48 protein-coding genes, 1 tRNA gene, 4 pseudogenes and 1 riboswitch (1 of these 54 running past the window's edge) are annotated in these 56,796 nt (G+C 70.3%); of the genes and pseudogenes, 28 read left to right on the top strand and 25 right to left on the bottom strand.

All coding sequences use genetic code 11. The features are described from left to right. Positions 1-734: the end of an NADH-quinone oxidoreductase subunit NuoN gene (nuoN, locus tag ABZV34_RS22095; protein ID WP_356279113.1), read on the top strand. It extends 916 nt beyond the left edge of the window; the window shows 734 of its 1,650 coding nt (coding positions 917-1,650); its start codon lies off the left edge, out of view; it ends in the stop codon at positions 732-734. 57 nt (positions 735-791) lie between these two features. Here nuoN and ABZV34_RS22090 read toward each other — a convergent pair whose 3' ends face one another. Next, positions 792-1,400 (bottom strand): hypothetical protein, encoded by a 609-nt coding sequence (locus ABZV34_RS22090; protein WP_356279110.1) that lies wholly within the window; start codon positions 1,398-1,400, stop codon positions 792-794. Positions 1,401-1,689: 289 nt separating this feature from the next. Between ABZV34_RS22090 and recQ the strand changes: the two genes are divergently transcribed. Further along, complete coding sequence (recQ, locus tag ABZV34_RS22085; RefSeq protein ID WP_356279185.1) at positions 1,690-3,696, top strand: DNA helicase RecQ; 2,007 nt, start codon at positions 1,690-1,692, stop codon at positions 3,694-3,696. 136 nt (positions 3,697-3,832) lie between these two features. Here the strand turns inward: recQ and fahA are convergent, their stop codons facing one another. Beyond that, complete coding sequence (gene fahA / locus ABZV34_RS22080; RefSeq protein ID WP_356279107.1) at positions 3,833-5,038, bottom strand: fumarylacetoacetase; 1,206 nt, start codon at positions 5,036-5,038, stop codon at positions 3,833-3,835. Between the two features lie 246 nt (positions 5,039-5,284). Between fahA and ABZV34_RS22075 the strand changes: the two genes are divergently transcribed. From ABZV34_RS22075 to ABZV34_RS22065, 3 genes are all read left to right on the top strand, one after another. Then, on the top strand, positions 5,285-6,535 hold the full coding sequence (locus ABZV34_RS22075; protein ID WP_356279104.1) for an ATP-grasp domain-containing protein: 1,251 nt from the start codon (positions 5,285-5,287) through the stop codon (positions 6,533-6,535). Positions 6,536-6,562: 27 nt separating this feature from the next. Continuing rightward, a complete protein-coding gene (locus ABZV34_RS22070) occupies positions 6,563-7,765 on the top strand; it encodes an FAD-dependent oxidoreductase (RefSeq protein ID WP_356279101.1) in 1,203 nt (400 codons plus the stop codon). 288 nt (positions 7,766-8,053) lie between these two features. After that, positions 8,054-8,872 (top strand): HAD family hydrolase, encoded by an 819-nt coding sequence (locus ABZV34_RS22065; protein ID WP_356279098.1) that lies wholly within the window; start codon positions 8,054-8,056, stop codon positions 8,870-8,872. A 98-nt stretch (positions 8,873-8,970) separates the two neighbouring features. Here ABZV34_RS22065 and ABZV34_RS22060 read toward each other — a convergent pair whose 3' ends face one another. Continuing rightward, complete coding sequence (locus ABZV34_RS22060; protein WP_356279095.1) at positions 8,971-9,741, bottom strand: transglycosylase SLT domain-containing protein; 771 nt, start codon at positions 9,739-9,741, stop codon at positions 8,971-8,973. Between the two features lie 4 nt (positions 9,742-9,745). Next, positions 9,746-9,904: riboswitch (cyclic di-AMP (ydaO/yuaA leader) on the bottom strand. A 1,120-nt stretch (positions 9,905-11,024) separates the two neighbouring features. After that, positions 11,025-11,237, bottom strand: coding sequence for a CocE/NonD family hydrolase C-terminal non-catalytic domain-containing protein (locus ABZV34_RS22055; protein WP_356279092.1), 213 nt, complete (start codon positions 11,235-11,237; stop codon positions 11,025-11,027). 1,096 nt (positions 11,238-12,333) lie between these two features. Between ABZV34_RS22055 and ABZV34_RS22050 the strand changes: the two genes are divergently transcribed. From ABZV34_RS22050 to ABZV34_RS22035, 4 genes are all read left to right on the top strand, one after another. Next, a complete protein-coding gene (locus ABZV34_RS22050; RefSeq protein WP_356279089.1) occupies positions 12,334-13,344 on the top strand; it encodes a polyprenyl synthetase family protein in 1,011 nt (336 codons plus the stop codon). Between the two features lie 567 nt (positions 13,345-13,911). Beyond that, positions 13,912-15,213, top strand: a complete 1,302-nt coding sequence (locus ABZV34_RS22045) for a DUF2092 domain-containing protein (protein ID WP_356279086.1) — start codon at positions 13,912-13,914, stop codon at positions 15,211-15,213. A gap of 35 nt (positions 15,214-15,248) precedes the next feature. Beyond that, entirely contained in the window at positions 15,249-16,220 is a 972-nt protein-coding gene (locus ABZV34_RS22040) for an ABC transporter ATP-binding protein (RefSeq protein WP_356279083.1), read from the top strand. Beyond that, positions 16,207-17,193, top strand: a complete 987-nt coding sequence (locus ABZV34_RS22035) for an ABC transporter permease (RefSeq protein WP_356279080.1) — start codon at positions 16,207-16,209, stop codon at positions 17,191-17,193. Before ABZV34_RS22040 ends, ABZV34_RS22035 begins: the two co-directional genes overlap by 14 nt. Before the next feature lie 36 nt (positions 17,194-17,229). On the opposite strand, the gene ABZV34_RS22030 is transcribed toward ABZV34_RS22035, so the two are convergent. Next, complete coding sequence (locus ABZV34_RS22030; protein ID WP_356279078.1) at positions 17,230-17,754, bottom strand: DUF6668 family protein; 525 nt, start codon at positions 17,752-17,754, stop codon at positions 17,230-17,232. Between the two features lie 323 nt (positions 17,755-18,077). Here ABZV34_RS22030 and ABZV34_RS22025 point away from each other — a divergent pair, with 323 nt between their 5' ends. Further along, positions 18,078-19,760 (top strand): tetratricopeptide repeat protein, encoded by a 1,683-nt coding sequence (locus tag ABZV34_RS22025; protein ID WP_356279075.1) that lies wholly within the window; start codon positions 18,078-18,080, stop codon positions 19,758-19,760. 6 nt (positions 19,761-19,766) lie between these two features. Here the strand turns inward: ABZV34_RS22025 and ABZV34_RS22020 are convergent, their stop codons facing one another. From ABZV34_RS22020 to ABZV34_RS22005, 4 genes are all read right to left on the bottom strand, one after another. Continuing rightward, positions 19,767-20,729, bottom strand: coding sequence for a M28 family metallopeptidase (locus tag ABZV34_RS22020; protein ID WP_356279182.1), 963 nt, complete (start codon positions 20,727-20,729; stop codon positions 19,767-19,769). Between the two features lie 133 nt (positions 20,730-20,862). Next, entirely contained in the window at positions 20,863-21,324 is a 462-nt protein-coding gene (locus tag ABZV34_RS22015) for a VOC family protein (RefSeq protein WP_356279072.1), read from the bottom strand. A gap of 257 nt (positions 21,325-21,581) precedes the next feature. Then, positions 21,582-22,520 carry an EamA family transporter RarD gene (gene rarD / locus ABZV34_RS22010; protein WP_356279179.1) on the bottom strand — a complete coding sequence of 313 codons (939 nt, stop codon included), beginning with the start codon at positions 22,518-22,520 and terminating at the stop codon, positions 21,582-21,584. 216 nt (positions 22,521-22,736) lie between these two features. After that, positions 22,737-23,591, bottom strand: coding sequence for an SDR family oxidoreductase (locus ABZV34_RS22005; RefSeq protein ID WP_356279069.1), 855 nt, complete (start codon positions 23,589-23,591; stop codon positions 22,737-22,739). Positions 23,592-23,757: 166 nt separating this feature from the next. On the opposite strand from ABZV34_RS22005, the gene ABZV34_RS22000 reads away from it, so the two are divergent. After that, positions 23,758-24,111: a helix-turn-helix domain-containing protein gene (locus tag ABZV34_RS22000; protein ID WP_356279177.1), complete on the top strand. Its 354-nt coding sequence runs from the start codon at positions 23,758-23,760 to the stop codon at positions 24,109-24,111. A gap of 14 nt (positions 24,112-24,125) precedes the next feature. Here the strand turns inward: ABZV34_RS22000 and ABZV34_RS21995 are convergent, their stop codons facing one another. The 5 genes from ABZV34_RS21995 to ABZV34_RS21975 form a co-directional block, all read right to left on the bottom strand. After that, positions 24,126-25,205 carry a 2-oxoacid:ferredoxin oxidoreductase subunit beta gene (locus ABZV34_RS21995; protein WP_356279066.1) on the bottom strand — a complete coding sequence of 360 codons (1,080 nt, stop codon included), beginning with the start codon at positions 25,203-25,205 and terminating at the stop codon, positions 24,126-24,128. Further along, complete coding sequence (locus ABZV34_RS21990) at positions 25,198-27,129, bottom strand: 2-oxoacid:acceptor oxidoreductase subunit alpha (protein WP_356279063.1); 1,932 nt, start codon at positions 27,127-27,129, stop codon at positions 25,198-25,200. The genes ABZV34_RS21995 and ABZV34_RS21990 overlap by 8 nt, the downstream gene beginning before the upstream one ends. Positions 27,130-27,423: 294 nt before the next feature. Further along, a complete protein-coding gene (locus ABZV34_RS21985) occupies positions 27,424-28,083 on the bottom strand; it encodes a response regulator transcription factor (RefSeq protein WP_356279174.1) in 660 nt (219 codons plus the stop codon). Between the two features lie 271 nt (positions 28,084-28,354). Further along, on the bottom strand, positions 28,355-29,710 hold the full coding sequence (locus ABZV34_RS21980; RefSeq protein ID WP_356279060.1) for a sensor domain-containing protein: 1,356 nt from the start codon (positions 29,708-29,710) through the stop codon (positions 28,355-28,357). A gap of 448 nt (positions 29,711-30,158) precedes the next feature. Next, on the bottom strand, positions 30,159-31,424 hold the full coding sequence (locus tag ABZV34_RS21975) for a sensor domain-containing protein (protein ID WP_356279057.1): 1,266 nt from the start codon (positions 31,422-31,424) through the stop codon (positions 30,159-30,161). 344 nt (positions 31,425-31,768) lie between these two features. On the opposite strand from ABZV34_RS21975, the gene ABZV34_RS21970 reads away from it, so the two are divergent. The 11 genes and pseudogenes from ABZV34_RS21970 to htpX all read left to right on the top strand — a co-directional run bounded on the left by ABZV34_RS21970 (position 31,769) and on the right by htpX (position 43,409). After that, positions 31,769-32,161 (top strand): NADH-quinone oxidoreductase subunit A, encoded by a 393-nt coding sequence (locus tag ABZV34_RS21970; RefSeq protein ID WP_356279055.1) that lies wholly within the window; start codon positions 31,769-31,771, stop codon positions 32,159-32,161. Further along, positions 32,152-32,907 carry an NADH-quinone oxidoreductase subunit B family protein gene (locus ABZV34_RS21965; protein WP_356279052.1) on the top strand — a complete coding sequence of 252 codons (756 nt, stop codon included), beginning with the start codon at positions 32,152-32,154 and terminating at the stop codon, positions 32,905-32,907. Before ABZV34_RS21970 ends, ABZV34_RS21965 begins: the two co-directional genes overlap by 10 nt. Further along, positions 32,904-34,358, top strand: a complete 1,455-nt coding sequence (locus ABZV34_RS21960; protein WP_356279048.1) for an NADH-quinone oxidoreductase subunit C — start codon at positions 32,904-32,906, stop codon at positions 34,356-34,358. Before ABZV34_RS21965 ends, ABZV34_RS21960 begins: the two co-directional genes overlap by 4 nt. Then, a complete protein-coding gene (locus ABZV34_RS21955) occupies positions 34,355-35,323 on the top strand; it encodes a complex I subunit 1 family protein (RefSeq protein WP_153289159.1) in 969 nt (322 codons plus the stop codon). The genes ABZV34_RS21960 and ABZV34_RS21955 overlap by 4 nt, the downstream gene beginning before the upstream one ends. A 2-nt stretch (positions 35,324-35,325) precedes the next feature. After that, a pseudogene (locus tag ABZV34_RS21950) lies at positions 35,326-35,907 on the top strand (NADH-quinone oxidoreductase subunit I); the annotation flags it as partial. A gap of 278 nt (positions 35,908-36,185) precedes the next feature. Further along, on the top strand, positions 36,186-36,794 hold the full coding sequence (locus ABZV34_RS21945) for an NADH-quinone oxidoreductase subunit J (RefSeq protein ID WP_356279045.1): 609 nt from the start codon (positions 36,186-36,188) through the stop codon (positions 36,792-36,794). Beyond that, complete coding sequence (gene nuoK, locus ABZV34_RS21940) at positions 36,794-37,237, top strand: NADH-quinone oxidoreductase subunit NuoK (protein WP_356279042.1); 444 nt, start codon at positions 36,794-36,796, stop codon at positions 37,235-37,237. Before ABZV34_RS21945 ends, nuoK begins: the two co-directional genes overlap by 1 nt. Then, the gene (locus tag ABZV34_RS21935) at positions 37,234-39,225 is read left to right on the top strand and encodes an NADH-quinone oxidoreductase subunit L (RefSeq protein WP_356279039.1); all 1,992 of its coding nucleotides are present in this window, start codon (positions 37,234-37,236) and stop codon (positions 39,223-39,225) included. The genes nuoK and ABZV34_RS21935 overlap by 4 nt, the downstream gene beginning before the upstream one ends. Before the next feature lie 6 nt (positions 39,226-39,231). Then, positions 39,232-40,809 (top strand): NADH-quinone oxidoreductase subunit M, encoded by a 1,578-nt coding sequence (locus ABZV34_RS21930; RefSeq protein ID WP_356279036.1) that lies wholly within the window; start codon positions 39,232-39,234, stop codon positions 40,807-40,809. Then, positions 40,806-42,305, top strand: a complete 1,500-nt coding sequence (locus tag ABZV34_RS21925; RefSeq protein WP_356279033.1) for an NADH-quinone oxidoreductase subunit N — start codon at positions 40,806-40,808, stop codon at positions 42,303-42,305. The genes ABZV34_RS21930 and ABZV34_RS21925 overlap by 4 nt, the downstream gene beginning before the upstream one ends. A 240-nt stretch (positions 42,306-42,545) precedes the next feature. Then, positions 42,546-43,409 carry a zinc metalloprotease HtpX gene (gene htpX / locus ABZV34_RS21920; RefSeq protein ID WP_168529590.1) on the top strand — a complete coding sequence of 288 codons (864 nt, stop codon included), beginning with the start codon at positions 42,546-42,548 and terminating at the stop codon, positions 43,407-43,409. A 223-nt stretch (positions 43,410-43,632) separates the two neighbouring features. On the opposite strand, the gene ABZV34_RS21915 is transcribed toward htpX, so the two are convergent. Then, positions 43,633-44,034, bottom strand: a complete 402-nt coding sequence (locus ABZV34_RS21915; RefSeq protein ID WP_356279171.1) for a YccF domain-containing protein — start codon at positions 44,032-44,034, stop codon at positions 43,633-43,635. A gap of 294 nt (positions 44,035-44,328) precedes the next feature. Between ABZV34_RS21915 and ABZV34_RS21910 the strand changes: the two genes are divergently transcribed. Then, positions 44,329-44,895, top strand: coding sequence for an SMI1/KNR4 family protein (locus tag ABZV34_RS21910; protein WP_356279029.1), 567 nt, complete (start codon positions 44,329-44,331; stop codon positions 44,893-44,895). A 190-nt stretch (positions 44,896-45,085) separates the two neighbouring features. Here the strand turns inward: ABZV34_RS21910 and ABZV34_RS21905 are convergent, their stop codons facing one another. Continuing rightward, positions 45,086-46,330, bottom strand: a complete 1,245-nt coding sequence (locus ABZV34_RS21905) for an APC family permease (protein WP_356279026.1) — start codon at positions 46,328-46,330, stop codon at positions 45,086-45,088. Positions 46,331-46,503: 173 nt separating this feature from the next. Between ABZV34_RS21905 and ABZV34_RS21900 the strand changes: the two genes are divergently transcribed. Further along, on the top strand, positions 46,504-46,770 hold the full coding sequence (locus ABZV34_RS21900) for a GlsB/YeaQ/YmgE family stress response membrane protein (RefSeq protein WP_356279023.1): 267 nt from the start codon (positions 46,504-46,506) through the stop codon (positions 46,768-46,770). Positions 46,771-46,877: 107 nt separating this feature from the next. Here the strand turns inward: ABZV34_RS21900 and ABZV34_RS21895 are convergent, their stop codons facing one another. Beyond that, positions 46,878-47,366, bottom strand: a complete 489-nt coding sequence (locus ABZV34_RS21895) for a YajQ family cyclic di-GMP-binding protein (RefSeq protein ID WP_356279020.1) — start codon at positions 47,364-47,366, stop codon at positions 46,878-46,880. Between the two features lie 200 nt (positions 47,367-47,566). On the opposite strand from ABZV34_RS21895, the gene ABZV34_RS21890 reads away from it, so the two are divergent. Beyond that, a tRNA-Tyr gene (locus ABZV34_RS21890) sits at positions 47,567-47,648 on the top strand. Between the two features lie 174 nt (positions 47,649-47,822). Here the strand turns inward: ABZV34_RS21890 and ABZV34_RS21885 are convergent. The 6 genes and pseudogenes from ABZV34_RS21885 to ABZV34_RS21860 form a co-directional block, all read right to left on the bottom strand. Next, a pseudogene (locus ABZV34_RS21885) lies at positions 47,823-49,205 on the bottom strand (site-specific integrase). Between the two features lie 57 nt (positions 49,206-49,262). After that, entirely contained in the window at positions 49,263-49,442 is a 180-nt protein-coding gene (locus ABZV34_RS21880; RefSeq protein ID WP_356279017.1) for an excisionase, read from the bottom strand. Between the two features lie 494 nt (positions 49,443-49,936). After that, positions 49,937-50,170 (bottom strand): annotated as a pseudogene (locus ABZV34_RS21875) (ATP-binding protein); the annotation flags it as partial. A 149-nt stretch (positions 50,171-50,319) separates the two neighbouring features. Beyond that, complete coding sequence (locus ABZV34_RS21870) at positions 50,320-50,781, bottom strand: hypothetical protein (RefSeq protein ID WP_356279015.1); 462 nt, start codon at positions 50,779-50,781, stop codon at positions 50,320-50,322. Positions 50,782-50,822: 41 nt separating this feature from the next. Continuing rightward, positions 50,823-51,473: a hypothetical protein gene (locus ABZV34_RS21865; RefSeq protein ID WP_356279013.1), complete on the bottom strand. Its 651-nt coding sequence runs from the start codon at positions 51,471-51,473 to the stop codon at positions 50,823-50,825. A gap of 189 nt (positions 51,474-51,662) precedes the next feature. Beyond that, complete coding sequence (locus ABZV34_RS21860; RefSeq protein ID WP_356279010.1) at positions 51,663-51,896, bottom strand: hypothetical protein; 234 nt, start codon at positions 51,894-51,896, stop codon at positions 51,663-51,665. A gap of 267 nt (positions 51,897-52,163) precedes the next feature. Between ABZV34_RS21860 and ABZV34_RS21855 the strand changes: the two genes are divergently transcribed. The 3 genes from ABZV34_RS21855 to ABZV34_RS21845 all read left to right on the top strand — a co-directional run bounded on the left by ABZV34_RS21855 (position 52,164) and on the right by ABZV34_RS21845 (position 54,270). Next, on the top strand, positions 52,164-53,093 hold the full coding sequence (locus ABZV34_RS21855; RefSeq protein ID WP_356279007.1) for an HNH endonuclease: 930 nt from the start codon (positions 52,164-52,166) through the stop codon (positions 53,091-53,093). A gap of 230 nt (positions 53,094-53,323) precedes the next feature. Beyond that, positions 53,324-53,713: a hypothetical protein gene (locus ABZV34_RS21850; protein WP_356279004.1), complete on the top strand. Its 390-nt coding sequence runs from the start codon at positions 53,324-53,326 to the stop codon at positions 53,711-53,713. Positions 53,714-54,057: 344 nt separating this feature from the next. Then, the gene (locus tag ABZV34_RS21845; RefSeq protein ID WP_329527122.1) at positions 54,058-54,270 is read left to right on the top strand and encodes a hypothetical protein; all 213 of its coding nucleotides are present in this window, start codon (positions 54,058-54,060) and stop codon (positions 54,268-54,270) included. Between the two features lie 127 nt (positions 54,271-54,397). On the opposite strand, the gene ABZV34_RS21840 is transcribed toward ABZV34_RS21845, so the two are convergent. Beyond that, entirely contained in the window at positions 54,398-55,054 is a 657-nt protein-coding gene (locus ABZV34_RS21840) for an SDR family oxidoreductase (protein ID WP_356279001.1), read from the bottom strand. Positions 55,055-55,275: 221 nt separating this feature from the next. Beyond that, positions 55,276-56,525 (bottom strand): annotated as a pseudogene (locus ABZV34_RS21835) (amidohydrolase family protein). Positions 56,526-56,796: the final 271 nt, after the last annotated feature.

The raw sequence follows: 56,796 nt of genomic DNA, 5'->3' as shown, positions 1-56,796 counted from the left end.
CGGTCACCGGCTTCATGGCGGCGGCGACGAAGGTGGCCGCCTTCGGTGCGCTGCTGCGCCTGCTGTACGTCGTCCTGCCGGGCCTGCGCTGGGACTGGCGGCCGGTCATGTGGGCCGTCGCGATCGTCACCATGCTGGGCGGTGCCATCGTGGCGATCACCCAGACCGACATCAAGCGCCTGCTGGCGTACTCGTCGATCGCGCACGCGGGCTTCATCCTCGCCGGTGTCATCGCGGCCTCGCCGGACGGTGTCTCGTCGGTCCTCTTCTACCTGGGTGCCTACTCGTTCGTGACGATCGGGGCCTTCGCGGTCGTGACCCTGGTCCGCGACGCGGGCGGCGAGGCGACACACCTGTCCAAGTGGGCGGGCCTAGGACGCCGCTCCCCGCTGGTGGCGGCCGTCTTCGCGGTCTTCCTGCTGGCCTTCGCGGGCATCCCGCTGACCTCGGGCTTCGCCGGAAAGTTCGCCGTGTTCAAGGCGGCGGCGGAAGGCGGCGCGGGCGCCCTGGTCGTGGTCGGTGTGATCTCGTCGGCGATCGCGGCGTTCTTCTACATCCGGGTGATCGTGCTGATGTTCTTCAGCGAGCCGAAGCCGGAAGGGCCCACCGTCGCGGTGCCCTCGCCGCTGACCATGACGGCGATCGCCTTCGGCGTCGCGGTCACGCTGGTGCTGGGCGTCGCGCCGCAGTACTTCCTCGATCTGGCGAACCAGGCGGGCGTCTTCGTCCGCTGACCGGGACCACTCACGGCTCGGGCCCCGCTCCTTCCGGGAGCGGGGCCCGAGCCGTTCTCAGTGGGCTGCGTGGGCCGTGTGGGCCGACGGCGCGGAGTGCGCCGAGACGGCCGGACACGTCACACGGGGGTTCCACCGGTTGAACAGGCCATCGGGGTTGTGCTTCCAGAGCCAGACGTGCAGGTCGTAGTGGACCGGCATACCGGGGTAGTGACCCGGCATCGGGCCTTCGAACTTCTGGCCGAACAGCGAAGGGCGGTCGCCGCTGGTCTTCATGTTCTGATCCTTGTCCACCACGATCCACTCCACCCCCGCCAGCCTGCGCCTTCCGTCCGGCCCGTCCTCGAAGAGCAGTGCTCCCGGCTTGGCCGGGTCGAGGGAGCCGTAGCGGGACTTGTTGAAGTAGTGGTAGCCCATGGCGCCGTGGCCCGCGGGGTCCGCCGAGCACGCGAAGGGAACGTAGCCGTCGGCGAGGGCGGTCGACTCGTCGAGATACTTCACGCTGGCCGCGTACGCCGTGTCCAGGTCCCGTACGACCGCGGGGTCCACGGGGCCCACGGGGGCCGCGGGGCCGCCCGCGGCCGGGGCGGGCACGGCGGCCAGGGCGAGCGAGGCGGCGACGGCTGTCACGAGGGCGAAAGCGGTCCTGAGCGGACGCTGGGACATGCGATGACTCCTAGAGCGCGAGAGCGGCGTACGGGACGGTGCCGGTCCGTCGGCTGCGGCCCCTCCGCCGGCCCGAGCAGCATGTCCCGTGTTCGTGAGGGGTCGCCATACGAGAGGGGCCAACGGGTGGAACGCGGGTAGGGTGCGCCGCCCGGTGGAGTGAGCGGGGGCGGGACAACGGTGCGCAGAGGAGCCGAGCGGTCGCAGCCTGTGGATAACTCCGAGACTGTCGGCGCGGACCCCTATCGTGGACGCAGTGGTCGAGGCGCGACGTACGGGGGACAGGACGATGGGCGGGACGGGTGTGATGACCGAAGCGGACGCGACGGAGAAGCTGGGGGAGGGCGAGGCGCTGGCCACGCTCCACCGGGTCTTCGGGTACGACGCCTTCCGCGGCGAGCAGGAAGCGATCATCGAGCACGTGGTGGCGGGCGGTGACGCCGTCGTCCTGATGCCGACGGGAGGCGGCAAGTCACTCTGCTACCAGATTCCGTCCCTGGTCAGACCTGGTACGGGCGTGGTCGTCTCGCCGCTCATCGCCCTGATGCAGGACCAGGTGGACGCACTGCGCGCGCTGGGTGTGCGCGCCGGCTTCATGAACTCCACGCAGGACTTCGACGAGCGCCGCGTCGTCGAGGCCGAGCTGCTGGCGGGCGAGCTGGACCTGCTCTACCTGGCACCGGAGCGGCTGCGGCTGGACAGCACGCTGGACCTGCTGTCGCGGGCGAAGATCTCCGTCTTCGCGATCGACGAGGCGCACTGCGTGGCCCAGTGGGGTCACGACTTCCGCCCCGACTACCTGGCACTCTCGCTGCTCGGCGAGCGCTGGCCGGATGTTCCGCGCATCGCCCTGACGGCCACGGCCACACACGCGACGCACAAGGAGATCACCCAGCGCCTGGCCATGCCGCACGCGCGCCACTTCGAGGCGAGCTTCGACCGGCCCAACATCCAGTACCGGATCGTCCCGAAGGCCGACCCCAAGAAGCAGCTGCTGTCGTTCCTGCGCGAGGAGCACGCGGGCGACGCGGGCATCGTGTACTGCCTCTCGCGCAACTCGGTCGAGAAGACCGCCGAGTTCCTCTCCCGCAACGGCGTCGAGGCGGTGCCGTACCACGCGGGCCTGGACGCGGGCACCCGCGCCGCGCACCAGTCGCGCTTCCTGCGCGAAGAGGGCCTGGTCGTCGTCGCCACGATCGCCTTCGGCATGGGCATCGACAAGCCGGACGTGCGGTTCGTCGCCCACTTGGACCTGCCCAAGTCGGTGGAGGGGTACTACCAGGAGACGGGCCGCGCGGGCCGTGACGGACAGCCGTCCACGGCATGGATGGCGTACGGCCTCCAGGACGTCGTCCAGCAGCGCAAGCTGATCCAGGGCTCCGAGGGCGACGAGGCGTTCCGTCGGCGGGCCGCCGCCCACCTGGACTCGATGCTGGCGCTGTGCGAGTCGGCCCAGTGCCGGCGTTCCCAGCTGCTGGCCTACTTCGGCCAGGACCCGCACATCCCGGCGTGCGGCAACTGCGACACGTGTCTGACGCCGCCCGAGACCTGGGACGGCACGGTCGCGTCACAGAAGCTGCTGTCGACGGTGGTGCGGTTGCAGCGGGAGCGGGGGCAGAAGTTCGGCGCGCTCCAGATCGTCGACATCCTGCTGGGTCGCCGGACCGCCAAGGTGATCCAGTTCGACCACGACCAGCTGTCCGTGTTCGGCATCGGCGAGGAGCTGTCGGAATCCGAATGGCGCGGTGTCGTACGGCAGTTGCTCGCACAGGGGCTGCTCGCGGTCGAGGGCGAGTACGGGACGCTGGTGCTGACCGAGGAGAGCGGGACGGTGCTGAGGCGCGAGCGCGACGTGCCGTTGCGCAAGGAGCAGCCGAAGCCGGCCGCCTCCCGTTCCTCGCCCTCGTCGCCGCGGGGCGAACGCAAGGCCAAGGCCGTCGTGGAGCTGACGCAGGAACTCGTCCCCGCCTTCGAGGCCCTGCGCGCGTGGCGTGCCGAGCAGGCCAAGGAACAGGGAGTCCCGGCGTACGTCATCTTCCACGACGCCACGCTCCGGGAGATCGCCACGGTGTGGCCCACCTCCGTGGCGGACCTCGGAGGTATCAGCGGCGTGGGCGAGAAGAAGCTCGCGACGTACGGAGAGGGCGTGGTCGGGGTGCTCGCCGCCCTGGGCGGCACCCCCGAAGGGGCCCAGGCACCCACGTCCGCAGGGGCGTCGGCACCCACGTCCGCCGGGGCGCCGGACCTGGACTGGCCGGAGATGGACGCGGAGCCGGAGCCGGAGGACTGGATGTAGCGCCGAGCCTCGGTGCCCCGAGGTTCAGGACAGGGATCCTTCGGGCGGCGCCAGCCCAGCCCCGTCCCGCCCAGCCCCGTCCCGCGTCGTGTCGGGCCGGGCCGGGCGTGGGGTGAGAGAGCGAGGGGCGGGGGACCTAGCGGATGCGCCCCGTCACCTCGCCGAGGGCGACGCGGGTGCCGTTCGGGCCGGGAGCCCAGGCCGTCATCGTCACCTCGTCGCCGTCCTCGAGGAAGGTCCACTTGCCGGTGGGGAGATCGAGGGGCTCGCGGCCGTTCCAGGTGAGTTCGAGGAGGGAGCCGCGTTCCCGCGGCGAGGGTCCGCTGACCGTTCCCGAGCCGTACAGGTCGCCGGTGCGCAGGGAGGCTCCGTTGACCGTCATGTGGGCCAGTTGCTGGGCGGCCGTCCAGTACATGGTGGAGAAGGGCGGCTCCGAGACGACGTGGCCGTTGATGGCGACGGAGATGCGGAGGTCGTAGCCGCCGGGGTCCTCCGCGGAGTCGTCCAAGTAGGGAAGAAGGGGGTGCGTGCGGACCGGAGACGCGACACGGGCGTCGTCCAGGGCGTCGAGAGGGGTGACCCACGCCGACACCGAGGTGGCGAAGGACTTGCCGAGGAAGGGACCGAGCGGGACGTACTCCCAGGCCTGGATGTCGCGCGCCGACCAGTCGTTGAGGAGGCAGAGGCCGAAGACGTGGTCGCGGAAGTCGGCGAGGGGCACCGGAGTGCCGAGGGGCGAGGGGGCGCCGACCACGAAGCCGACCTCGGCCTCGATGTCGAGCCGGACGGACGGGCCGAAGGCGGGCACCGTGTCCGTGGGGGCCTTGCGCTGGCCCGACGGACGCACCACCTCCGTACCCGACACCACCACCGTGCCCGCGCGCCCGTGGTAGCCGATCGGCAGGTGCTTCCAGTTGGGGGTGAGGGAGTCCGCGGCGTCGGGGCGGAAGATCTGTCCGACGTTACGGGCGTGGTTCTCGGAGGCGTAGAAGTCGACGTAGTCCGCGACCTCGAACGGGAGGTGCAGGGTCACCTCGGAGAGCGGGTACAGATGGGGTGCCACGGTCTCCCGGTGGGCCGGGACCGTCACCCAGCCTGTCAGCGCGCGGCGCACGTCGGACCAGGCCGTGCGGCCCGCCGCGAGCAGCGGGTTCAGGTTCGGCCGTGCGAGCAGCTCCGCGTACGGGGAACCGAGTGACCGGGCCGCCGCGCCCGCGTCGAGGACGTGGTCGCCGAGCCGGACACCGACGCTCCGTTCGGACGAGCCGGCCCGGGAGAAGACGCCGTAGGGAAGGTTGTGCGGGCCGAAGGGATCGCCCTCGGGGACATCGAAGGGGGGCATCGGGTGGTGCCTCGCTTTCGTGGTCGTACGCGCCGTGATCCATGTGTTCCACGCGTTCCGTGTGGTCGCGGCACACGTTACGGGGGAGTGACCATGCTGTGGCAGTGCCTAAAGAGTTCGCAATGTCCGAATAGGCCTTGTCGGACGCGGCAATTCCGGCTTAGCGTCCTTTGGGGACACGGACGGGGTGGGTCCGGTCCGTAGGGGGGACACGTGGGGGGACCCGTGGCCAGGAGCGTCAGTGGAGTGCCGGTCGACGCCGACCGGGACGTTCCTGGGCTGATAGTGAAATTCGGTGACTATCCGCTGCATCACGGAGGAGTGGGCGCCATACGGAGCCTGGGCCGCCTGGGCATACCGATGTACGCGATCACCGAGGACCGTTACACGCCTGCCGCGGCCTCACGCTATCTGCGCCGTGCCTTCGTCTGGCCGACGACGGGGACGGAGGAGCCGGAGCGCCTGGTCGAGGGGCTGCTGCGGATCGGCCGTCGCATAGGGCGGCCGACGGTGCTCGTCCCGACGGACGAGGAGGCCGCCGTCCTGATAGCGGAACACCAGGAAGAACTCGCGGAGCGCTTTCTGTTTCCTCGGGTGGACGCCAAACTGCCCCGCCGCCTCGCCAGCAAGCAGGGCCTGCACGAGCTGTGCGTGGAGCACGGCATTCCCAGTCCGGCGGCCGCCTTTCCCCAGTCGTACGAGGAGATCGAGCGCTTCGCCGCCTCGGCCCGCTTCCCGCTCGTGGCCAAGAACCGGGAGGCGTTCGTGCGCCGCAGCCGGCCCGCGGTCAACGGGACGACGAGGATCGCGACCCGGGAGGGGCTGCTGGCACTCGCCCGGGACTGGGGAGGCAACCCGGGCGTGATCCTCCAGGAGTACCTGCCAAGAGAGGAGGCGGAGGACTGGATCGTGCACGCGTACTTCGACGCGGACTCGACGCCGCTCGCGATGTTCACGGGCGTGAAGGTCCGCTCCTGGCCACCGCACGCGGGCATGACGGCGAACGCGTACGTCGTCGACAATCCGGAACTCGCGGACCTCGCCGCACGTTTCATCAAACAGATCGGCTTCAGCGGCGTCATCGACCTCGACCTGCGCTTCGACCGCCGCGACGGGCTGTACAAGCTTCTCGACTTCAACCCCCGCATGGGCGCGCAGTTCCGGCTCTTCGAGAACGAGTCGGGGATCGACGTCGTCCGGGCCATGCATCTCGACCTGACCGGGCGCACCGTTCCCGAGGGTGAACAGCGGGCCGGCCACCGGTACATCGTGGAGAACATCGACCTGCCGGCCCTGCTCGCCTACCGGCGCAGCGGCTACACCACCCCGCACGCGCCGGCGCGCGCGAGCGGTACGGAGTTGGCCTGGCTGGCGAGTGACGACCTGCGGCCGTTCTTCACGATGCTCGCGCGCTTCGTGCGGCCGGGCGCGAGACATCTGTACCAGCTGTGGCGGACCAACCGCCGCGGCAGCAGTACCAGCACGACCACGAAGTGACGGAAGAACGTCCTGGGGAGGGACTTCGTGATTCATCCGGTAGCAGTCATCGGTGCGGGCCCGTTCGGCCTGTCCACCGCCGCCCATCTGCGGGCGCGCGGCATCCCGGTGCGTGTCTTCGGCCGGCCCATGGTGAGCTGGCGCGACCACATGCCCGAGGGGATGCTCCTCAAATCGACCCCGGCCGCTTCCAGCATCGACGCCCCGCAGCCGGGCCACACACTCCGTGACTACTGCGACGCGGCCGGGATACCGCGGCTCGTCACGGACGAGGACATCATCCCGGTCGAGACGTTCATCGCCTACGGAGAGTGGTTCCAGCAACAGCTCGTGCCCGAGCTGGAGCAGGTGCGGGTCGTCTCCGTCGACCGACGGGGCGGCGACGGCTTCGAGCTGAAGCTGGACTCGGGGGAGTCGTTCACGGCACGGGCGGTCGTCGTGGCCACCGGCCTGTACGGCCTCGCCCATCTGCCGCCCGAGCTCGGTGAGGCGGCGGCGGACGGACCGGCGCCCACCGGCCCCGTCTCGCACAGCTCCCAGCACCACGACCTCACCCGGTTCTCCGGCAGGGAACTGATCGTCGTCGGCGCGGGGCAGTCCGCCCTGGAGACGGCGGCACTGGCGGCGGAGGCGGGCGCACAGGTGCGCGTGGTGTCCCGGGGCCGGGGCAGGGTCGCCTTCGGCGCGCCGCCCTGGGGACAGCCGAAGCTGCGCCCGGAGTCGCCCTTCGGACGCGCCTGGTCGCTGTGGGCGCTCAGCTACTACCCGCACCCCTACCGCTACCTGCCCGCAGAGGCCCGCCACTACCTCGTCCGCCGGGTGCTCGGCCCGCTCGGCGCGTGGTGGCTCCGGGACCGCTTCGAGGGCAAGGTCGAGGTCAGCCAGATCGCCCGGATCGAGCGTGCCTCGGTCTCCGGGAGTCGCCCGGTGCTCTCCGTGCGGACCCTGGGCGGTGCGCCCGAGGAGCTCGCGGCCGACCACGTCATCGCGGCGACGGGCTATCGCGTCGACATCGCCGCGATGGACTTCCTGGGACACGCGTTGCGGACGGAGCTGGTGGTGAGCCGCGGCACCCCGAAGCTCGGAGCCGGATACCGGTCCTCGGTCCCCGGGCTGTACTTCACGGGGTTGCCTGCGGCGGCCTCGTACGGGCCCGTGATGCGGTTCGTGTGCGGGACGGAGTTCGCTTCGCCGCGATTGGCCAGGCACTTGGCGGCGGCTCACAGCTGAGACGGCGTACGGCGGTGGGGCGTTCGGCGGGCGGGGCGGTGGCGGGGGGCCACGGCTCCGACGTCACCGGGAAGCGGCCGGCCGTGCGCGGTCCGTAACATGCCCGTCCGCGGCGGGTGTTGAGGCCGGTTTCGCGGCGCTCTCGGGCGCCCGGCACGGCGGATCGGAGGGTGTATGACGTCGTCGGGCGCGCGTGGCCCGTGCGGTGAACGGCGTTGCTGACGGGATACCGGACGTCGTCCGGTTCACGCCGGGCCGATGAGTCGTCGGATCCGTATTCTTCGGATCATGGCCGCTCCGACTGCATATTCACTCATCGCCACTGACCTGGACGGAACGCTGCTGCGCGGCGACGACACGCTCTCCGACCGGACCCGGGCCGCGTTGGCGAGGGCGGTGGAGGCGGGCGCCCGCCATCTGGTCGTGACGGGGCGCCCGGCGCCGAGGGTGCGCCCGCTCCTCGGCGAACTCGGCGGTGCGGGACTGGCGGTGTGCGGACAGGGGGCGCAGCTCTACGACGCGGGCGAGGACCGTCTGCTGTGGTCGGTGACCCTGGACAGGGAACTCGCGGAGACGGCGCTCGGCAAGATCGAGGCGGAGGTAGGGCTGCTCTACGCCGCGGTGGACCAGGACGGCGTGGACGGACTGACACTCATCGAGCCCGGTTACGTGATGCCGCACCCGACGCTTCCCGCGGTACGGGTCGGTCGCCGCGACGACCTCTGGACGGAGCCGATCAGCAAGGTCCTGCTGCGCCACCCGCTGCTGTCCGACGACGAGTTGGCCGCGGCGGCCAGGGGAGTGGTGGGTTCCCTGGCCACGGTCACCATGTCGGGGCCCGGCACGGTCGAACTCCAGCCATGCGGGGTGACCAAGGCGACGGGCCTTGCTCTCGCCGCCGCCCATCTCGGGCTGGCCTCCGAAGCCACCATCGCCTTCGGTGACATGCCCAACGACATCCCCATGTTCGACTGGGCCGCCCACGGGGTCGCCATGGCCAACGCCCACCCGGAGCTCAGGGCGGTGGCCGACGAGGTGACGCTGTCGAACGAGGACGACGGGATCGCGGTGGTGCTGGAGCGGCTGTTCCCGCTCTCCGCACCGTAGCCCCGGTTGCCCGAAGCCCCGAAGCCCCGAAGCCCCGAAGCCTCGGATTCCCGGGGTGCCGGAAGTCCGGCCCGGCACCCCGGTCTCGTGGCGTCCGGTCAGTAGGCGCCGTTGACGTTGTCGATCGAGCCGTACTTCGCTGCGGCGTAGTTGCAGGCGGCGGTGATGTTCGCGACCGGGTCGTAGGAGTCCATGGACGTGCCGGGCACGTGGTAGGCCTTGAACGTCGGGTCGATGACCTGGAGCAGGCCCTTGGAGGGGATACCGGCGGCGGCGTTGGAGTCCCAGTTGTTGATGGCCTTGGGGTTTCCGGAGGACTCCCGCATGACGTTGCGGTGGATGCCGTTGTACGTGCCCGGGATTCCGTTCTTGGCCATGATGTCCAGCGACTGCTTGATCCAGCCGTCGAGGTCGTTCGTGTACGTCTTCACGGCGGCGGTGGTCTCGGTGGCCGCCTTGGTCTTGGCCGTCGCGGTCTTGACCGCCGTGGTCGTGGACTTGGTCGTCTTGGCGACCGCCGCCGTGACCTTTGCCGACTTTGTGGTGTTCTGGACGGTTTTCGTGCCGACCGTCAGGGTGAGGCCCGTGCGGAGCGCCGACGGGTTGGAGCCGATGACCGCGCTGTTGGCCTCGTACAGCTTCTTCCAGCCGCCGCTCGAGGGGTACTTCTGCGCGATCTTGACCAGGGTGTCGCCCGTGACCACCTTGTAGGTGACGAGCTGGACGTCGGAGGCGCCCGTGGCGGCCTGTGCGCAGGTGGCGCCCAGGAGTGGGAGGGCGAGTACCGCGGCGCCCGTGCCCGCCGCGAGAATGCCGCGAACGAGGGTGCTGCGGGTCTTCGGGTGGCAGTGTCTACCTGCTGCGGCCATGACGAGTTCCTCTCCGGCGCCTGCGAGGTGAGCTGTCGGGTTCGGGCGGGAGCTGCCCGGCCGCACGGTGAGTGCGACTTCACCCCTAGCCGTTCCGGACTTCGGATCGGCGGCTTACCTGGGTCCCCCGCTCCTGCCGTGCGTGTGTGGTCGGGTGTGGTTCCGGTCGGCGGCAGGATTGGGCGGTCCGTCCGGAGTGACGTGAAGGTATGCGAGAGCACATGTCCGAAACAAGCCTTGATGTCGCGGTGTAGATCGTTTTCACCAGGACATAAGGGCGGATGAATTGCCCGATTAATCCGGAATACTTCGCTCAACTTGGCTTATGCAAACGGGTAGTCGCTGGATGGGTTCGCGAGGTAGATGACCTTCGCGCGTGACCCAACTCACTCGATCCGACAGGAATAAAGCGGCAATGGCGGCAAGTCGGGCATATAAGGCGCGGATAAAAGGCCGCTGAGCCCTCGGTCGGAGCCGTGCGCACCGTTCGTGCGGGCAGGCCCGTGCCGGGGTCGCCGTGGGGCAGCCGGTTCTCGACGGTCCTGAAGTGGTCTCCGTAGGGCCGGTGTTCGGGATGCGCGCGGCGCTTCAGGTCGGGACGGGGGCCGAACTCCAGCCCGCGCGCACCCTGTTGATTACGGTCCGGGATCCGCCCGCATGACGCCGAAGCGCGTGACCCACTCCTGGCCGCCCGTGAGGACGGGCGCGTGTCCCTCGCCGGGGTCCGTCAGGGATGCACCGGTCCACGCTCTGCTCCGCGGGGCCGCCGGGGCTTCGGCCCGCGATGCGCGGGATCCGCCGCTCCCCCGTACGAGGGGAGGCCGCCTCGGTGAAGGCCTTGCGGACCAGCTCGGGGGAGAGCGAAGTCCCTTGTCCCGTAGCCGACTTCGGGGCGGGACCCGGGTCGCGCCTCCCGGGCCGGTCGCGGGCGGCGCGGGCGGATCGACCAGGGGAGGCGGGCGCGGGCGCTCGAGGCTCGGCTTCCTGGGCGGAGCACGCCTCGAGCCTCCTCCGCGTGTTCGAGGCCGTCCGGGTGGGCGCGGGTGCCGCGGTGGCGGCGGACGACTTCGCGGCATCGCTCGCCCTTGGCCACGTCGTCCACTGACCGGCGTTCGGGCGGGGTTCGCCGAAAGCGGCGGCGGAGGCCATCCCGAGCGGTACGGAGGGTCCGGTTCCGCGAAGGCGTTCGTGGAACCGGACTCCCCTGCTCGTAAGGGGAGTTCGAGAGAACTGACCGACGGGTCCGGGGTGAAGCCGGCCTCCGGGCCGGGCTCGGGCCGGATTCAGGGCCAGGAAGAGGGAGGGGAGGGAGCGAGCCAGAGGCGGATGCGAGGGCCGGGCGGGACGGCCCGGCCGATGGCGGCCGGGCCGAAACCTACGTCCTCCGTAGTGACCGGTTTCGAGGGGAGCGACTGATCGCGGCGGTTGCGCACTGACAGGTTCACGGCACTACGAGTGACCGGGGTCGAGGTGCCGTCAGGGGCCGCGTCGCACACCGGGGCCGATCACCCGGACCCACCCTCGCGGCGGTCCGGAGACAGGTCCGCGCGGGTGTGTTGAGGGGCGGAGGCGACCCGTGTCCACGCCGGTGTGCTGAGGGGAGCGCACAAGCACCGGCGCACCCCGGAGCGCGTACGCGACGGGAGTGACCAAAGAGGGAGGATCCCGCGGTGTCGCCCACCCGGCGGCCGGGCGGGGAGGCGTAGACCGTCGCCGGTGGGTGCGCGTCCGTGACATAGGGGCGAGGAAGGGGCTCCGGCGTCACCGGGCCGCTGTCCGGGTCGGTCGGGGTGTGCGCGTCCGTGTCGGTCGGGGTGCGCGTGCTGTGTGGCTCGGGCCAGTGGTCCCCCAGTGCGGCGCCTCCGGGAGGAAGCCGATCGCCGGGCCCGGCGGGAGGCTCTGGACCAGGCGCGGTACCGGGTCGGGGTGCGGGTCCCGCCGGCCGCCCGCCCACCGCCGGGACGGCCGCACGGATCGCGGGGCCACCCTGGCGGACGCCGCCGTCGCCCCCGTGCGCGTCCTGGGCCGGGCGCGGCGGCGGCCACGTATGGATGAACGGGGCCACCGTCGCCAGGCGCTTCACCCGGATGTCGCGCCACATCACCCGGCCGACGTGCGCGAGTCCGGCGGGCGGGTGATGTGGGCGAGTCCCGTGGCCCGCGTACAGCCGGGTGCCGTCCGCCGGAGGGATCCGGACGTCCTCGTGAGTCGTCTCGTAGGGGAAGGCCGTACGGGCGTGCATGCTCTTGTCGGTGTTCCCGGTGTTCCCGGTGTTCCCGGTGTTCCCGGTGCTCGCGGGTGATTCGGTTTATCCACTGCCATACCGGCCTATCAGGAACATAACGTTCGTGACGGGCCGCCACCCGGACGTGGGACTGCGTGGGACTGCCTGCCTCCCGGGGGACATCGGACGCCGGGGGAGAGGGAAGTCGGGAGGAAGTCGACAGTGGGGACGGTGGGCGCTCGTGGTGATCGAAACGTGACCGGATACGCTGACTTGAGTGATGGCAGCGACACATCGACAAACCGTGTCATCGACCGAATGATCGACCGAGTTCGCCATGTGATCGTCAGCAGACAGGAGAACCTCTCGTGACCGTCGTCGGGCCGTTCGGGCTGAGCGTGCGGGACCAGGCTCTCGAAGCCGATGTCCAGGCCGGATTGGCGGCTGTCGAGGAGGGCTTGCTCGAAGTCACCAAGAGCGAGGTCCCCTTCATCACGGAAGCCGCGCAGCATCTCCTGCGGGCCGGCGGGAAGCGGTTCCGTCCGCTGCTCGTGATGCTCGCGGCGCAGTTCGGTGACCCCTACGCGCCGGGTGTCGTGCCCTCGGCCGTGGTCGTCGAGCTGACCCATCTCGCCACGCTGTACCACGACGACGTGATGGACGAGGCCGACGCGCGGCGCGGGGTGCCCAGCGCGAACACCCGCTGGGGCAACTCGGTCGCCGTCCTCACCGGCGATTTTCTCTTCGCGCGCGCGTCGCACACGCTGGCCGACCTCGGTCCCGAGGCCGTCCGCGTCCAGGCCGAGGCGTTCGAACGGCTGGTCACCGGACAGATCCTGGAGACGGCGGGTCCGCGCGACGGGCGGGACCCGGTCGAGCACTACCTCGACGTGCTGAGCGGCAAGACCGGTTCGCTGGTCGCCGTGGCGTGCCGGTTCGGCGCGATGATGTCCGGGGCCGACGAGACGGTCGTCGACGTGCTGACGCAGTACGGGGAGCGGCTGGGCGTGGCCTTCCAGCTCGCGGACGACGTGCTGGACATCGCGTCCGACTCGCACGAGTCGGGAAAGACGCCCGGGACGGATCTGCGCGAGGGCATTCCCACGCTGCCGGTGCTGCGGTTGCGGGAGCGGGCGGAGCGGCTCGGTCTCGCCGAGGACATCGCGCTGTGCGAGCTGCTGGACTCCGACCTCACGGACGACGACCGGCACGCCGAAGCACTGGCCCGGCTGCGGACGCACCCGGCGCTGGAGCAGGCGCGGCGGGACACCGTGCGGTACGCGGAGGAGGCTCGGGCCGCGGTGGCCCCGTTGCCGGAGTGCGACGCGAAGGCGGCGTTGGTGGAGCTCGTGGACGCGGTGGTGCACCGGGCGGGCTGACGCCTTCGTCAGCGCCGGTGCCGGGCGCCCGTAGCGGCGTACGCGGGGGTGTCGTTCCCGGGGGCGGACCGGTTCTCATCAATGTGATGTCCGTCACGCGGTGAGAGGGAGTCCGGACTCGGACAGGGGGCCGTGTCGATGCGAGGAACCCGGCGCGGGGGCGTCACGTCGGTGGCGGTACGGGGAGAAAGCGGAAGAATGTAGTCGAACGTCATGGTCGATGCGTTCCGTGCATTACGTAGCTTCCGTGCATTACGTATCTTCTGTGCATTCTGTACGTTTCGCACATTCTATGTGTTTCGTATGTTCGGTACGCGTCGCGGGAGGATCTGATCCTGACCGGCGTCGCGATGTCCTCGGCGAACCCCTACGGGTCGATGCCGGTACCGCCTCCCCGTGTCATACCGCAGGAGTACGTGGAGTTGCGTCCGGGGTCTGACGCATCTCTCCGCCCGATTTGGTCATATGGAGAGCACCACTCCTCACCGGTTCGGGTGAGAATGGCGGCTATAGGGGTGGGGAAGCGCAGGATGGCAGGCCGCCGCCGACGACGGAGGTAAGGCACACATGGCACCGAACGAATCCGACAGGACCGCCGGGGCGGAAGGGCTGCGCGACGAGGCCGACGAGACGCGCGCCGGCCGCCGCAAGGCAGCGCGGTACGTCGTCCCGGTCGCGGTGGTGGGGGTGGCGGCGGCGACCATCGGGCTCGTCCCGGCGCTCGCCGACTCCGGTGACCCCAGCCTGCCGAAGATCACCGCGCAGCAGCTCGTCGAGAAGATCGCCAAGTCCGACGTCCAGCAGCTCTCCGGCACGGTCAAGATCAGCACCGACCTCGGGCTGCCCAATCTGGGCGGTCTGGAGAACAGCCTGATGTCCGGCGCCGCCCAGGGCGCCGGTGGCTCGTCCGCCGACCCGCAGTCCAAACTCATGGAGCTGGCCTCCGGCACGCACACGCTGCGCGTCGCGGCCGACGGCCCGGACAAGGGCAAGGTCTCCCTGCTGGAGAGCGCCGCCGAGTACAGCGTCATCCGCAACGGCAACGACGTATGGGCGTACGACAGCAAGTCGAACGAGGTGTACCACTCGAAGGCGCCCGCGTCCGACGAGCGGCGCGGGGCGGCGCCCAAGGACGTCCCGAGCACGCCCAAGGAGCTCGCCGACGAGGCCCTGAAGTCCGTCGACGACACGACCTCCGTGACCGTGGACGGCACGGCGCAGGTCGCGGGCCGGGATGCCTACAAGCTGCTCATCAAGCCCAGGCAGTCCGGCTCCACGGTCGGCGCGATCAGCGTCGCGGTGGACGCGAAGACCGGGGTGCCGCTGAAGTTCACGCTGACGCCGGCCAGCGGCGGCGCGGCCGTCGTGGACGCGGGCTTCACCAAGGTCGACTTCTCCAGGCCGGCCGCCTCGACCTTCGACTTCACCCCGCCGAAGGGCGCGAAGGTCACCGAAGGCGACGACCTGGGCAAGGAACTCGGCAACCACGCGGACAAGGGCGCCGAGGGCGACAAGAGCGACAAGAGTGACAAGGGCGAGGGCAGGCACGGCAAGCTCCCGGAGGGCTCCTCGAAGCCCGGGGAGAACCCCGGCAAGGGGCTCGACGGCATGAAGACCGTCGGTGAGGGCTGGAGCTCGATCGTCGAGTTCGACACGGGCGGCCAGGGCGTGCCCTCGGGCTCCGCGTCGGGCGACAGCCCCGTCTCCGGGTTCCTGGACTCGCTCGGCGACCACGTCTCCGGCAAGTTCGGCTCGGGCACGGTCTTCTCGACCCGCCTGATCAACGCGCTGGTCACGGACGACGGCAAGGTGTACGCGGGCGCGGTCACCAAGTCCGCGCTGGTGAAGGCGGCCAACGCCGCCCACTAGCAGGCGCGTCCGCGAAGCTCGAATCGAGGGAGCCCATGGAGGAACTGTCCGCCGCGGAACCGGACATGGCGGAGACGGTGATCGCCACCCGTGCGCTCACCAAGCGCTACCGCGGCGGGCAGCTCGCCGTCGACGGCCTCGATCTGAGCGTCCCGGCGGGCAGCGTCTTCGGCTTCCTCGGGCCGAACGGTTCGGGCAAGACCACCACCATCCGCATGCTGATGGGCCTGATCGAGCCGACCTCGGGCACCGCGCGGGTACTGGGCCGGCCCATGCCCCGCGCCACCCGCGCCGTGCTCCCGCAGGTGGGCGCTCTCATCGAGGGCCCCGCGCTGTACGGCTTCCTCTCCGGCCGCGACAACCTCCTGCGGTACGACGCCGCCGACCCGACCGCCGACCCGCGCACCCGGCGCGCGCGGGTCGGGTCCGCCCTCGACCGGGTCGGACTCACCGCCGCCGCCGGCAAGAAGGCCAAGGCGTACTCACTCGGCATGAAGCAGCGGCTCGGGCTCGCGGCGGCGCTCCTCCAGCCCCGCCGCCTGTTGGTCCTGGACGAGCCGACCAACGGCCTCGACCCGCAGGGCATGCGGGAGATCCGCTCCCTGGTGCGGGAACTGGCCTCGGACGGCACCACCGTCTTCCTCTCCTCGCATCTGCTCGACGAGATCGAACAGGTGTGCACTCATGCGGCCGTGATGGCGCAGGGGAGACTGATCACGCAGGGCGTGGTGGCCGATCTCGCGGCGGGTGCACGGGGGCGCCTCGTGGTGACCACGCCCGACCCCGGGGACGCGGCGCGCGTCCTGAAGGAACAGGGGGTGGGGGACGTGGTGGTGACCGAGACGGGCGTGACGGCCGAGCCGCCGGACCGGGACCGCGAACTCGCCGAACTGAACGCCGCGCTGGTCACGGCGGGCGTCCGGGTGCGCGGCTTCGGGGTGGAACGGGCCTCGCTGGAGGACGCGTTCCTGGCGCTGACGGGAGAGGGATTCGATGTCGCGGGCTGAGGTGCCTGCCGGGCGGAAGAGGACGTCGGCCGCGCAGGGCGGGGCGTCGACGGCGCGGGACAGGGAGCTGGCGACGCAGGGCGGGGCGCGGTCTCCGGGCACGGGGAGCGGGACGCCGGCCGTGCGGACGCCTCGCGCGCTGTGGACGTTCGGGCTGCTGCGCAGCGAGCTCGTCACGACGTTCCGGCGCTGGCGGACGATCGCGCTGCTGGGCGTCCTCGCGGCCGTACCGGTCCTCATCGGTGTCGCCATCAGGATCGAGACGCGGGACGGCTCGTCGGCGGGCGGCGGAGGCGGCGGGGGACCGGCGTTCATCGCACAGGTCACCAACAACGGCCTGTTCCTGGTGTTCACGGCGCTCGCCGCGACGCTGCCCTTCTTCCTGCCGATGGCGATCGGTGTCATCGCGGGCGACGCCATCGCGGGCGAGGCGAACGCCGGGACCCTGCGCTATCTCCTCGTCGCCCCCGCGGGCCGGACCCGACTGCTGCTGACCAAGTACGCGACCACGATGACGTTCTGCCTGGTCGCGACGGTGGTGGTGGCGGTCTCGGCACTCGCGGTGGGCGCGCTCCTCTTCCCGCTGGGCGAGCTGACGACGATCTCCGGAACGCGGATCGGTCTGGCCGAGGGGCTCGGCCGGGCGTTCCTCATCGCGCTGGTCGTCGCCGCGTCACTGATCGGCGTGGCGGCCCTCGGGCTGTTCGTCTCGACGCTGACGAACAGCGGCATCGCGGCGATGGCGACGACGGTCGGGCTGCTCATCACCGTCCAGATCCTCGACCAGATCCCCCAGCTGCACGCCTTCCAGCCGTACTTCTTCTCCCACTACTGGCTGTCCTTCGCCGACCTCATGCGCGACCCGGTGTACTGGGACGACCTCGTCCGCAACCTCGGCCTCCAGGGCCTGTACGCGGTGGTGTTCGGCTCGGCGGCATGGGCGCGGTTCACGGCGAAGGACATCACGGCGTAGTGGCCGGAGTGCCTGGAGCGGCCGGAGCGGACATCCTCAGGGGCGCTCCGCGGACGCGGTCAGCCGGGCCAGCGCGGCGCTCTCGCGCGGCGGCACGGCACCGAGGTCGCCGATCCGCCAGGCCGGCACCCACGGCACCTGGTGGACGTCGATCACCGAGGTCAGCGCCTTGACCCGCTGGGCGAGCGGGCGAGGCAGCCGGCCGGGCGCGTCCGCCACCAGAACGACCGCTTCGAGGTCGAGCCCCGGCGGCGCCTCGCCCCGGCGGAAGATGTCCAGGGTGTACGAGACGGACTCCAGCCCCGCGGCGTGCGTACGTCCCACGAGGAAGACCGACCACGCCTCGTCGCGCTCGGACCGTGGCCAGTCGCGGCCCGCGTCCTGGCCGCCGAAGACCGTCGCGAGGGTCGAGGTTCCGGCCCCGCCGTGGGTGGCGACCCAGGCGAACCGCCGCGCTCCCGCGAGGCCCTGTCCGTGCTCCGTCCGCGGCGGCGCCGCTTCGCCCACCGGCCCGCGGATCCAGATCTCGGGGCCGTCCGGCCCCTGCTGCGCGATTCCCATCGCCAGTCCCCTCCGTCATCGGCGCACCGGTCGTGACGCGCCGGAGTTCACGGCGCCCGGACAGGTTAAGCAGCGGGGGACGGGTTCCTGGAACGAGCCTGTGACGCCATGGTGACGCGAGGACCGGAAGAGAACCGGGAGACTGGTGGGCAGGCTGGGCCGGCACCATGGCGACGGGCCCGCGGGAGAGGAGCCGAGGATGCGTACGAGGACGTTGCCGCCTTGGCCGTGCCCGGCGTGGGAGCGATCCCGTGGACCGGGCGGTCCCCTGCTCCGTTCTCCCTTGACCACCCTCCCCTGATCACCCCCGAGTGAGGGAACCAATGTCTCGACTCAGCCGCGAACAGAAGCGGGAAATCAAGCGGCAGCGCTCGGCGGCCGTCCTGGGAGGACACGCGGGCGAGCCGGCGCGGGCCCTCGAGGTCCATGTGCCGACGTCCGCCGTGGGCGCCACCGTGGGAGGCGTGCCCCTGGCCGTCACGCCCGGTGAGACCGTCCAGGGCGCCGTCCTGGACCACCTCCACCGGATCGCCCGCGCCACCGGGCGCCCCGTCCTCGCCCGGGTCCACGACGAACGCATCGGCTTCGTCGTCCCGCTCCAGGTGTACGGCGACGGGTCGAGCCGGTACGCGGGCGAGCCGGTACGGGTGGGAACGCCCCCCTCGACTCCGCCGCCGGTGCCGGACCGGTCGCCCGAAGCGACACTCGGCCCGGACTCCGACCGGACATCCGGCCCGGACTCCGAGCCGACGCCAGGCCCGGACTCCGGGGCGACGCCCGACCCGGCATCCGGGCCGACGTCCGAGCGGGCTGCGCATCCGCTTTCCGAGCAGGCTCCGGAGCCCGTCTCCCGGCCGATCCCGGACGCCGTCCTGGAGCCGGACTCGGGGGCGGTCCCGGAGCGAGTCCTTGAGCCGGAACCGGAGTTGGCCTCGGAGTCGGAGTCGGAGTCGGAGTCGGAGTCGGAGTCGGAGTCGGAGTCGGAGCCGGAGTCGGACTCGGATCGGGCCCCGGGCCGGGCTGCGGACCGAGGCCCGGGTTGGGCTGCGGACCGAGGCCCGGATCGAGTTCCTGAGCCGGTCTCGGAACCGGTCCCGGAGCCGGTGGTCGAGCCAGTGGTCGGGCCGGTAGCGGAGGCGGTCGCCCAGGTGTGGCCCGAGCCGGTCTCCGACCTGGCGCCCGGGACGGAGCCCGTATCGGGCCCCCTCCCGGCGCCCACGGTCTGGCCCGAGGCGCCGTCGACGCACGTTCTACGGGTGATCCAGGGGCCGGTGGCGGACGCCCGGCCCGGCGTCGCGGTAGCCCCGACAGGCGAGTTCGGCCCGGCACCGGAGATGCCTCCCGCCCCCGAGCCGCTGCCTCCCGTCTCCGCGCGGGCCACCCCGGCGGCCGGAGTGGTCTTCGCGCGCCATCCGTCGCTGGCCGCGGAGGCCATGGCCATGATGGAGCCCGAGCCGGACCCGAGGCCCACGCCGGCACGGGGTTTCGACGCCGTCGCCGAGTCGGTGCTGACACCGGTGGTGGAGACGGAGGGCGCCGCGTTCCTCGCGGAGCCCGTGACGCGGATCAACGAAGCGGTGAAGGAGGGCAGGATCGAAGAGGCCGCGATGCTGGCCGGGCGGACCGTGGCGGAAGCGGCACGGACGCTGGGACCCGAACATCCCGAGGTGCTCCGCCTGGGCGAACTCTCCGCGTACATCGCCTACTTGGCCGGTGACGCCCTCAGGTCGTTCCATCTGTCGCTCGACCTCGCCCGGGCCCGCCGTCACCAGCGGGACCCGGACGCCGCGTACGGGAACGTGCAGAGCGCGGCCACGGCCTGGCGCGCCGTCCGTGATCCCGCGCAGGGGATGAACCTCGGACGCGTTCTGATCGAGGTGTGGACCGGGCTCGTGGCCGACGGCGGCCCCGCCGCCGACGACCTCGAGCAGCTCGAATCGGCCCGCACCCGTATGGGCCGCCTCGCCGAACGCGCGGGCGCCCGCGCGGGCGGGAGTGCGACCTGAGGTCCGTCAGGAGGACAGACCCCACACCGCGTACGCCAGCGCGTCCGCGTTCCGGTTCAGCGCCGTGTCGTTGATGTTGGACGAGGTGTCGCAGGAGGCGTGGTAGCAGCGGTCGAAGGCCTGCCCCGAGGTACCGCCCCACTTCGCCGCCTGCGCCGCCGTCTTGATGTAGTCGGCGCCGCTGAAGAGGCCGCCGACCGGGATGCCCACGTTCTTGAAGGGCGAGTGGTCCGAACGGCCGTCGCCCTCGGTCTCCGGCTCCGTCGCGATACCGAGGCCGGTGAAGTAGTCCTTGAAGGTCTTCTCGATGGTGGGATCGTCGTCGTAGACGAAGTAGCCGGGGTTCGGCGAGCCGATCATGTCGAAGTTCAGATAGTCGCTGATCTTCGCCCGGTTCGCCGAGGACAGGTTGTTCACGTAGTACTTCGAGCCGACCATGCCCAGCTCCTCCGCCCCCCACCAGGCGAAGCGCAGATGCCTGGTGGGCTGGTACTGAGCTCTGGAGACGGCGAGCGCGGTCTCCAGGATCGCGGCGGATCCGGAGCCGTTGTCATTGATGCCGGGGCCCGCCGTCACGCTGTCGAGATGCGAGCCGGCCATGACGACGTGGCCCGTGTCGCCGCCGGGCCAGTCGGCGATCAGGTTGTAGCCGGTGCGGCCGGAGGACGTGAACTGCTGGAGGACCGTGGTGAATCCGGCCGCGTCCAGCTTCGCCTTCACATAGTCGATGGAGGCCTTGTAGCCGGTGCGGCCGTGCGCGCGGTTGCCGCCGTTGGCGGTGGCGATGGACTGGAGCTGGGCGAGGTGGCTCTTGACGTTGGCCACGGGGATGTCGGGAGCGGCGGCCGCGGCAAAGGGGGGCGCGGTGGTGCGGGCGGGCGCCGCGCCGGATATCGCACCGGTCGTGAGGAGCGTGACGGCCGTGACGACCGCGGCCGAGGTGACGCGCCCGGGAACGGAGAGCTTCATGTGGGGGGCTCCGAATTCCATGGGGATTCCAGGGGAATCCCACAGTGAATGGGGTGCCTGATGGTGAAGCTGTGGCTGACGTGACGTCAAGAGCGCGATCCGGCCGGGCCGACACGGTCGGGTGGTGTCCGCCTCACTGCACGCAGAACTCGTTCCCCTCGGGGTCGGCCATCACCACCCACTCGCCGCCCGGCTCCTTGACGTGCCGCAGGACGCTCGCGCCCAGCCCCTGGAGGCGGGCCACCTCCTCCGCGCGGCGTCCGGGGCCCGCGTGCACGTCGAGGTGCAGCCGGTTCTTCGCGGCCTTGAGTTCCGGTACCCGCTGGAAGAGCAGCCGCCGGCCCTGCCCGATCCCGGTCTCCTCCTCGTACGGGTCGTCCGGGTGCCGTACGGCGATCAGGTCCCGCCAGGCGCGGCGGCCATGGGACTCGAGGGTGGCCTCCGGCGGGGCGGCGCCGAGGGCCAGGAGACGTTCGATCAGGGCGCTGTTGTCCTCCAGGCGATAGCCGAGGGCCGCCGCCCAGAAGTCGGCCTGGGCGTGGGGGTCGGCTGCGTCGATGACGAGTTTCCAGTGCAGGGGTGGGGTGTGCGTCATGGAGCCACTCATAGTGGTTCCGCCCACGACGCGGCAACCGCCGCACCGGCTCCGCCCCCAGACCCCCGTATCGGCCTTAAGGGCCTTGTCCTCAAACGCCGGACGGGCTGATGGTGCCGGCCGGACCATGTATGTCAGCCCGTCCGGCGTTTGAGGACGAGCCCTTCGGGTGATGCGGGGGTCCAGGGGGCGGCAGCCCCTTGGCGGGGTCTGGGGCGGAGCCCCAGGAGGATGGGGGCGAGAACTCCCCGGCAGGGTTACGGCTTGGCGTCCGCGGGTGTCACGTCCGCCGGGGCGACACGGGGGCCGACGACACCGGGCCGCCCGCGCAGCGCGAGCGCCGCCCGTCGGGCCGTCCGCAACGCGTCGAACGTCAGCAGCGACAACGCGAGCCACACCAGCGCGAACCCGGCCCACCGCTCGGCCGGCATGGCCTCATGGAAGTACAGGATCCCGAGCAGGAACTGGAAGACGGGGGCCAGGTACTGGAGCAGCCCCAGCGTGGACAGCGGCACCCGGATGGCGGCCGCGCCGAAACAGACCAGCGGCACCGCGGTCACCACGCCCGTCGCGGCGAGCAGCGTCGCGTGTCCCGCCCCGTGCGCGGCGAAGGTCGCGTCCCCCCTCGCCCCGAGCCACAGCAAGTACCCGAGCGCGGGCAGGAACAGGACCGTGGTCTCGGCGGCGAGCGACTCGATGCCGCCGAGGTTGACCTTCTTCTTCACCAGCCCGTACGTGGCGAACGAGAAGGCGAGCGTGAGGGAGATCCACGGCGGACGTCCGTATCCGACGGTCAGGACGAGCACCGCGCCGAGGCCGACACCGACGGCCGCCCACTGCACCGGGCGCAGCCGCTCCTTGAGGAGCAGAACACCCATGGCGATGGTGACGAGCGGATTGGTGAAGTATCCGAGGGACGCCTCCACCACGTGCCCGCTGTTCACGGACCATATGTAGACGCCCCAGTTGACCGTGATCACGGCCGCCGCGACGGTGATCAGCCCGAGCTTGCGCGGCTGCCGCAGCAGCTCGCCGAGCCAGGCCCAGCGCCGCATCACGGCCAGCGCGACACCGACCACGGCGAGGGACCACACCATCCGGTGAGCGAGGATCTCAAGGGCCCCGGCGGGTTTGAGCAGCGGCCAGAAGAGGGGAACGAGGCCCCACATCCCGTACGCCGCGAAGCCGTTCAGCAGCCCGACGCGCTGCTCGCTCCGGGCCGCCTTGGAGCTTGTGGAGCCGGTCGCGTTCCTCGCCTGATGCTGCACGGCCACCGGCCCTTTCTCTCGCACAGCTGCTCCCGTGCAGCCTTCAAGAAGGTAGCGCCGCACACCCCCGCCTGTCATGTCCGTATCGCCATACGGTCATGACAGGCCGGGGTGGGAGGGTGGCGGGCCGGTGTCCGGTCGGGGTCAGCCCTTCAGGGCCGCCGCGATCGACTCGGCGATCGGCGTGGTGGGGCGCCCGGTGAGGCGGGACAGGTCGCGGCTGGTCGCGGCGAGCTCGCCCTTCTCGATGGACGCGTCGACACCGGCGATGATCGCGGCGAGCGGCTCGGGCAGGCCGGCCCCGGCCAGGATGCCGGTGAAGTCCTCGACGGAGACCGAGTTGTAGACGATCTCCTTGCCGGACTGCTTCGCGATCTCGGCGGCGTACTCGGCGAAGCCCCAGGCCGTGTCGCCGCTCAGCTCGTACGTCTTGTTCTCGTGGCCCTCGCCGGTCAGCACGGCCACGGCGGCGGCCGCGTAGTCGGCGCGGGCGGCGGGGGCGATCCGGCCCTCTCCGGCGGCCTGGGTGACGGCGCCGTACTCCAGGACGGGGGCCAGGTTCTCGGTGTAGTTCTCGTTGTACCAGCCGTTGCGCAGCAGGGTGTAGGTGATGCCGGAGGCGGCGATGGCCTCCTCGGTGCCGCGGTGGTCGTCGGCGAGGGCGGCCGTCAGGGCGCCCGGGGCGCTGGTGTAGGCGAAGAGCGCGACCCCGGCGGCCTTGGCGGCGTCGAGGACGATCTGGTGCTGGTGCACGCGGCCCTTGTCGAACTCGTTGCCGGAGATCAGCAGCACCTTGTCGCCGGCGGAGAAGACGGTGCCGAAGGTCTCGGGCTCGTTGTAGTCCGCGACCGCGATCCGCACGCCGCGGGCCGCGAAGCCGGCGGCCTTCTCCGGGTCGCGGACGACGGCGGTGATCCGGTCCGCCGGGACCCTCTCCAGCAGTCCTTCGACGACGTGGCGGCCGAGGTGTCCGGTGGCTCCGGTGACGACGATACTCATGGGTCAGCTCCTTGTGGGGTGGTCTGTCGCTAACCCTAGGAGGTGCGCTAACTTTGGGAAAGTACCCACTTTGAAGTAAGGTACTGGCATGGCCGTAAGTACCCGAGCAGTCAGCAGGGCCGCCGCCGGTGAGCCGGTGGCCGGCAAGTACGACACCGGCGAGGCGATGTGCCCGTACCGCCTCGTCCTGGAGCACGTCACCAGTCGCTGGGGTGTGCTCGTCCTGATCGAGCTCCTCGACCGCCCCCACCGCTTCAGCGAGCTGCGCCGGGCGATCGGCCGGGTCAGCGAGAAGATGCTCACCCAGACCCTCCAGACACTGGAGCGCGACGGTCTCGTCCACCGCGACGCGAAGCCCGCGATCCCGCCGCGCGTCGACTACTCGCTCACCGGACTCGGCCGCGAGGCCGCCGGGCAGGTGCGCGCGCTGGCCGTCTGGACCAAGGACCGGATGGACGACGTCGAGAAGGCCCGCCACACGTACGACGAGGCCCGGGCGTCAGGCACCCGGGCCTCCTGAACCGCTGGGTCCGGTCAGCCGACGACCGTCCAGGCGTCCCCGCCGGCGAGCAGCGTGGCCAGGTCCCCCTTGCCGTTCTGCTCGATGGCCGCGTCCAGTTGGTCGGCCATCTGGGTGTCGTAGACCGGCCGGTCCACGGAGCGCAGGACACCGATCGGGGTGTGGTGCAGGGTGTCCGGATCGGCGAGCCGGGAGAGCGCGAAGGCGGTGGTCGGTGACGTGGCGTGGGCGTCGTGGACCAGGATCTGCGACTCGTTCTCCGGGGTGACAGCGACGATCTTCAGGTCGCCGGTCGGCGCGTCCCGTACGACACCCTTGGCGCCGTCCGTGCCGAAGCGGATCGGCTGCCCGTGTTCGAGGCGGATGACCGCATCCTCGGCCTGCTGCTTGTCCTTCAGCACCTCGAAGGCGCCGTCGTTGAAGATGTTGCAGTTCTGGTAGATCTCCACCAGGGCCGTGCCCGGGTGGGCGGCGGCCTGCCGCAGGACGTCGGTGAGGTGCTTGCGGTCGGAGTCCACGGTCCGGGCGACGAAGGAGGCCTCCGCGCCGATGGCCAGGGACACCGGGTTGAAGGGCGCGTCCAGCGAGCCCATCGGCGTCGACTTGGTGATCTTGCCGACCTCGGAGGTCGGCGAGTACTGGCCCTTGGTGAGGCCGTAGATCCGGTTGTTGAACAGCAGGATCTTCAGGTTCACGTTGCGGCGCAGCGCGTGGATGAGGTGATTGCCGCCGATCGACAGCGCGTCGCCGTCCCCGGTCACCACCCACACGCTCAGGTCGCGGCGGGAGGAGGCGAGTCCCGTGGCGATGGCGGGCGCGCGGCCGTGGATGGAGTGCATGCCGTACGTGTTCATGTAGTACGGGAAGCGGGACGAGCAGCCGATGCCCGAGACGAAGACGATGTTCTCCCTGGCGAGGCCGAGTTCGGGCATGAAGCCCTGTACGGCGGCCAGGACCGCGTAGTCCCCGCAGCCGGGGCACCAGCGCACTTCCTGATCGGACTTGAAGTCCTTCATGGACTGCCTGGCGTCGGCCTTGGGCACCAGAGTGAGTGCCTCGATCGTGTCCGCGCCTTCCGTGGTCGTCTCAGCCATCGATGGCCTCCTTGAGCACCTTGGCGAGCTGTTCGGCCTTGAACGGCATGCCGTTGACCTGGTTGTAGGAACGCGCGTCGACCAGGTATCTGGCCCGGACGAGGGTGGAGAGCTGGCCGAGGTTCATCTCGGGGATCACCACCTTGTCGTACCGTCCCAGCACCGCGCCGAGGTTGTGCGGGAAGGGGTTGAGGTGGCGCAGGTGGGCCTGCGCGACGGACTCCCCGGCCGTCCGCAGCCGCCGTACCGCCGCGGTGATGGGGCCGTACGTCGAACCCCAGCCCAGCACCAGCGTGTCGGCGTCGCCCGAGGGGTCGTCGACCTCCACGTCCGGGACGTCGATGCCGTCGATCTTGGCCTGCCGGGTGCGCACCATGAAGTCGTGGTTGGCGGGATCGTAGGAGATGTTGCCCGTGCCGTCCTGCTTCTCGATGCCGCCGATGCGGTGTTCGAGGCCCGGCGTGCCCGGGACCGCCCAGGGGCGGGCCAGGGTTCCAGGGTCACGCTTGTAGGGCCAGAAGACCTCGGTGCCGTCGTCCAGTGTGTGGTTCGGGCCCTGCGCGAACCGCACCCGCAGGTCCGGGAGTTCGTCGATGTCCGGGATGCGCCAGGGCTCCGAGCCGTTGGCCAGGGAGCCGTCCGACAGGAGCAGGACGGGGGTGCGGTAGGTGAGGGCGATGCGCGCCGCCTCCAGCGCGGCGTCGAAGCAGTCCGCGGGTGTGCGCGGCGCGACGACCGGGACGGGCGCCTCGCCGTTGCGGCCGTACATCGCCTGCAGCAGGTCGGCCTGCTCGGTCTTGGTCGGCAGTCCGGTGGAGGGGCCGCCGCGCTGAATGTCGATGACCAGCAGCGGCAGTTCGAGGGAGACGGCGAGCCCGATCGTCTCCGACTTCAGCGCCACCCCCGGCCCCGAGGTCGTCGTGACCGCCAGCGAGCCGCCGAAGGCGGCGCCCAACGCGGCGCCGATGCCCGCGATCTCGTCCTCGGCCTGGAAGGTGCGCACGCCGAAGTTCTTGTGCTTGCTGAGTTCGTGCAGGATGTCGGAGGCGGGCGTGATCGGGTACGAGCCGAGGTAGAGCGGCAGGTCCGCCTGCTCGGAGGCGGCGATCAGACCGTACGACAGGGCCAGGTTCCCGGAGATGTTGCGGTACGTGCCGGTCGGAAAGGTGCGCTCGGCCGGGGCGACCTCGTACGAGACCGCGAAGTCCTCGGTCGTCTCGCCGAAGTTCCAGCCCGCCCGGAACGCGGTGAGGTTGGCCGCCGCGATGTCGGGCTTCTTCGCGAACTTGGTCCGCAGGAACTTCTCGGTGCCCTCGGTCGGCCGGTGGTACATCCAGGACAGCAGGCCCAGCGCGAACATGTTCTTGCTGCGTTCGGCCTCCTTGCGGGACAGCTCGAACTCCTTGAGCGCCTCGACCGTCATCGTCGTCAGAGGCACCGGGTGGACGCTGTAGCCGTCCAGGGAGCCGTCCTCCAGCGGGTTCGTCGCGTAACCGACCTTCGACATCGCCCGTTTGGTGAACTCGTCCGTGTTGACGATGATCTCGGCGCCGCGCGGCACGTCGGCGATGTTCGCCTTCAGGGCGGCCGGGTTCATGGCGACGAGAACGTTCGGCGCGTCGCCCGGGGTGAGGATGTCGTGGTCCGCGAAATGCAGCTGGAACGAGGAAACGCCCGGCAGGGTGCCTGCGGGCGCTCGGATCTCGGCGGGGAAGTTCGGCAGTGTGGAGAGGTCGTTGCCGAAGGACGCGGTCTCGGAGGTGAAACGGTCGCCGGTGAGCTGCATTCCGTCACCGGAGTCGCCCGCGAACCGGATGATCACCCGGTCGAGCCGGCGAACGTCCTTCGCCCCCGCCGGATTGCGCTGTTCTCCTACGACGGCTTCGTCGGCCTGCTCCGCTGGGCTACTGACCTGGCTGGTCACTTAACTGGACCTCCTTCGAGGCGGCTGTCTGGGAGCGGCCTTCCCGAAGGCCTTCCCAGGACCAACCCTACGTCCGTAAGGGTCGCCTTCCCTCGGCGGTTCGCATGATGGACACCGTTTTGAGACGGTTCGACGCCCTGACTTGTCATGATTTGCTGGCCCCCCCGATGCTTCTCCCGAAGATGCTCCCCACTCACCTTCTGGTTCTCACGCCGGCCTTGCGGCAGCCTCGCGCGAACCTCGTACCGGCCCGCCGGCCACCGCCTTCCCTATACCTGACACAGTGTCAGGCATTCAGGAGTTGAGGTAGGTCAGAACCGCCAGAACACGCCGGTGATCCCCGTCGCTCGGGGACAGCCCCAACTTCTGGAAGATGTTGCTGACGTGCTTCTCCACCGCTCCGTCGCTCACCACCAGCTGCCGCGCGATCGCCGAGTTGGTCCGCCCCTCGGCCATCAGCCCCAGCACCTCCCGCTCGCGGGGCGTGAGCCCGGCCAGCACGTCCTGCTTGCGGCTGCGCCCCAGCAACTGCGCGACCACCTCGGGGTCGAGCGCGGTACCCCCCTGGGCCACCCGCACCACGGCGTCCACGAACTCGCGCACCTCGGCGACCCGGTCCTTGAGCAGATACCCGACGCCACGGCTGGAACCGGCCAGCAGTTCGGTGGCGTAGCGCTCCTCCACGTACTGCGACAGAACCAGCACTCCGAGTCCCGGGTGGTGCTTGCGCAGCTGCACGGCCGCCTTGACGCCCTCGTCGGTGTGCGTCGGCGGCATCCGGACGTCGGCGACCACGACGTCCGGCAGCGCGCCCTCGGCCGCCAGGTCGGTGATGGTCTTGATCAGTGCGTCGCCGTCACCGACACCGGCCACGACGTCGTGCCCACGGTCGGTCAGCAACCGGGTCAGGCCCTCCCTGAGCAGCACTGAATCCTCGGCGATGACCACCCGCACCCTGTCCTCCACGATGTTCGGCCCCCCACAGCCCGTACCGGCCGGCGCCGGTTGCGCCCCGCTCGTACGACAGCCCTCAGCATTCCAGCATTCGGACCGGCGGGCGCCCGGGCAACGGGAATCGCCGGGGCGAGCCGGGGCGACAGGGCTCAGGGGGTCGCGCGCGGGGCGTCATCGGGAGGCGCGGGGGGCGGTCAGGGGGATGACGACGCCCGGCTGGTGCCGCGGCGGGGCGGACGCGCCTGCCGCGGCATCGGTCGTGCGGGGCGGATCAGCCCCGCCAGGGCAGCTCCGCCGTGATCCGGGTGGGGCCGCCCGCGGGGGAGTCCACGTCCAGGATCCCGTCCACCGCGTCCAGCCGCTCCGCGAGCCCCGCCAGACCCGAGCCCGCGGAGGCGTCGGCGCCGCCCACGCCGTTGTCGACGACCTGAAGCATCAGCCGGTTCTCGATGCGCCAGACATCGACCGTGGCCCGGGTCGCCCGCGCGTGCTTGCTGATGTTCTGCAGCAGCTCGGAGACGGTGAAGTAGGCGATGCCCTCGATCGCCGGGGCGGGGCGGGCGGGAAGGTCCACGTCCACCGCCACCGGCACCGTGCAGCGCGTGGCGACCGAGGAGAGCGCCGCGTCGAGACCGCGGTCGGTGAGGACCGCCGGGTGGATCCCGCGGGCCAGGTCGCGCAGCTCCTGCAGCGCCGTCTTCACCTCGCCGTGCGCCTCGTCCACCATCCGCGCGGCGGCCCGCGGGTCCTCGGTGAGCTTCACCTTGGCGAGGCCGAGTCCCATCGCGAGGTTGACGAGCCGGGCCTGTGCCCCGTCGTGCAGGTCCCGCTCGATGCGCCGCAGGTCCGCCGCGGCCGTGTCGACCACGACCCCCCGGTCCGACTCCAGCTCCACCACCCGGGTCGCCAGCCGGGACGGCCCGAGCAGCCCCAGCACCATCAGCCGGTCCACCGTCGTCAGCGCCCGTACGATCCACGGCGTCGCCATGGTGATCAGCAGTCCGAGCAGCGCGGTCACGGTGATCTCGAAGGGGTTGTCCAGGTAGATGCTGTGGGTGCCGTCGCCGTAGAGCTGAAGGCCGCCCTGGCCGCCGTAGGCCGGGAAGAGCCAGAACCACAGCGGATACGTCAGCATCGCCCAGCCGTACGCCCAGAAGGTCAGCGCCACCACGAACGAGAACACCGCCCACGGGAACTGCAGCACCGCGTAGAGCAGATGCCGCCACGACGAACCGTTCTTGAGGATCGCCCCCATCCACGCCATCGCCCCATGCCTGCGTACGAGCACGGGCTCCGGCGAGGCGACCTCGACCCCGAGCAGTCCGCGTGCCCGCGCCCGCTCCAGCGCGCCGAACCCGCGGCAGCCCGCCAGCGCTCCGGCGAGCACCGGGACCCCCAGGAAGGTGACCAGCAGGCCGGCGCCCAGCGAGAACATCGTGACGGTGAACGTGAACATGGCGATGCCGAGCGGCAGGCCCAGCATCACGTAGCCGAACTCGCGCCAGCTTCGGGCCTCGACCGGCGCCCGCAGCGCCGCGGGGAGGCGGTGGCGCCGCTCTCCGGCAGCCGCCCCGTGGAATCCGGGCCCACTCCCGTGCCCGTACCCCTGTCCGTACTCCGTGGCCATCGGCGTCTTCCGTTCTACTCGTCCTGCTCGTCAGCTCGTACCTCAACCCTGCTGGCTGCGGAGCGTGGGGGACATGGAGCGGGTCGGCCTCTTGGGGCGGGGGTTTTCCCTACCCCGGGGGTGGTTGTGGGGGTGGTCGGGGCATTGGGGCGGTCGGGGCGGGCGGGACGGTATGGGCGTGGGGTCGGCACAGGCGTCGGGCGGGCGTGGTCCTGCGGGTCACGGTGGTCACCTGGGGTGCGGGGTGCGGCGTGCGGCGTGCGGGCCTCTGGGGTCCCCGGGGTATCGGGTGAGCCCGGAAGCCCGGAAGCCCGGAAGCCCGGAAGCCCGGAAGCCCGGGTCCCGGGCCCCGGGGTGCGGAGGCGCGCTCGGGACCGGCTGGGCGCGCCGCCCGCGTGGCCGGGCCCACCGGGTCCGCGTGATGCGCGTGGCACGCATGGCGCGCCGGCTAATCCTGCCGGTCCCGCCAGGGGAGTTCCGCCGTGATGGTGGTCGGGCCGCCGGGCGGTGAGTCGATGACGAACAGCCCGTCCACCGCGCCGAGCCGGTCCGCGAGCCCCGCCATCCCCGTACCGCCGTCGAGCCGCGCGCCGCCCCGCCCGTCGTCCTGGACCTGTATGAGCAGCCGCTGGTCCGTCCGCCACACGTCGACGGACGCGGACCTCGCCCCGCTGTGCTTGCTGATGTTCTGCAGCAGCTCGGAGACGGTGAAGTAGGCGATCCCCTCGATCGCCGCGGCCGGTCTCGACGGGAGGTCGGCGGTCACCTTCACCGGCACCGTGCAGCGCGTGGCGACGGAGGAGAGCGCCGCGTCGAGGCCGCGGTCGGTGAGGACCGCCGGGTGGATCCCGCGGGCCAGGTCGCGCAGCTCCTGAAGGGCCAGTTTCACCTCGCCGTGCGCCTCGTCGACCATGGCCGCGACGGTCTCGTCGGCCCGGCCCTCGAGGAGCTTCTCCTTGGCGAGGCCGAGTCCCATCGCGAGGTTGACGAGCCGGGCCTGTGCCCCGTCGTGCAGGTCCCGCTCGATGCGCCGCAGGTCCGCCGCGGCCGTGTCGACCACGACCCCCCGGTCCGACTCCAGCTCGGCGATGCGCCGCTCCAGCTCGTCGGAGGGCGACAGCAGCCCGCGCACCATCGCCCGGTCCACGTTGGTCAGCCCCCGCGCGATGAACGGCAGCACCGGCCACAGCACGAAGAGCGACACCAGCGTGACCGTGAAGGTCAGCACACCCCACGGCAGCCTGATCAGGTCGTACAGCACCGTCCGCCAGCCCACCGGGTCCTTCAGGCTCGACCACAGCCAGGAGAAGAAGCCGGTCCGGCGCACCGGCAGCGGGCTCGGCTCGTCGATCCGCAGGCCGAGCAGCGCCCGCGCCCGCGCCCGCTCCAGCTTGCCCAGCTGCCGGGCGCCCAGCAGGCCGCCCGCGAGCAACGGCAGTCCCACCACCGTCACCGCGAGCGCCGAGCCCGTGGACACCATCGTCACGACGTACACGAAGCCGAAGATCGAGACCGGCAGATTGGCGAGCAGGTGCGCGATCTCCTGCCAGGTGCGGCGGCCGAGGGCGAGGCGGGGGGACGGCAGCCGGTCGCCGTCGGGCGTCCCGTCGGGCGTCCCGTCGGACAGCTCGGCGGACGGCTCGGCGGGTGTTTCGGCAGTCGTCCCGGAGGGTGTCCCGCCGGGCGGGGCGACGGCGGTGATGCGTTCGGTCATATTCGCTAGCCTGCCCGGCGGCGAGCCGTCGCGCCATGAGGTGACCCGCCCCGATCCACTGGGGAAAGCCCTACCTTCGTGACGTTCCGTGCTGTGCCGGGCGCCGGGCTGCGGTCAAATGGGAAGCGATCGCGAGAGACGGACGGGAATCCCGTGGCACACGAGCCGGACGAGTCCAGAACTCGACCATGACGTGTGCACGATAATCAGGGTGTGACGGCCTGCTTACCGTTTCTTTAGCAGGCCCTAGACTCCCGTCCGTACAGATCGTCGAACAGGGCGTATCGCAGCGTGCGCGGCGTGCGCGCGGCGTACGCCACGAGGTCAGGGAGCGAGGGGCTGACGTGCCGGAACCGACCGTCGTCGCGGCGGGCTACTTCCAGTCCTACTCGGTAGTCGGACTGCTCGCCGTCGTGGGCGTGCTCTTCGTCGCCGTCGCCTTCGGGGCGGGCCGACTGCTGCGGCCGGTCGTCCCCACACCCGAGAAACTCCTGACGTACGAGTGCGGTGTCGACCCCGTCGGCGAGGGCTGGGCCCACACCCAGGTCCGCTACTACGTCTACGCGTTCCTCTACGTCATCTTCGCCGTCGACTCGATCTTCCTCTTCCCCTGGGCGACCGTCTTCGCCGCCCCCGGCTACGGCGCGGCGACGCTCGCGGAGATGTTCATCTTCCTCGGCTTCCTCGCTGTGGGCCTGCTGTACGCATACAAGAAGGGCGTCCTCACATGGACGTGACCCCCAAGACCTCGGGCCATCCCTCGGGCGAGACCTCGAGTCATCCCTCGGGCGAGACCTCCGGCAAGATCTCTGGCGAGACCTCGGGGCAGTCGGTTCTGCTGCCGGAGCCGAAGCGGCTGGGCGTGCTCTCGCGCCTCGCCCCCGAGCCCATGAAGGTCGTCCTGAACTGGGGCCGCCGCTACTCGCTCTGGGTCTTCAACTTCGGCCTCGCCTGCTGCGCGATCGAGTTCATCGCCGCGTCGATGGCCCGGCACGACTTCATCCGGCTCGGTGTGATCCCGTTCGCGCCGGGCCCGCGCCAGGCCGACCTGATGGTGGTCTCCGGCACGGTCACGGACAAGATGGCCCCGGCCGTCAAGCGCCTGTACGAGCAGATGCCCGAGCCCAAGTACGTCATCTCCTTCGGCGCCTGCTCGAACTGCGGCGGCCCCTACTGGGACTCCTACTCCGTCACCAAGGGCGTCGACCAGATCATCCCCGTCGACGTCTACGTGCCCGGCTGCCCGCCCCGGCCCGAGGCACTGCTCCAGGGCATTCTCAAGCTTCAGGAGAAGATCGCCAGGGAGTCGCTGGGAGAGCGCTACGGCTCTTCGCACCGACCGTCGGCGGCCGCGCTCCAGAGCGGGCTGGTGACTCCGCCGGTCGCGCCGGGCGCGGAGACCCGGGTGCCTGCGGAGACACCGGTTTCCGGAGGGAACGGGATTTCCGGCGGGACTCCGGCTTCCGGGGAGGGCGACAAGTGACCGGCTGGCTCCCCGCACCCGTCGAGGAACTCTTCGGCCCGGAGGCCACGGCCGAGGAGTCGTACGAGGTCCTGACGGTCGACGTACCGCCCGCTTCCTGGATCGCGGCCCTCGACACGGCCCGGACCACCCTCGGCTGCAGCTATTTCGACTGGCTGAGCGCCGTCGACGAACCCGCTACGGGCTTCCGCGTCGCGGCTCACGTAGTGGCCCTGTCCCCGGTACGCCGCCTCCTCGTCCGTACGACCGTCCCGCACGCGGCACCCGTCCTGGCGTCTGCGGTCTCCGTGTACGCGGGCGCCGGCTGGCACGAGCGCGAGACCCACGAGATGTTCGGCGTGACCTTCGAGGGCCACCCCGGTCTCGACCCGCTCCTTCTTCCCGAGGGCTTCGAGGGCCATCCCCTCCGCAAGGACTTCGTCCTCGCCGCCCGCGTGGCCAAGGCCTGGCCGGGCGCCAAGGAGCCGGGGGAGTCCGAACACGGCGGTCCGAAGCGCCGCCAGATGCTTCCGCCCGGCGTCCCCGACCCCAATGACTGGGGTCCGCTGAAGGGTCAGCTCCCGCCGGCCCCTGCCCGTCCGGCCCGGGGCGGCGCCCGCGCCGCCGCCGGCGACCGCCCGGTACGCCGGGCGCGTACGGCGGGAGACGGTTCCGCCAGCCAGCCGCCCACCGCCGGAGCGGGGAGCGGCGGTGTCGGTGCCGGTGTCGGTGCTGATGTCGACGGGGGTGCGGGTGCGGATGCCGGCACGGGTGCCGTGGCGCCGTCCCGTCGTGCGCGCAGCGCGAGTGAGGGCTCCGCGAGTCAGGGCTCCGCGAGCCAGAGTTCCGCGAGCCAGAGTTCCACGGGGCAGAGTTCCACGGGGCAGGCGCCCGTGGGCCGAGGCTCCGCGGCGGAACGGACCGCGGTCCCGGACGCCGACCGGCCGACTGCTCCGACAGCGCCTGCCGGCCCCCGCCGCGCGCGCAGTGCAGGTCAGGGATCCGCTTCCCAGCGGGCCGAGGGAACGGGGGAGACCCCCGGGGCGGCGCCCGTGAGCGCCGACGGGCCGACGGCTCCCGCGACACCGTCGAGACCCACCGCGCCCCGCGACTCGGACGCCCCGTGGCACCACGCCCGCCCCGCCTTCGACGAGCCGAATCCAGAACCTCAGCCTCAGCCCAAGCCTCAGCCTCAGTCACAGCCCCAGTCACCGCCGCAGTCGGAGCCGCCTTCCGAGGAGACGGCTGGGGACAGAGCTGAGGGCACGCCGGAGGAAGCGCCGAAAAGCCCGACCGGGCCGAAGGCGCCGACGGAGCGGATGGAGCCGACGGAGCCGACGGAGGGTGCGCCTGAGGACACCTCGAAGAGCACGGCCCAGAGCACGCCGGAGTCCGGGCCGAAGCACCCCGTCGAACGTCAGCCCGCCGAACGCCAGTCCGACCCCGACGACCCCTCTGGAGGCACGCAGTGAACGACGCCCTCGACGTCGCCCTGCGACTCGTCGTCGTCTTCGTCGTCTTCCTGACGTTCCCGCTGATCGTCGGTCAGACCGAGCACAAGGTGATGGCCCACATGCAGGGCCGCCTCGGCCCGATGTACGCGGGCGGTTTCCACGGCTGGGCCCAGCTCGTCGCCGACGGCGTGAAGTTCGCGCAGAAGGAGGACATCGTCCCGGCGGGCGCGGACCGCCGTATCTTCCAGCTCGCTCCCGCCGTGGCCCTCCTCCCGTACCTCCTGGTCCTGCTCGCCATCCCCATCGGTCCGGGCGAGGGAGCCGTCGGCGAGGTCGTGGACGCGGGCATCTTCTTCGTCCTCGCGGTGATGGGCGTGGGCGTCCTCGGCTCGCTCATGGCGGGCTGGGCCTCGGCCAACAAGTTCTCCCTCCTCGGCGGCCTGCGCACCGCCGCCCAACTGCTCGCGTACGAACTCCCGATGCTGCTGACCGCGGCCTCCGTCGCGATGGCGGCGGGCACGGTCTCCCTCCCCGGCATCGTCGACGCGTTCCAGTGGTGGTGGCTGCCGTGGCAGATCGTCGGCGCGATCGTCTTCTTCGTGGCGGGCCTCGCCGAACTCCAGCGTCCCCCCTTCGACATGCCGGTCGCCGACTCGGAGATCATCTTCGGCGCGTACACCGAGTACACGGGCCTGCGCTTCGCCCTCTTCCTCCTCGCCGAATACGCCGGGATCGTCGTCCTGTGCGGTCTGACCACCGTCCTCTTCCTGGGCGGCTGGCACGGACCCTGGGGCGCGGACGGCCTCGGCTGGGTCTGGACCCTGCTGAAGACCGCGATCCTCGCCTTCGTCGTGATCTGGCTCCGTGTCACCTACCCCCGCCTGCGCGAGGACCAGCTCCAGAAACTCTCCTGGACCCTCCTTGTCCCCCTCTCCCTCGCCCAGATCGCCCTCACCGGCATCGTCAAGGTGGTGATCTCGTAACCATGGCTGAGTCTCTCCCGTCCACCCGCCCCCGCATCCCCGGCTCCGGACTCGCCAAGGGCCTGGCCGTCACCCTCCGCACGATGACGAAGAAGACCGTCACCGCGCAGTACCCGGACGTCCAGCCCGAACTGCCGCCCCGCTCCCGCGGTGTCATCGGCCTCTTCGAGGAGAACTGCACGGTCTGCATGCTGTGCGCCCGCGAGTGCCCGGACTGGTGCATCTACATCGACTCCCACAAGGAGACGGTCCCGGCCGCCGCCCCCGGCGGACGCGAGCGCAGCCGCAACGTCCTCGACCGTTTCGCCATCGACTTCTCCCTGTGCATGTACTGCGGTATCTGCATCGAGGTCTGTCCCTTCGACGCGCTGTTCTGGTCACCGGAGTTCGAGTACGCGGAGACCGACATCCACGAACTCACCCACGAGCGCGACAAGCTGCGCGAATGGATGTGGACGGTCCCGGCTCCGCCCGCCCTCGACGCCGGCGCCGAGGAGCCGAAGGAACTGGCCGCCGCCCGAAAGACCGCCGACAAACTCGCGGCCCAGGCGGCGGAAGCGGCCGAGGCCGAGAAGCTCGCAGCCGAAGCGACCGAAGCGACCGAAGCGACCGAAGCGACCGAAGTGGCGGAAGTGGCGGAAGCCGCCGAAGCGACCGAGACGACGGCGGCGGAGACGGCCACCCCGGCCACCCCGCGCACGACGCCTCCCCGTCCCGCTGAACAGGCAGCCGAAGTCGAGCCCCGGACCGAGCCCCGGACCGAGCCCCGGACCGAGCCCCGGACCGAGCCCCGGACCGAGCCCCGGCCGGAGCCCCCGGCCTCGGCCCCGTCCAAGCCCGCCGAACCAAAGGACGGTGACGCGTGAGCCTCGCAGCAGCCACCGCAGCCACCACCCTCGCGGCGCGCGCCACGACCACCGCCGCCGGGAGCCACGGCTTTCTCTCCCCGACCGGTGTCGAGATCGCCTTCCTCCTCGTCGGCCTGGTCACCTTCGGCGCCGCGATCGTCACCGTCACCACCAAGCAACTGGTGCACGCCGCCCTGTGGCTGGTGGTGGCCCTCGGCGGTCTTGCCGTCGAATACCTCCTGCTCACGGCCGAGTTCATCGCCTGGGTGCAGGTCCTCATCTACGTCGGTTCCGTCGTCGTCCTCCTCCTGTTCGGCCTGATGCTCACCAGGGCCCCGATCGGCCGCTCCCCGGACGCCGACTCCGGGAACCGCTGGGCGGCCCTGACCGTGGCCGTCGCCGCGGCAGCCGCCCTCGTCTGGGTCGTCGTCGACGCCTTCCGCACCACCTGGGTCGACCTCGCGGGTCCTGCCGCCGGATCCACGGAGGTGACCGGAGCGAGCCTCTTCCAGAACTGGGTGCTCCCCTTCGAAGCGCTGTCCGTCCTCCTCCTCGCCGCCCTGGTGGGGGCGATCGTCCTCTCCCGCAAGACGAAGTCCTCGGAGAAGGAAGGGGCCTGCTGATGCACCTCGCCTACCCCGCCGTGCTCGCCGCCCTCCTCTTCTGCACGGGTCTGTACGGAGTCCTCGCCCGCCGCAACGCGATCCTGGTCCTGATGTCCGTCGAGCTGATGCTCAACGCCGTCAACCTCAACCTCGTCGCCTTCGACGTCTGGCTCTCCAAGGCCTCCCGCGACACGCTCCACTCCGGGCAGGCCCTGACCCTGTTCACCATCGCCATCGCCGCCGCCGAGATCGGCATCGGCCTGGCGATCGTCCTCGCCGTCCACCGCAACCGCGGCACCTCGGACATCGACCGACTCCGCGACACCGCCGAGGGCCCCGAGACGGGCGGCCCCGACGACGGTGGCCCGGACGGCCACGGCCCGGACAGTGACGGCCCCGACGACAACGGCTCCGAAGGAGCCCCCGTCCCGGCAGACGAGAAGGCTGAGGCCATCGCGTGACCACGACCAGCCTCGCCGTCCTCGTCCCCCTCCTGCCGTTCCTCGGCGCCGTGGCCGGACTCCTCCTCGGTCGCACGGCCCCCGGCTTCGTGCGTCCCCTCGCCGTACTCCCGCCCCTCGCCTCGCTCGTCATCGCCGTCCTCGTCGCCGTGCGCCAAGGCGGCGACCAGGCCGTCAGCGCCGCCACCGAGCTGACACCCACCGGCTCGGTCCCGATCGAACTCGCCCTGTACATCGACGGCTTCGCCGCCCTCGTCGCCGTACTCGTCGGCGTCGTCGCCACCTGCGTGCAGATCTACTCGACGGGCTATCTGCAAGACGACCCCCGCTACCCCTCCTACGCCGCTCTCGTCTCCCTCTTCACCTCCGCGATGCTCCTCGTCGTGTACTCGGGCGACCTGATCGTGCTGCTGGTCGGCTGGGAAGTCATGGGTATCTGCTCGTACTTCCTGGTCGGCCACTACTGGGAGACCCCCGAGGCCCGCGCCGCCTCCATCAAGGCCTTCCTGGTCACCAAACTCGGCGACGTCCCCTTCCTCATCGGCCTGTTCGCCCTGGCCACCGACGCCGGGTCCTTCCGCATCACCACGGTCCTGGGCACCGTCGCGAGCGGCGGACTGCACCATCCGACACTGATCGCCCTGCTGCTCCTCGCCGGTGTCGCGGGCAAGTCCGCGCAGTTCCCGCTGCACACCTGGCTGCCCGACGCCATGGCCGGCCCGACACCCGTCTCGGCGCTGATCCACGCCGCGACGATGGTCGCCGCCGGTGTCTACTTCGTCGCCCGGCTCCTCCCCGTCTTCCAGGCCTCGTCGGCCGCGATGACCGTCCTCGCCGTCATGGCCGCCGTCACGATGGCGGGCTCGGCACTCGCCGCACTCGCCCAGGACGACATCAAGCGCGTCCTCGCGTACTCCACGATCGGCCAGCTCGGCTACATGACCGGCGCCCTCGCCGTCGGCGACCGCGGTGCCGCCGTCTTCCACCTCCTCGCGCACGGCGCCTTCAAGGCGCTGCTGTTCCTGGCCGCCGGCGTGATCATCCACGCCTCCGGCACCAACTCACTGGCCGTCATGTCCCGGATGAAGGACCTGCGCACCCGCGTCCCGGACGCCTACTGGACGATGACGGTGGCGCTGCTCGCACTGGCCGCGATCCCGCCGTTCAGCGGCTTCTTCTCCAAGGAAGCCGTCCTCGGTGCCGCCGAACACGTCGCCACCGGCCACACCGAGCAGGCCCCTGGCGCCGCGGGCTGGATCGTCCTCGTCGCCGGTCTGATCACGGCCGTGCTCACCGCGGCGTACGCCACCCGGCTGTGGCTGCTGGCCTTCCGCGGCCGGGGCACCGAGGCCCCCGACCACGGAAGGCAGCCCCTCACCATGACCGCCGTACTGTGGGTGCTCGCCGTCCCGTCGCTCGCCTTCGGCCTGCTGTACGGGCCGCTGCCCGACTGGTTCGACGGCCGCGACCTGACACCGGTACTCACCACCTCCGTCCTCGGTACAGGGCTCGCCCTGGTCGGCGGACTCGTCACCTACGGCGCCTGGCGCCAGACCACCGTGCTCGCGGCCCGCGTCCCGCTGGGCGCGGTCGCGGCCCATCCCGGCCGCGACGCCGGACAGGTCGAGGCCGAGGCGATCGCCAGTCACGCGCCCGCCTTCGGAGACGTGGCCTACGTGCCCGACCCCGCGGACCCGGGCCGGCTGCTGCTCGGCCCGCTGCACCGGCACGCGGCCGTCGGCTTCCACCTCGACGCCGTGTACACCGTGCTGTTCGTCCGCCCGGTCCAGGCCGCGGCCTCACTCGTCCGGTTCCTCGACCGCGAGGTCGTCGACACCTACGTCCGCGCCGCGGGAGCCCTACCCCGCTGGCTCGGCGCCGCCGTACGACGCGCGCAGACCGGCAACGTCCAGACCTATGTGAGCGCGCTGCTCGCCGGCACCGTCGTCCTGGTGGTCGCCGCCCTCCTCGTCGCCACAGGAGCGTGAGCTGGCGTGATCGATATCAGTGAATCCGTGATGCAGATCCTTCTGGCGTTCATCGTCGTCGGCCCGCTCATCGGCGCCGCCACCGCTCTCCTGCCGGCTCCGCCCGGGCTGAAAGGAAAGTCGCCCGGGCAGGCCGTGCTGCGGCACGGTGTGATCGTCACCGGCGCGGTGCTCATCGCGGCGATCGTCCTGGCACTCGGCTTCGACCACGACCACCCCTCGAAGATGCAGGCCACGACCGACATCAGCTGGATCCCCGCACTCGACGTGCGGATCCACCTCGGCACCGACGGCATTTCCCTCCCCCTTCTGGTCCTGACCGCGCTGCTGACCTTCCTGTGCGCGCTGTACAGCTATTTCAAGATGCCCGCGGGCCCGACACCGAAGGCCTTCGTCGCACTCGTCCTCGTGCTCGAGTCCGGCACCCTCGCGACCTTCGCCGTCCTCGATCTGCTGCTGTTCTTCCTCGCGTTCGAGATGGTGCTCATCCCGATGTACTTCCTCATCGCCCGCTGGGGCGGTGCACAGCGCCAGGCAGCCGCCTGGAAGTTCATCCTCTTCACCCTGCTCGGTTCGGTCGTCATGCTGCTGGGCCTGCTCCTGATCGGAATCAAGGCGGGCACGTTCGACATGGTGGCACTCGCCACTGACAACGGCCGGTCGCTGAGCACATCCGTGCAGGTCATCGCCGTTTTGGCGATCGGGATCGGGCTTGCGGTCAAGACGCCGATGTGGCCGCTGCACAGCTGGCTGCCGGACGCGCACACCGCCGCGCCCACCGTCGGCTCGGTGCTGCTGGCCGGTGTGCTGCTGAAGATGGGTACGTACGGTTTCGTCCGGATTCTGCTGCCGGTCGCGCCGGAGGGCCTGCACACCTTCGCCCCCTACCTCGCCGCCTTCGCCGTGGTCGGGATCATCTACGGATCCCTGGCCTGTCTGGCTCTCGTCAGACAGGGTGCGAAGGGCGATCTCAAGCGGCTCATCGCCTACTCGTCCGTCGGTCACATGGGCTTCGTCCTGCTCGGCATCGCCACGATGACCCCGACCGGCGTGAACGGCGCGCTGTTCGCCAACATCGCCCACGGCCTCATCACCGGCCTGCTCTTCTTCCTCGTCGGGGCGCTGAAGGACCGTACGGGCACGACCGATCTCGACACCCTCGCCGAGGAGACCGGCGCCGCGCTGTACGGCAAGGCCCCACGCCTCGGCGGGCTGCTCGCCTTCGGCGCCGTCGCCTCGCTCGGGCTGCCGGGCCTCGCCGGGTTCTGGGGCGAGATGCTGGCATTGTTCGGCGCGTTCAAGCCCGCCGACGACCTCAGCCGTCCGGCGTTCCTGACCTTCATGGCCATCGCCGCCTTCGGCACCCTCCTCACCGCCGCGTACATGCTCCTCGTCGTACGCCGGGTGTGCATGGGCGCGACCCCGCGGCCGGAGACCCCGAAGCTCGCCGACGTCCACAGCTACGAGTTCGCGGCCTGGACGCCGCTCGTCGTCCTCACCGTCGTCGCCGGCCTCTGGCCCAAGGCCCTCCTCGGGCTGACCGACCCGGCCGTACAGCAGCTCCTCGCAGGAGGCACCCGATGAGCTCCATGGTCCAGTCCGTCGACTGGCTCGCGATCGCGCCGCCCACCATCACCGCGGTCGTCGGACTCGTCGTGCTCGTCGCCGACCTCTTCCTGGGCGACGGCAGGAAGGCGCTCCTCGGCTGGGTCTCGGTCGCCGGACTCGCCGCGTCCGCGCTCATGCTGCTGCCCCTCCTGGACGGCGACCGGGCCACCTTCTGCCTGACGGGCGACACCGGCCTCTGCAGCTACACGGCGGACCGCTTCACTCTCGTCATCCAGCTCCTCGTCCTCGGCGGAGCGCTCCTGGCCGCCCTGCTCTCGGTCACCGCCCTGAAGGACGCCAACAAGGGACTGCCCGAAGGCGAGTACTGGTTCCTGCTGCTCTCCTCCGCCGCGGGCGCCGCCCTGCTGCCCGCCTCGCGCGACCTGGCGACCCTCATCGTCGCCCTGGAAGTCGCCTCACTGCCCGCCTTCGCGCTCGTCGGCATCAAGCACGGCGACAAGAAGTCCTCCGAAGCGGCCCTGAAGTTCTTCCTGTCCTCGGTCACCGCCACCGCCGTGAGTCTCATGGGCGTCAGCTTCGTCTACGCCACCACCGGCACGCTCTATCTCACCCGGATCGCGGACAAGATCCAGCACGTCGACGGACAGTTCCACACGCTCGCCCAGGCCGGCGTCGTCCTCACCCTCGTCGGCTTCGCCTTCAAGACGGCGGCCGTGCCCTTCCACTTCTGGGTGCCCGACACCTACGTGGGGGCACCTCTGCCGATCGCCGCCTACTTGTCGGTCGTGGGCAAGGCGGTCGGCTTCTCCGGACTGATCCTCGTCACCGTCGTCGCCTTCCCGTCCTACGCGGACGTCTGGGGCCCGGCGCTCGCCGCGCTGGCCGCTCTCACCATGACCGTCGGCAACGTCGGCGCCCTGAGACAGCGGGCCACGCGCGCGCACAGTGCGGTACGGCTGCTCGCCTGGTCCTCCGTCGGCCAGGCCGGCTACCTCCTGGTGCCGATCGCCTCGGCTGCCTACTCCAAGGACGCCGAAAAGGCCATCGGCTCCACCGTCGCGTACGCCCTGATGTACGCGGCCGTGAACCTCGGCGCCTTCGCGGTGGCCGCCCTCGTCGCCCGCACAAGCCCCCTGAACCGCATCAGCGACTACCGCGGCCTGTACGCGACAAGCCCCCTCTCGGCCCTACTCCTGGGCTTCTTCCTGCTCTGCCTGGCGGGACTGCCGCCGGGCATCATCGGGCTCTTCGCGAAGGTCACCGTCTTCTCGGCGGCTGTCGACGCGGGACTCGGCTGGCTCGCCGTGGTCATGGCCGTGAACGTCGTGATCGCGCTCTTCTACTACCTCCAGTGGACGACCCTGCTCTTCCGCGCCCCCGAGGGCGAGGCCGCGAGGCACCCGGTACCGGCGCCGCTGACCGCGGCGATCGCCCTGACGGCGGTCCTGGGCATCGCCCTCTCAGGGGCGCCCCAGCTGATTCTGCGCTTCTCGGCGACCGGCCTGTTCTGACGCTCGGGTGGCGCCCGCGCGAGGCATTCGTGGGGCCCACGCGCGCGGCACCCATGAGCCCCCCACACACGTGGGATGACGCCCGCAGTCACCCGGACGGCCGACACGCGCCGCCGTGCGCACAAGGGAACTAGTGCTCCCCGCCTGGCGTTGACCAGTACGGGAGGGTCCACTGAAAAGTGGAAGCAGAGCATTCGACAAGCAAAGGGTTCCCCTGCCGCACCACTTGGAGGGCGTACCGTGCACCGCCGGCACAACGGGCTCAGGACCGCCGTACTCCTCGGGGGACTGTCCGCACTCATCATCGTCATCGGCAGCTTCTTCGGGCGTACCGGCCTCGTCGTCGCGCTGTTCATCGCGATCGGGACGAACGCGTACGCGTACTGGAACAGCGACAAACTGGCTCTACGCGCGATGCGCGCGCGCCCGGTGAGCGAGTTCGAGGCCCCGGCGTTGTACCGCATGGTCCGTGAGCTCTCGACCCAGGCCCGCCAGCCGATGCCGCGCCTCTACATCTCGCCGACGGAGGCGCCGAACGCGTTCGCGACGGGCCGCAATCCGCGCAACGCGGCGGTGTGCTGTACCGAAGGAATTCTGCGCATCCTGGACGAGCGCGAGCTGCGCGGTGTCATCGGCCACGAACTCAGCCATGTCTACAACCGCGACATCCTGATCTCGTCGGTCGCCGGCGCCCTCGCCTCCGTGATCATGTTCCTGGTCAATTTCGCCTGGCTGATCCCGATCGGACGCTCGAACGACGACGAGGGTCCCGGCATCCTCGGCATGCTGCTGATCATGATCCTGGGCCCGCTCGCCGCGTCCCTCATCCAGCTCGCCATCAGCCGCTCCAGGGAGTACGAGGCGGACGCCTCCGGCGCCCAGCTCACCGGCGACCCCCTCGCCCTCGCGAGCGCCCTGCGCAAGCTCGACGCGGGCACCAAGCAACTGCCCCTGCCCCCGGAACCGCGCATCGAGACCGCGAGCCACATGATGATCGCGAACCCCTTCCGTCCCGGGCAGGGGATGTCGAAGATGTTCTCCACGCACCCGCCCATGGCGGAGCGCATCTCCCGGCTCGAGCAGATGGCGGGTCGCCAGCGATGAGGACGGTCCGAACGTCGTTCGGCCCGTCCTGAGCGGATGCCCCACGGCGCGGGTTCACCAGCAGGTTCCACCTGAGCGCGGACGGCCGCCACCGCGCCCACCTCGCTGTCCCCGATCGTCACAGGACATGGCTGTGAGGGCGGCAGTACCGCGGGGGCCCCGGGTGGCGGGTCGTGTGCAGTGGCTGTGCGGGAGAGGGCCGGTATCCCGCACTCCTGGGCACTCAGCGGCCGCCGAACTCTTCGTCAGTCGATACGACCTCGCGCCCCAGGGGCATGAGGGAGATCGGAATCATCTTGAGGTTCGCCCAGCCGAAGGGAATCCCGATGATCGACAGGAAGAGCGGGATGCTTGTGACGAGGTGACCAATGGCGAGCCACCACCCTGCCACGATGATCCAGATCACGTTGCCGATCAAGGAGCCCGCTCCGGCGTCGGGCTTCGGCACGGTCGTACGCCCGAAGGGCCAGAGTACGAATCCGGCGATCCGCAGCGAAGCGACGCCGAACGGAATCGTGATGATCAGGACGAAACAGATGAGCGCGGCCACCGTGTAGGCGAGCGCCATCCAGATCCCGCAGAAGACCAACCACAGGATGTTGAGGATCAGACTGAGGAGTTTCACGATCGCTGCCCCTTCGCGGATGACGCCCATGCCCGGTGTCACTCGCCAGTATCGGGTGCTCAGCCATGAAGCCGGAACCGCGGCGCCTTTCTGGGAGTGTCGTCAGTTCCGGGGAAGCGAGCCGGCCGGGGCATCGTCGGCTTCAAGCCCATCCGGGTCCCGCTGCTCCCCGCGGGACGCGAAATCGTCTGCACGCATCAGTCGTTCGCGGCCTGTCCGAGGGCTGTCCGCCTCCCCGCCCGACGGTTATCCACAGGCTGCCCGAATGTCGGTGGCGCGCTGCATCATGAACCCATGACCGAAATCGAGCAGTTGCTGGCAAGGGTCGGCACGGAGGCCCGCAACACCCGCCCGTGGGGCTGGCCTTCGCTCCCCGAGCCCGTGGACGCGGCATCGGTCGTGCGCGCCGAGGCCACCCTGGGCTTCATGCTGCCGCCCCTGCTCGCCGCGCTCTATCTGCGGATAGGGGACGGCGGATTCGGCCCGGAGTACGGTCTGCTGCCGCTGCTCGACGGTTCCGCGTCCGGTGAGCCGGCCGCCGTCCCGCAGTATCTCGCGCACCGAGAGAGCGGTCGCAAGGACCCGGACTGGCCGTGGCCGGAGGGCGTCCTGCCGATATCCCACTGGGGCTGCGGAATGTACGCGTGCGTGGACTGCCAGAGCCCCAGGGCCCCGGTACTGCTCTTCGAGCCGAACGGCGACGGGGCCGACCACGCGTGGTACGTGGACACGCCCGACCTCGAGACCTGGCTGCGTATCTGGCTGGAAGGCACCGGCTGGTACGAGGAGTCCAGCGACGACGCGGACCTGTCCCCTTGGCCCGACTTCCGCACCCGCACGACGGCGGCACCGGCCTCGTAGTCGTCCGCCTTGCCACGGGCGGGACCGCACCGTGACCCAGACCCGCCCATTCCCAGCCCCACCCTCCTCCCGCCCAGAGCCACCGCGACCGACAACCAACGACCGACAACCAACGACTGACAAGCGGCGGCCAGCGACCAACGGCTGATGACGATTGCCGGGCGCCGCGCGGCCCGCTCGCCGCCCACGACTACCGCAAAGCCATCCTCTTCCGCACGCCGTACGCGGCCGCGCCGACCGCCAGTACAGCCGCGCCCACGGCCACGGAAACCCAGGGCAGGGCGAACGCCAGCGTCACGCATCCGACGAATCCCACTACCGGCACGACCCGCACCAACGGAGTCGGCCCCAGCGTCCAGGCGGCCGCGTTGGCCACCGCGTAGTACGCCAGCACACCGAAGGAGGAGAACCCGATCGCACCCCGGACGTCCACCGTCGCGGCCAGCGCCGCCACCACCGCGCCCACGGCCAACTCCGCCCGGTGCGGCACCTGGAAGCGGGGATGCACGGCGGCCAGGACGTCCGGCAGATGACGGTCGCGGGCCATGGCCAGCGTCGTCCGTGACACACCCAGAATCAGGGCGAGGAGGGAACCCAGCGCCGCCACGGCCGCACCCACCCGCACCACTGGCACGAGACCCGGCACACCCGCCGCCCGTACCGCGTCGGCGAGTGGCGCCGGAGCCTGCCCGAGCCCACCCGGACCCAGCACGGAAAGGACCGAGACCGCGACCGCCGCGTACACCACCAGCGTGATGCCCAGTGCCGTAGGGATCGCGCGCGGAATGGTGCGTGCGGGATCCCGTACCTCCTCCCCGAGCGTGGCGATCCGCGCGTATCCGGCGAAGGCGAAGAACAGCAGCCCCGCCGCCTGGAGCACACCGCCCACACCGTCGGAGACCCCGACCTTCAGCCGCCCGGCGTCGGAGGCGCCCGAGCCGAGACATACGACCACCACGGAAGCGAGGACCGCGAGGACCACCGTCACGATCGCCCGAGTCAGCCAGGCGGACTTCTGTACGCCGCCGTAGTTCACCGCAGTGAGGGCCACCACGGCCGCGACGGCCACCGCGTGCGCCTGCTCCGGCCAGACGTACGCGCCCACGGTGAGCGCCATCGCCGCACAGGAAGCCGTCTTCCCGACGACGAACGACCAGCCCGCCAGATATCCCCAGAAGGCCCCGAGCCGCTCACGCCCGTACACATAGGTGCCGCCGGAGGCGGGATACAGAGCGGCCAGCCGCGCCGAGGACATCGCGTTGCAGTACGCGACCACGGCGGCGACCGCGAGCCCGAGAAGCAGCCCCGAACCGGCCGCCCGTGCCGCGGGGCCGAGCGCTGCGAAAATCCCCGCTCCGACCATCGCGCCGAGGCCGACGAGCACGGCGTCCGACATGCCCAGTGTGCGCCGCAGAGCGGAACCGGAAGGTGTCATGGGCCGCACCCTATTGATCGCTGCAACCACCCGGCGCCGGCCAGGCGTCCTTCCTGCCAACGCGCAACGAACACCGGTATCCACCACCGACTGCTCGAAGTGGAAGGCATGGACACAGTCAGGCCGGAGCAGGAGGACAGCACAAACACAGCGCGGAGAGGCAGGTTCAGGGCATGAGCATCATCAGCTGGATCATTTTGGGACTGTTGGCCGGAGCCATCGCCAAATTCCTGCTGCCGGGCCGGGACCCGGGCGGTTTCATCGGCACGACCCTCATCGGGGTCACGGGGGCATTCCTCGGCGGCTGGATATCCGCGCGCTGGCTGGACCACCCGGTCAGCAAACACTTCTACGACGGTGCCACGTGGGCGGCGGCGATCGGCGGCTCGCTCGTCCTGCTGATCCTCTACCGCGTCCTGTTCGGCGACTCGCGCCGGTGACCGAGCAGCCCTGAGGTCGCGGCCGGCAGACGCGAAGGGTGGGCACTCCGGGCGCCCACCCTCCCTCGTACACAGTCGTACGCGCCGCACACGCAACGGACCGACGACTACCGGTAGTTCACGAACTGCAGCGCGAAGTCGAAGTCCTTGCCCTTGAGCAGGGCCTGCACGGTCTGCAGGTCGTCACGGCTCTTCGAGCTGACGCGCAGCTCGTCGCCCTGCACCTGAGCCTTCACGCCCTTCGGGCCCTCATCGCGGATGATCTTGGCCACCTTCTTCGCGTTCTCCTGGGAGATGCCCTCCTCGATCGACGCGAAGATCTTGTACTCCTTGCCGGAGAGCTGCGGCTCACCGGCGTCCAGCGACTTCAGCGAGATGCCGCGCTTGATCAGCTTGGTCTCGAACACGTCGAGGATGGCCTTCACGCGCTCCTCGGAGTTCGCCTCCATGAGGATCTTCTCGCCGGACCAGGAGATGGCGGCACCGACGTTCTTGAAGTCGTAGCGCTGCGAGATCTCCTTGGCGGACTGGTTGACGGCGTTGTCGACCTCCTGCCGCTCGACCTTCGAGACGATGTCGAAACTGGAGTCGGCCATGTCCTGTGGCTCCTTGTATCGGGGTGCGTAGGGGCGGCCGTCGAGCCCGGCGTAGGCCCCGGCCGCATCCGCATAAGCCTAGTCACCCGCTCCCCTTCGAGCGCAGATCAATCGGGTGGCGGAGCACCCCTGGGCATCAGGTATCGTTTACGTCGTTGCCAGAGAGCACCGCCGTAAAGCGGTCTCAAGACAACAAACCCGGCGGTGTGCCCGAGCGGCCAAAGGGAGCAGACTGTAAATCTGCCGGCTCAGCCTTCCCAGGTTCGAATCCTGGCGCCGCCACATGAAGGTAGACCCCCTCTGATCAGGTATTTCGCCTGGTCAGAGGGGGTCTTTCATTTGCCGTCCTCGTTCGAGTCGTTGTGGACGGGGCGTGGACGTGTCTCACCTCATTCCGCCCATATCCCACCGTCGATCAGTGCGTGTCCCCCAGGTGTCCCCCGGGGGAGAGCTTGATCACTCCGGTTCGTTCCACTCCCGGAGGGCTGCGTCGATCCGGCTGTTTGCGTGCTCCCGCGTCTGGTCCAGCACCTTGGCGTACACCTTGTGCAGCACGGCGACGCTGTGCCCGGCGCGGCGGGCACACTCCATTGCGTCCACTCCTGAGCTGAGCCAGAACGACACCCCGGCGTGCCGCAGACCCGGTCGTAAGGGCGTCGGGCAAGTAGGGACGCTGTCCCGGCATCGCCCAGGACGTCTCTGCGAGCCCTCTCCCACACCTCCCCGTAGCCGGTCTCCTGTAGCAGGCCTCCCCGGTTTGTCCGGAAGAGCCGGCCATCGGGCGCCGTGCCGTGCGCGGCGATGTGCTGTCGCAGCAGACGAACAAAGTGCGGCGGGATCGGCACCGGACGGGAGTCCTTTTTGGCCCGGCCTTGAGGTGGCGCACCTCATGCGCCGATCCGTCATCGGTCCAGCTCCGTCCGGCCCGGACAACCCCTTGCCGCAGGGTGAGCACCCCCCAGCCTGTCTCCGGAAGGTGGCATTGGCCCACGCTCAGCGCGGTGGCCTCGGCGGGGCGCATGGCCGCGTAGTACAGGCATCCGAAGAATGCCTCCAGATGTCTCCCGCGCGCCCCCTGGTCGCGCACTCCGGCCAGCAGGGCGCGGACCTGGCGTGGATTGGCGACGCTCTCAGGATCGACCGCTTCCACCGACTTGGGAGCGGTCCATTTCACGGCCGTGATCGGGTTGACCGGCATCGTGAAGTACTGCGCTTCCACGGCCAGCCCGAGAACGTCGCTCAGACAGGCGCGCTTGCGCTTCGCGGTGCGCGGCGATGCCTCCTTGCCGTCCAGCCGAAGGGACAGCGCGTCCAGGGCCAGGCGCACGGCCGCCGGGTCCTCCAGTGCGGACACCGGCATGGAGTGCTTGGCGATCCAGGCGAGTGCGCGGGCCACATCGTCCGGCGGAGTATCGTCCCAGCGCTTCCGGTTGTACGCCCACCCGTACAGCGCCCGACGCAAGAGTGCCGCGTCAGGCATCCCCGTCTTCGTTTTCACCAGGGCGGGAGTGATGGTGGCCAACGCATCGGCGTAGTTCTTCCGTGACTTGGCCGCCGCCGTGCCCACTTGCGGTCGATGTACGCGCGGCTGTGCTCGTACCAAGTGATGGAGCCCTGCTTGGCTCGCAACTCGGATACGGGCAGGCCCGTTTCCTCGTCGAACTGGTCGCCGCGCCGCACAGCAGACATGAGTTCCGAGCGGAGCCCCTCCGCCTGGACTTTGAGCGTGTAACTCTTGGAGTGCTTGCGCTCGCCTACCAGCCAACGCAGGCGGTAAGGCTTTGGGCGATCCTTGCGGATCTCGATGGAGTAGAGACGAACGTCGTAGGTCAGTGCCATGCGAACTCCAGAGGGGCCCGCCGAAAGCGGGCCCCTCGTGTCTTGTGTGGGAGGCGGTCAGGCGGCAGCGTCTTCCATGGCTGACCACCACGCGTCGAGATCGGCGCGGCGGCAACGGAGCTGGCCGTTGGGGAGCTTCGGGGCCTTGCCGCGGGCTCGCATCCGGTAGAAGACGGCGCGGCTCATCTCGATCTCTTCGAGGACTTCGGGGAGTTTGAGCATCTTGGGGCGTGCCACGGTGCGACTCCTCGCTTGGGCTGGTCTTGGGGCGGGTGGTCTGTGCTGTCCGAAGCCGGGATTTCTGCGTGATCGCGTCACCTGCGTCAATCAGGCTTCTGACCTGCGGGTTCCGGTGACGCAGAGAGGTCGGCCCTGCGTCACCGATGACACGGACACTCGTCACGGGGTGACGCTGATGACGCGGAATGACGCAGGATTCACCGTCTGCGTCACCGCTCTCGCCGCAGGTCAGCGGCCGTCTGTCGGATCCGGGGTGACGCAGTGACGCAGATCTTCCCTACTCAGGAGAGAGACGGGGTGGTGTCTGTAGGTCGTACGTCCTGCTCAGGGCTTGAAGAACGGGCCGCTTCGCGGCGCGACCTGTGCAAGGCGGCTGTCGCCGCTGAACACCAAGAGGAGCACCCCCGGTGAGGCGTGCTCCTCTTGCTTGTACGCCTGTCCGGGCGCGGCCAGAACGCGGTCTGCTGCTCGGGCTGCGGGGGCGGGGCCTGGCGGCTGAGTCCGATGTAGCGGGCGGCGCTGGTGCGCCCCCAGTCGACCAGAACTCCCCGCGCGGCCAGGGTGGGCTGGATGCGCCTCAGCCGGTCGGACAGCACCTTCCCAGTGGTGGGCCAGCCCTTTGGCAGGGGGCGGCATTCCTCGCCGCTGTAGAGAGCGGTCAGGGCATGCAGCCACTCCGCCGACGCCATCCGCACCTCTTCGCCCGGGGTGAGTTCGGCGGCGTACCCTGGGAAATACCGATATCTTGAGCGCCTCGAACTGCTCGCTATCGAGCGCTCCGAGACCAGGTGATCGACACCCGGTAGTCCATGCAGCGGACCCCTGCCGTCGCAGCGGCAAGGGGACCGCGCATTTGGGCACCGTAAGAACCCGTTTACGGCACTTGCTTCTTCTCGGTGTAGTAGGCGTACGCGAAACCACCGTTGTTCGAGCCGGTCACGTCGGCCTCGAAGGTGATGGGACCGCGGTCGGTGACCTCTATGCTTTGCTGGAAGACCGACCTGTCACAGGTGCTGGTGTGTGCCGCTGACGAGACGTTCTTACCACTGACGGCAAACTTGAAGGCAACCTTGCCGTTTCCCGTACAGGTGAAGGCGAATGTCACGCTCAACACATTCTTGTCCGGCGCGGGCAAGGTGTTTCCGAGCTGCGACTGCAGGGCACCGGATCCGCTCCCGAGCTCTTGTCTGCCGACGAAGACCTGATCCAGGATTGTCCGTGCGGCCTTGCCGTCCGGAACCAAGCTGGACGAAGACTGACTCGTACGGGGTGTGGGCGACGACGAGCCTGCCGGCTCGTTGGGGTCGCAGGCCCCGGTGAGCGCCGCCGCGGCCACGAGGCACAGCGCCGCCGCGTTCCGTCGGGCTCCGGTTTGCGTCACGAATTCTGCCGCCCAATCGACATATCACCCTTGCGCGGGGCCTTCACGACAATGGTCTTCGTCTTGACGTTACAGGGAGGCGCGATCCACGTCTTCACGGCGGTGAGTTTCCAGCCCACCTGCCCCAGGACGGCCCGGTACCCCTTGTTGGTGGTGTTCGTGTCGGTGACGGTCTGCGTGCCCGTCCAGGTCCACGAGTTACTGATCTTGGTGTCGACCTTCACCTTGGCCTTTTCGACGATAATGCTGGCCTCGGCCTCGTATCCAACAGCGAAGTCCCAAGTGAAGGTGTGACTTCCCGTTACCGTCCAGGCCACCGTTTGGCGAGGCAGGAGCCACGTCGACTGAGGCTTCTTATTGTCCGGCAGGAAGTACGGTGTGCCTTTCACCTTGTACGTCGGAGGATCGTTGATTTCAGGACAAGCCGCAGCGACCTGCGGCCTCTTGGTGGCGGTCTTGTCTCCGGTGAAAGTGAACTCGATTTCGTCGTTGACGTGCGCGACGGTTCCGTCGTTCAGAACAACCTGTGCGTCGTCAGCCGGTACCGGTTCGTCGTCCGACGTGGCAGCGCCGGCGCTGGTTGCTGCCAGCAGCACGCCCGCAGCGGTTATGAAAGAAAGCGTGGTACGCGTTATGGCACGCTTCATTTGTCCCCGTTTCGATGAGTCTGGTCGAGTGGTTCAAAGGTCGGCAAAACTGAGCCCACGACTCCACAGCGCCTCCGCGGCGCTTCCCCAGATGTCGTGTGCGCGACATTCATATCCGGCGACGCGACCTTGGCGCAAGAGATCGAGAAATGCTCAGGAGAGCCTCAAATTCATGTGAACGGAAGGGAGTTACCCGCCGACAACGATGACGTGCTCGGCGTGGGCGCGCTGGGTGCGCATCGCATCGGCGGTGACGACGACGCCGCGCAGGTCGATCCGGTCCAGCAGCGGGGCGAAGGCGGGGATTTCGTTGCTCTTCGCGGCGACCTGACGCTGGGCTGTCACGGTCTGGCAGGCGTGCAGCGCGGCAGCGAGCAGGTGCACGGCGTCGGTATCGGCGGCGAAGCGGGCGATGGCGGCCAAGGACGCGGCTCCGCCCAGGACGGCGACCAGGCACAACGCGAGCAGGGAGCCTAGGGGTTAGCGGCGGCTGTGATCGATGTCAGAGCCCAGCCGTAGCCTTCGGCCATGCGCAGAGGAGCGATCACACGTGAGTCCGTAGCCAAGGCCGTCGCTGAGCACGATGAGTTGGGACGCGAGGCGTTCCTGTTGAGGTACGGGTTCGGCGAGGCTCGTTCGTACGTCCTGCTGTACGAGGGGCGGGAGTACGACTCCAAGGCGATCGCCGGAGTGGCGCACAAGTGGGACCATGGGCGGGCTCTGACTGCCGCCGAGTTCAGCGGTGGCAGGGACCACGCGGTCACCTGGCTGAAGCGTCTTGGCTTCCAGGTCAAGGCACTCAAGAACCCCGACTGGGCACGGGAGAACCCCGACTGGGCACGGGATGAAGTCATCCTTGCTTGCCACCTCGTCATGGCGAACGACTGGAAGGGGCTGGACGCGCAGGACAGCCGAGTCGTCGAGCTGTCCGCCCGGCTCCAGCTGCTGCCGATCCACGCTGAAGCCGACCGTAACGAGAAGTTCCGGAACCCCAACGACGTGGCCCGCAAGACGTTCGATATCGCCACCCGGCACCCCGACTACCGCGGTAAGCCGACAAACGGTGGCGTGCTCGACGTGGAAGTCCTCAACGAGTTCCTCGTCCGTCCGGACCAGATGACCGAAGCCGCGCATCTCATCCGGCAGGGCCTTGCCACGGGTGAGTTCCAGGATCTCGCCCTCGCGGACGACGAGGAACTTGACGACGACTTCAGTGCCCCCGAAGGGCGCCTGCTTCTGTTTCGGCACCGGGCGCGGGAACGGAATAAGAGCCTGCGGAAGAAGAAGATTGACTCTGTTCTGCGAAAGGGCGGAAGTCTGGCCTGTGAGGCGTGCGGTTTCGACTTCGAAGAGATCTACGGCGATCGCGGTGCCGGGTACGTCGAGTGCCACCATGTGGTGCCCCTGCATGCGGCAGGCGAAGGCCGGACGAAGCTCGGTGATCTGGCCCTCATCTGCGCCAACTGCCATCGCATGATCCACCGCCGCGCTCCCTGGCCTACCCCCGAAGAACTGAGGGTCACCATTGAGAAGCGCCGATCGGAGATCCGACGTGACTCCGTAGCCATCGTGCGGCAGCGCGGTGCGGGTACGGATCAGGCCTCAGCTCCGGAGCGCTGATCCCCCACACGTCCCCCCAAACTGGCTTGGGGGACAGAGCGGCTGGTCAGAGGTAGCGGAGCCAGCCCTCTATAAATTTGCCGGGTCCAGAGCTGGGCCGTCGTCGGGCCGCGCGAGGGCGACCAACGGCCGACAAGGACAAAGGAGGCGCGGCAGGTTGCCGCGCCTCCCTGCTGTGTCTGGGCAGCTAGGCCCGGGTGTCCATCGTCTGTGGGGAGACGGAGTGCAAGGTGATCAAGGTCTCTGGTAGGACCCGCCTGCGGTGGAACCCGAGCTTCTGGTTCGGCTCTTCGATCGTGGCGGTCCTGGTGCTCGTACCTACCTGGGTGTGGGGAGCGTTCTCCGGTGGCCTTGATGTGGCAGAGACTTGCGCACTCGGAGAAGGACAAGACTTCGACGCGAGCTACCGAAAGGGGCTTGGAGAGCAGCCGTCGGGCCCGTTCCCTCTGCACAACATGTGCAACGCCTCGTATGACCTCGTTCCAGGCTGGGTGAATCCGACGCTTGCCTGTCTGGCTGTCATCGTCACGGGATCTCTGATCGCAACCGTCGTGACGGGTGCCGTTCAGCTCAAGCGTGTGCTCTCCGAGCGTCGAAGCGGCGAGAAGCCAACTGCGTAGCGCTGCGATTGTTCTCGACGGCAACGTGGGGTGGGTGTGGGGTCAGCAGCCTCGGGTTGTGGACAAGCCCAGCTCGGAGCGGATGTCCCACGCGGTCTGTAAATCTGCCGGCTTCGCCTTCCCAGGTTCGAATCCGGGCGCCGCCACATGAAGGCAGACCCCCTCTGATTTGCGTTGACGCAGATCAGAGGGGGTTTCTTCGTTGTCGGGTCGGGCCTGTGTGCTTGCGGCGGCTGTAGTCGTCGACGGCTGGGGTGGGGTGTGCTCCAGGGGTGGGACAGGGCAGTGACGGGCGAGGGCTTGTGGGGAGGGCGGGCCGGGTGCCGCGGGGGCACACTGATCTCATGTCGTCGCGTCGCAGGAACTGCCCCGAGTGCCGCCGGGAGATCGCCGTTGTCGCCGGACGGTTCGCCCGGCACGATCCGCCGGGCGCGCGGGGCAACGGGGAACTGGTCTCGTGTCCCGGGTCGCGCAGGCAGGCGCAGTTGGGGGCCGCACAGCCGGCACTGGACGGGTACGCCGTCGCCGAGTTCCCCGGTCAGCTCCCGCTGTTCTGAACGGTTCGGTTCCGGCCACGCGCGGCCGACGCACCGACGGCGACCCGGGTCACGAGACCGGTTGCCCGTCCCGGTCCCGGTCCCGCGGCCCGGTCCATGGGTCTCCGTCCCGGATGTGCGGACCCAGTCAGTTCCCCGCCACCGACTTGACCGACACCGAGACAGGGGTCGAACCGCTGATCAGCTCCAAGGTCAGCCCGGCCGTCGCCGGTGTGTCCACCAGTTCCGCGAGGACGGCCGCGACGTCGTCGCGCGGAATCGTGCCGCGGCCGGTCGAGGCCTCCAGGCGTACGAGGCCGGTTCCGGCGTCGTTGATCAGGCCGCCGGGACGCAGGATCGTCCACTCCAGGGCCGTACGGCCGCGTACGTACTCGTCGGCCTCGCCCTTGGCGCGCAGGTACACGTCGAACACGTCGTCCCCCTGATGGGACGGATCCGCGCCCATGGAGGACACGACCACGTAGCGCCGTACACCCGCCTGCTCCGCCGCGTCCGCGAACAGGACCGCGGCGCCCCGGTCCACCGTGTCCTTGCGGGCCGTGCCGCTGCCCGGCCCCGCGCCCGCCGCGAAGACGGCCGCGTCCGCACCCCGCAGATGTGCGGCGACCTCCTCCACCGAGGCCGACTCCAGATCGCACAGAACCGGTTCGGCACCGGCCGCCCGCAGATCGTCGCCCTGCTCGGCGCGGCGGATGATCCCCGCGACCTCGTCACCGCGTGCGGCGAGCAGGCGCTCCAGCCGCAGCGCGATCTGACCATGACCTCCAGCGATGACAATGCGCATGTTTCCGACCGTACGCCCGGACGCATGCGTTCGCCGCATGACCTGTGGACAACTCACCGGTCACGAGAGTGATCTTGCGAACGGGTGATCGGACGCGGGAGTGGGCGAGCCTTTCCGTCCGCAACCCTCGCCTCCTGCCTGCTGCCTCTAGTGTCTCGATTCTCGATTCTCAACGCCCGCCCAGCGGAACGCTTCTGAGGGTCGGGAAGGCCGAGAGCGACTCAAGAGGGGTCCCCGCTGCCCTGCCGTGGCAGGTCCAGGCCCACCACCGAGTCGCAGTACTCACGCACGGCGCTGGTCCGCGCCACCACGCGCCCCCGGTGCACCACGATCCGGCTGTACGCGAGCGACAGTGCTCCCGCGAGCCCGTCCCCCCGCACCGCGAGCAACTCGGCCGGGAATCCCGCCTCCACGCGGACCTCGGGCAGCCCGAGCGCGCACCGCGCCCCGGAACTCACAGCGTCGTAGGCGTCCTCGGGGCGCAGCCCGTACCGCGAGGCCAGCAGGTACGCCGCGTCCAGGGGGTCCCCGCGGCCCACCGGGTTCGCCACGTCCCGCAGTGCGCCGCCGCCGGCCACGACCCGTACTCCGGCAGCCCGTAACAGCCGTACCGGCGCAGTCCCGCGACGCTCCGAACCCCCGCAGCCGCCTTGCGGCAGGCACACCACGGTGACGCCCGCGGCGGCGAGTTGGTCGGCCGCCAGGGCGGCCGCCTCGGCGTGCAACCGGCCGAGCCCGGCGCACGGGCTCAGCGTCACCCCGGACCGCAGCCCGCCCGCCATCGCCGCGAGCCGCCCGAGCCGGGCGGGGTCGGTGGCGTCCGTGTGCAGGTCCACCGGGCAGCCGTACTCGGAGGCGATTTCCAGGACAGCCTCCACGTACCCCGTCGGGTCGGGGTCGGTGTCCGGGCAGCCGCCCACCACCGAGGCCCCCATCTTCACGGCGTCCCGCAGCATCGCGAGACCGTCGGCCCCGGCGATCCCGCTGAGTACGCGCGGCATCGCCACCACCGACAGTTCGGTGAGCCCGCGCAGTGCCCGCCGCGCCTGGAGCACCGCGTCCAGTGCGCCGAGTCCCTGTACGTCGCCGACGCGCACGTGCGAGCGCAGTGCCGTCGCCCCGTGCGCGAGCTGCAGCAACGCGGCCTCGGTGGCCCGGCGCTGGACCTCGTGCGGATCGTACGAGACGGGGCCGTCGCCCTCGGCCGTCAGGGCCGTGTCGCCGTGTGCGTGGGGTTCGGCGGGGGCCGGCAGAAGCAGGTGGCCGCCGAGGTCCACCTTCGGGGTCCGCACTCCGGAGGACTCCGTCGCCAGGCTGCCCGCGGTGCCGACCGCCTCGATACGCCCGCCGCCGAGCCGTACGTCCACGGTCCGGCCGTCGGTGAGCCGGGCTCCGCACAGCAGCAGGGTGGCGGTGTCGGTCCCTCCCGACGGGGAGGGCGAGTGGGGGGCTGCGACTGACTGTCGGGCATCGCGCTCCTGGGGCTCGGGGGCGACTGCGGGGAGTCGGTTGCGGAGAGTGCTGTTGTGGAGGGTGGAGTGACGGAGGGTAGCCGGTCAAGATCACGCTCTGTGGGTCGAGCCTAGGGTGGCGACCCGTCCGCGTCGGGGAGGAGCGCAATAGTCGTACCGGTGTGGTCCGTCGCTCGGGAGGGGGCCCCGGACCTGGGGATGCGTCCGTGACGCGGGGGGGGGGGGGGGGGGGGTCCGGGTGGTGCGGGGGTGGCGCACCCTCCGCGCGGG

The organism is Streptomyces sp. NPDC005195 (genome assembly GCF_040608315.1).
Classification (GTDB): domain Bacteria; phylum Actinomycetota; class Actinomycetes; order Streptomycetales; family Streptomycetaceae; genus Streptomyces; species Streptomyces kaempferi.
The sequence above is the reverse complement of the archived record's forward strand: the minus strand, read 5'-3'. Positions and strand labels throughout refer to the sequence as shown.

What these genes read in the sequence shown, in the direction of transcription:
- ABZV34_RS21965 (WP_356279052.1), top strand. Translation starts at nt 32,152, where the DNA reads ATGGACGTGACCCCCAAGACCTCGGGCCATCCCTCGGGCGAGACCTCG.
- ABZV34_RS21995 (WP_356279066.1), bottom strand. Translation starts at nt 25,205, where the DNA reads ATGGCTGAGACGACCACGGAAGGCGCGGACACGATCGAGGCACTCACT.
- nuoK (WP_356279042.1), top strand. Translation starts at nt 36,794, where the DNA reads ATGCACCTCGCCTACCCCGCCGTGCTCGCCGCCCTCCTCTTCTGCACG.
- ABZV34_RS21925 (WP_356279033.1), top strand. Translation starts at nt 40,806, where the DNA reads ATGAGCTCCATGGTCCAGTCCGTCGACTGGCTCGCGATCGCGCCGCCC.
- ABZV34_RS21895 (WP_356279020.1), bottom strand. Translation starts at nt 47,366, where the DNA reads ATGGCCGACTCCAGTTTCGACATCGTCTCGAAGGTCGAGCGGCAGGAG.
- ABZV34_RS21980 (WP_356279060.1), bottom strand. Translation starts at nt 29,710, where the DNA reads ATGGCCACGGAGTACGGACAGGGGTACGGGCACGGGAGTGGGCCCGGA.
- ABZV34_RS22030 (WP_356279078.1), bottom strand. Translation starts at nt 17,754, where the DNA reads ATGGGAATCGCGCAGCAGGGGCCGGACGGCCCCGAGATCTGGATCCGC.
- ABZV34_RS22065 (WP_356279098.1), top strand. Translation starts at nt 8,054, where the DNA reads ATGGCCGCTCCGACTGCATATTCACTCATCGCCACTGACCTGGACGGA.
- fahA (WP_356279107.1), bottom strand. Translation starts at nt 5,038, where the DNA reads ATGCCCCCCTTCGATGTCCCCGAGGGCGATCCCTTCGGCCCGCACAAC.
- ABZV34_RS22035 (WP_356279080.1), top strand. Translation starts at nt 16,207, where the DNA reads ATGTCGCGGGCTGAGGTGCCTGCCGGGCGGAAGAGGACGTCGGCCGCG.
- ABZV34_RS21910 (WP_356279029.1), top strand. Translation starts at nt 44,329, where the DNA reads ATGACCGAAATCGAGCAGTTGCTGGCAAGGGTCGGCACGGAGGCCCGC.
- ABZV34_RS21900 (WP_356279023.1), top strand. Translation starts at nt 46,504, where the DNA reads ATGAGCATCATCAGCTGGATCATTTTGGGACTGTTGGCCGGAGCCATC.
- ABZV34_RS22020 (WP_356279182.1), bottom strand. Translation starts at nt 20,729, where the DNA reads ATGAAGCTCTCCGTTCCCGGGCGCGTCACCTCGGCCGCGGTCGTCACG.
- ABZV34_RS22060 (WP_356279095.1), bottom strand. Translation starts at nt 9,741, where the DNA reads ATGGCCGCAGCAGGTAGACACTGCCACCCGAAGACCCGCAGCACCCTC.
- ABZV34_RS22040 (WP_356279083.1), top strand. Translation starts at nt 15,249, where the DNA reads ATGGAGGAACTGTCCGCCGCGGAACCGGACATGGCGGAGACGGTGATC.
- ABZV34_RS21845 (WP_329527122.1), top strand. Translation starts at nt 54,058, where the DNA reads ATGTCGTCGCGTCGCAGGAACTGCCCCGAGTGCCGCCGGGAGATCGCC.
- ABZV34_RS21865 (WP_356279013.1), bottom strand. Translation starts at nt 51,473, where the DNA reads ATGAAGCGTGCCATAACGCGTACCACGCTTTCTTTCATAACCGCTGCG.
- ABZV34_RS21905 (WP_356279026.1), bottom strand. Translation starts at nt 46,330, where the DNA reads ATGACACCTTCCGGTTCCGCTCTGCGGCGCACACTGGGCATGTCGGAC.
- ABZV34_RS22005 (WP_356279069.1), bottom strand. Translation starts at nt 23,591, where the DNA reads ATGAGTATCGTCGTCACCGGAGCCACCGGACACCTCGGCCGCCACGTC.
- recQ (WP_356279185.1), top strand. Translation starts at nt 1,690, where the DNA reads ATGGGCGGGACGGGTGTGATGACCGAAGCGGACGCGACGGAGAAGCTG.
- ABZV34_RS22000 (WP_356279177.1), top strand. Translation starts at nt 23,758, where the DNA reads ATGTGCCCGTACCGCCTCGTCCTGGAGCACGTCACCAGTCGCTGGGGT.
- ABZV34_RS21840 (WP_356279001.1), bottom strand. Translation starts at nt 55,054, where the DNA reads ATGCGCATTGTCATCGCTGGAGGTCATGGTCAGATCGCGCTGCGGCTG.
- ABZV34_RS22090 (WP_356279110.1), bottom strand. Translation starts at nt 1,400, where the DNA reads ATGTCCCAGCGTCCGCTCAGGACCGCTTTCGCCCTCGTGACAGCCGTC.
- ABZV34_RS22015 (WP_356279072.1), bottom strand. Translation starts at nt 21,324, where the DNA reads ATGACGCACACCCCACCCCTGCACTGGAAACTCGTCATCGACGCAGCC.
- ABZV34_RS22045 (WP_356279086.1), top strand. Translation starts at nt 13,912, where the DNA reads ATGGCACCGAACGAATCCGACAGGACCGCCGGGGCGGAAGGGCTGCGC.
- ABZV34_RS21975 (WP_356279057.1), bottom strand. Translation starts at nt 31,424, where the DNA reads ATGACCGAACGCATCACCGCCGTCGCCCCGCCCGGCGGGACACCCTCC.
- ABZV34_RS22025 (WP_356279075.1), top strand. Translation starts at nt 18,078, where the DNA reads ATGTCTCGACTCAGCCGCGAACAGAAGCGGGAAATCAAGCGGCAGCGC.